The organism is Deltaproteobacteria bacterium (assembly GCA_019308995.1).
Taxonomy (GTDB): domain Bacteria; phylum Desulfobacterota; class Desulfarculia; order Adiutricales; family JAFDHD01; genus JAFDHD01.
Genome location: JAFDHD010000006.1, coordinates 1 through 57671 on the forward strand (window position 1 = coordinate 1; position 57671 = coordinate 57671).

At 50.2% G+C, this 57671-nt stretch carries 56 protein-coding genes and 1 pseudogene (1 of these 57 running past the window's edge); 44 read left to right on the forward strand and 13 right to left on the reverse strand.

What is annotated here, in order from left to right:
- From JRI95_02165 to JRI95_02175, 3 genes are all read right to left on the reverse strand, one after another.
- On the reverse strand, nucleotides 1–429 hold a 429-nt coding region (locus JRI95_02165; protein MBW2060347.1), incomplete at its 3' end, for an alpha/beta fold hydrolase.
- A gap of 112 nt (nucleotides 430–541) precedes the next feature.
- A complete protein-coding gene (locus JRI95_02170; protein MBW2060348.1) occupies nucleotides 542–1198 on the reverse strand; it encodes an MBL fold metallo-hydrolase in 657 nt (218 codons plus the stop codon).
- 30 nt (nucleotides 1199–1228) lie between these two features.
- Nucleotides 1229–2083: an aldo/keto reductase gene (locus tag JRI95_02175; GenBank protein ID MBW2060349.1), complete on the reverse strand. Its 855-nt coding sequence runs from the start codon at nucleotides 2081–2083 to the stop codon at nucleotides 1229–1231.
- Between the two features lie 382 nt (nucleotides 2084–2465).
- Here JRI95_02175 and JRI95_02180 point away from each other — a divergent pair, with 382 nt between their 5' ends.
- From JRI95_02180 to JRI95_02200, 5 genes are all read left to right on the forward strand, one after another.
- On the forward strand, nucleotides 2466–3779 hold the full coding sequence (locus JRI95_02180; GenBank protein ID MBW2060350.1) for an exodeoxyribonuclease VII large subunit: 1314 nt from the start codon (nucleotides 2466–2468) through the stop codon (nucleotides 3777–3779).
- Nucleotides 3780–4052 (forward strand): exodeoxyribonuclease VII small subunit, encoded by a 273-nt coding sequence (gene xseB / locus JRI95_02185; protein ID MBW2060351.1) that lies wholly within the window; start codon nucleotides 3780–3782, stop codon nucleotides 4050–4052.
- Nucleotides 4042–4932 carry a polyprenyl synthetase family protein gene (locus tag JRI95_02190; protein ID MBW2060352.1) on the forward strand — a complete coding sequence of 297 codons (891 nt, stop codon included), beginning with the start codon at nucleotides 4042–4044 and terminating at the stop codon, nucleotides 4930–4932. The genes xseB and JRI95_02190 overlap by 11 nt, the downstream gene beginning before the upstream one ends.
- Nucleotides 4933–5122: 190 nt before the next feature.
- Entirely contained in the window at nucleotides 5123–7006 is a 1884-nt protein-coding gene (locus JRI95_02195) for a 1-deoxy-D-xylulose-5-phosphate synthase (protein ID MBW2060353.1), read from the forward strand.
- The gene (locus JRI95_02200) at nucleotides 7003–7755 is read left to right on the forward strand and encodes a TlyA family RNA methyltransferase (GenBank protein ID MBW2060354.1); all 753 of its coding nucleotides are present in this window, start codon (nucleotides 7003–7005) and stop codon (nucleotides 7753–7755) included. Before JRI95_02195 ends, JRI95_02200 begins: the two co-directional genes overlap by 4 nt.
- Here JRI95_02200 and JRI95_02205 read toward each other — a convergent pair.
- Both JRI95_02205 and JRI95_02210 read right to left on the reverse strand, forming a co-directional pair.
- Nucleotides 7752–7901 carry a hypothetical protein gene (locus JRI95_02205; GenBank protein MBW2060355.1) on the reverse strand — a complete coding sequence of 50 codons (150 nt, stop codon included), beginning with the start codon at nucleotides 7899–7901 and terminating at the stop codon, nucleotides 7752–7754. The two genes, JRI95_02200 and JRI95_02205, sit on opposite strands and share 4 nt — an antisense overlap.
- A 501-nt stretch (nucleotides 7902–8402) precedes the next feature.
- Entirely contained in the window at nucleotides 8403–8681 is a 279-nt protein-coding gene (locus tag JRI95_02210) for a PxxKW family cysteine-rich protein (protein ID MBW2060356.1), read from the reverse strand.
- Nucleotides 8682–9083: 402 nt separating this feature from the next.
- On the opposite strand from JRI95_02210, the gene JRI95_02215 reads away from it, so the two are divergent.
- From JRI95_02215 to JRI95_02405, 39 genes and pseudogenes are all read left to right on the forward strand, one after another.
- Nucleotides 9084–10289, forward strand: coding sequence for a type II secretion system F family protein (locus JRI95_02215; protein MBW2060357.1), 1206 nt, complete (start codon nucleotides 9084–9086; stop codon nucleotides 10287–10289).
- 203 nt (nucleotides 10290–10492) lie between these two features.
- The gene (locus JRI95_02220; GenBank protein ID MBW2060358.1) at nucleotides 10493–12157 is read left to right on the forward strand and encodes a PAS domain S-box protein; all 1665 of its coding nucleotides are present in this window, start codon (nucleotides 10493–10495) and stop codon (nucleotides 12155–12157) included.
- Nucleotides 12158–12354: 197 nt separating this feature from the next.
- Nucleotides 12355–13830, forward strand: coding sequence for a lysine--tRNA ligase (gene lysS / locus JRI95_02225; protein MBW2060359.1), 1476 nt, complete (start codon nucleotides 12355–12357; stop codon nucleotides 13828–13830).
- Between the two features lie 14 nt (nucleotides 13831–13844).
- A complete protein-coding gene (locus tag JRI95_02230) occupies nucleotides 13845–15086 on the forward strand; it encodes a lipoprotein-releasing ABC transporter permease subunit (GenBank protein MBW2060360.1) in 1242 nt (413 codons plus the stop codon).
- A 15-nt stretch (nucleotides 15087–15101) separates the two neighbouring features.
- Entirely contained in the window at nucleotides 15102–15794 is a 693-nt protein-coding gene (locus JRI95_02235; GenBank protein MBW2060361.1) for an ABC transporter ATP-binding protein, read from the forward strand.
- A gap of 5 nt (nucleotides 15795–15799) precedes the next feature.
- Complete coding sequence (gene bamA / locus JRI95_02240; GenBank protein ID MBW2060362.1) at nucleotides 15800–18445, forward strand: outer membrane protein assembly factor BamA; 2646 nt, start codon at nucleotides 15800–15802, stop codon at nucleotides 18443–18445.
- Nucleotides 18446–18480: 35 nt separating this feature from the next.
- Nucleotides 18481–19020, forward strand: a complete 540-nt coding sequence (locus JRI95_02245; protein MBW2060363.1) for an OmpH family outer membrane protein — start codon at nucleotides 18481–18483, stop codon at nucleotides 19018–19020.
- Nucleotides 19021–19097: 77 nt separating this feature from the next.
- Nucleotides 19098–20249 carry a UDP-3-O-(3-hydroxymyristoyl)glucosamine N-acyltransferase gene (gene lpxD / locus JRI95_02250; GenBank protein ID MBW2060364.1) on the forward strand — a complete coding sequence of 384 codons (1152 nt, stop codon included), beginning with the start codon at nucleotides 19098–19100 and terminating at the stop codon, nucleotides 20247–20249.
- Between the two features lie 22 nt (nucleotides 20250–20271).
- Nucleotides 20272–20718: a 3-hydroxyacyl-ACP dehydratase FabZ gene (gene fabZ, locus JRI95_02255; protein MBW2060365.1), complete on the forward strand. Its 447-nt coding sequence runs from the start codon at nucleotides 20272–20274 to the stop codon at nucleotides 20716–20718.
- 22 nt (nucleotides 20719–20740) lie between these two features.
- Nucleotides 20741–21517: an acyl-ACP--UDP-N-acetylglucosamine O-acyltransferase gene (gene lpxA, locus JRI95_02260; GenBank protein MBW2060366.1), complete on the forward strand. Its 777-nt coding sequence runs from the start codon at nucleotides 20741–20743 to the stop codon at nucleotides 21515–21517.
- Nucleotides 21514–22332, forward strand: coding sequence for a UDP-2,3-diacylglucosamine diphosphatase LpxI (gene lpxI, locus JRI95_02265; GenBank protein ID MBW2060367.1), 819 nt, complete (start codon nucleotides 21514–21516; stop codon nucleotides 22330–22332). The genes lpxA and lpxI overlap by 4 nt, the downstream gene beginning before the upstream one ends.
- Nucleotides 22325–23296, forward strand: a complete 972-nt coding sequence (locus JRI95_02270; protein ID MBW2060368.1) for a Gfo/Idh/MocA family oxidoreductase — start codon at nucleotides 22325–22327, stop codon at nucleotides 23294–23296. Before lpxI ends, JRI95_02270 begins: the two co-directional genes overlap by 8 nt.
- A 31-nt stretch (nucleotides 23297–23327) precedes the next feature.
- Nucleotides 23328–24509 (forward strand): lipid-A-disaccharide synthase, encoded by a 1182-nt coding sequence (gene lpxB / locus JRI95_02275; GenBank protein MBW2060369.1) that lies wholly within the window; start codon nucleotides 23328–23330, stop codon nucleotides 24507–24509.
- On the forward strand, nucleotides 24506–26287 hold the full coding sequence (locus JRI95_02280) for an ATP-binding cassette domain-containing protein (GenBank protein MBW2060370.1): 1782 nt from the start codon (nucleotides 24506–24508) through the stop codon (nucleotides 26285–26287). The genes lpxB and JRI95_02280 overlap by 4 nt, the downstream gene beginning before the upstream one ends.
- Nucleotides 26288–26302: 15 nt before the next feature.
- The gene (locus tag JRI95_02285) at nucleotides 26303–26932 is read left to right on the forward strand and encodes a phosphatase PAP2 family protein (GenBank protein ID MBW2060371.1); all 630 of its coding nucleotides are present in this window, start codon (nucleotides 26303–26305) and stop codon (nucleotides 26930–26932) included.
- 70 nt (nucleotides 26933–27002) lie between these two features.
- A complete protein-coding gene (gene lptF / locus JRI95_02290; GenBank protein ID MBW2060372.1) occupies nucleotides 27003–28148 on the forward strand; it encodes an LPS export ABC transporter permease LptF in 1146 nt (381 codons plus the stop codon).
- Nucleotides 28149–28159: 11 nt separating this feature from the next.
- A complete protein-coding gene (lptG, locus tag JRI95_02295; protein ID MBW2060373.1) occupies nucleotides 28160–29239 on the forward strand; it encodes an LPS export ABC transporter permease LptG in 1080 nt (359 codons plus the stop codon).
- Between the two features lie 52 nt (nucleotides 29240–29291).
- A pseudogene (locus JRI95_02300) lies at nucleotides 29292–29732 on the forward strand (ORF6N domain-containing protein).
- A gap of 69 nt (nucleotides 29733–29801) precedes the next feature.
- Nucleotides 29802–30680, forward strand: coding sequence for an SPASM domain-containing protein (locus JRI95_02305; protein MBW2060374.1), 879 nt, complete (start codon nucleotides 29802–29804; stop codon nucleotides 30678–30680).
- Between the two features lie 176 nt (nucleotides 30681–30856).
- Complete coding sequence (locus JRI95_02310) at nucleotides 30857–31459, forward strand: phosphatase PAP2 family protein (GenBank protein ID MBW2060375.1); 603 nt, start codon at nucleotides 30857–30859, stop codon at nucleotides 31457–31459.
- Nucleotides 31460–31595: 136 nt separating this feature from the next.
- Nucleotides 31596–32894 (forward strand): 3-deoxy-D-manno-octulosonic acid transferase, encoded by a 1299-nt coding sequence (locus JRI95_02315; protein ID MBW2060376.1) that lies wholly within the window; start codon nucleotides 31596–31598, stop codon nucleotides 32892–32894.
- Nucleotides 32895–32932: 38 nt separating this feature from the next.
- Nucleotides 32933–33967 (forward strand): tetraacyldisaccharide 4'-kinase, encoded by a 1035-nt coding sequence (gene lpxK, locus JRI95_02320; GenBank protein MBW2060377.1) that lies wholly within the window; start codon nucleotides 32933–32935, stop codon nucleotides 33965–33967.
- A gap of 5 nt (nucleotides 33968–33972) precedes the next feature.
- On the forward strand, nucleotides 33973–35061 hold the full coding sequence (gene waaF / locus JRI95_02325) for a lipopolysaccharide heptosyltransferase II (protein ID MBW2060378.1): 1089 nt from the start codon (nucleotides 33973–33975) through the stop codon (nucleotides 35059–35061).
- 19 nt (nucleotides 35062–35080) lie between these two features.
- On the forward strand, nucleotides 35081–35611 hold the full coding sequence (locus JRI95_02330) for an HAD-IIIA family hydrolase (protein ID MBW2060379.1): 531 nt from the start codon (nucleotides 35081–35083) through the stop codon (nucleotides 35609–35611).
- A gap of 31 nt (nucleotides 35612–35642) precedes the next feature.
- On the forward strand, nucleotides 35643–36674 hold the full coding sequence (waaC, locus tag JRI95_02335) for a lipopolysaccharide heptosyltransferase I (GenBank protein MBW2060380.1): 1032 nt from the start codon (nucleotides 35643–35645) through the stop codon (nucleotides 36672–36674).
- 140 nt (nucleotides 36675–36814) lie between these two features.
- Nucleotides 36815–36985, forward strand: a complete 171-nt coding sequence (locus JRI95_02340) for a Trm112 family protein (GenBank protein MBW2060381.1) — start codon at nucleotides 36815–36817, stop codon at nucleotides 36983–36985.
- 1 nt (nucleotide 36986) lies between these two features.
- Nucleotides 36987–37790, forward strand: a complete 804-nt coding sequence (locus JRI95_02345; protein MBW2060382.1) for a polysaccharide deacetylase family protein — start codon at nucleotides 36987–36989, stop codon at nucleotides 37788–37790.
- Nucleotides 37791–37808: 18 nt separating this feature from the next.
- Nucleotides 37809–38564: a glycosyltransferase family 2 protein gene (locus JRI95_02350; GenBank protein ID MBW2060383.1), complete on the forward strand. Its 756-nt coding sequence runs from the start codon at nucleotides 37809–37811 to the stop codon at nucleotides 38562–38564.
- 19 nt (nucleotides 38565–38583) lie between these two features.
- A complete protein-coding gene (locus JRI95_02355; GenBank protein MBW2060384.1) occupies nucleotides 38584–39693 on the forward strand; it encodes a glycosyltransferase family 4 protein in 1110 nt (369 codons plus the stop codon).
- 127 nt (nucleotides 39694–39820) lie between these two features.
- The gene (locus JRI95_02360) at nucleotides 39821–40450 is read left to right on the forward strand and encodes a class I SAM-dependent methyltransferase (GenBank protein ID MBW2060385.1); all 630 of its coding nucleotides are present in this window, start codon (nucleotides 39821–39823) and stop codon (nucleotides 40448–40450) included.
- Between the two features lie 107 nt (nucleotides 40451–40557).
- Nucleotides 40558–41544: a glycosyltransferase family 4 protein gene (locus JRI95_02365; GenBank protein ID MBW2060386.1), complete on the forward strand. Its 987-nt coding sequence runs from the start codon at nucleotides 40558–40560 to the stop codon at nucleotides 41542–41544.
- A 169-nt stretch (nucleotides 41545–41713) separates the two neighbouring features.
- Complete coding sequence (gene rfaE1 / locus JRI95_02370) at nucleotides 41714–42709, forward strand: D-glycero-beta-D-manno-heptose-7-phosphate kinase (GenBank protein MBW2060387.1); 996 nt, start codon at nucleotides 41714–41716, stop codon at nucleotides 42707–42709.
- Between the two features lie 181 nt (nucleotides 42710–42890).
- Nucleotides 42891–44189, forward strand: coding sequence for a UDP-glucose/GDP-mannose dehydrogenase family protein (locus tag JRI95_02375; protein MBW2060388.1), 1299 nt, complete (start codon nucleotides 42891–42893; stop codon nucleotides 44187–44189).
- A gap of 7 nt (nucleotides 44190–44196) precedes the next feature.
- Nucleotides 44197–44742 (forward strand): DUF4416 family protein, encoded by a 546-nt coding sequence (locus JRI95_02380; GenBank protein ID MBW2060389.1) that lies wholly within the window; start codon nucleotides 44197–44199, stop codon nucleotides 44740–44742.
- Nucleotides 44739–45617, forward strand: a complete 879-nt coding sequence (locus JRI95_02385) for a YicC family protein (GenBank protein ID MBW2060390.1) — start codon at nucleotides 44739–44741, stop codon at nucleotides 45615–45617. The genes JRI95_02380 and JRI95_02385 overlap by 4 nt, the downstream gene beginning before the upstream one ends.
- Nucleotides 45618–45632: 15 nt before the next feature.
- On the forward strand, nucleotides 45633–46109 hold the full coding sequence (locus tag JRI95_02390; protein ID MBW2060391.1) for a DUF370 domain-containing protein: 477 nt from the start codon (nucleotides 45633–45635) through the stop codon (nucleotides 46107–46109).
- A 9-nt stretch (nucleotides 46110–46118) separates the two neighbouring features.
- Entirely contained in the window at nucleotides 46119–46724 is a 606-nt protein-coding gene (gene gmk / locus JRI95_02395; protein MBW2060392.1) for a guanylate kinase, read from the forward strand.
- 96 nt (nucleotides 46725–46820) lie between these two features.
- A complete protein-coding gene (gene rlmB / locus JRI95_02400) occupies nucleotides 46821–47558 on the forward strand; it encodes a 23S rRNA (guanosine(2251)-2'-O)-methyltransferase RlmB (GenBank protein ID MBW2060393.1) in 738 nt (245 codons plus the stop codon).
- 77 nt (nucleotides 47559–47635) lie between these two features.
- A complete protein-coding gene (locus JRI95_02405) occupies nucleotides 47636–48145 on the forward strand; it encodes a nitroreductase family protein (GenBank protein MBW2060394.1) in 510 nt (169 codons plus the stop codon).
- Nucleotides 48146–48179: 34 nt separating this feature from the next.
- On the opposite strand, the gene JRI95_02410 is transcribed toward JRI95_02405, so the two are convergent.
- From JRI95_02410 to JRI95_02445, 8 genes are all read right to left on the reverse strand, one after another.
- Complete coding sequence (locus tag JRI95_02410; protein MBW2060395.1) at nucleotides 48180–51257, reverse strand: VWA domain-containing protein; 3078 nt, start codon at nucleotides 51255–51257, stop codon at nucleotides 48180–48182.
- Nucleotides 51258–51278: 21 nt separating this feature from the next.
- Entirely contained in the window at nucleotides 51279–52145 is an 867-nt protein-coding gene (locus JRI95_02415) for a CbbQ/NirQ/NorQ/GpvN family protein (GenBank protein ID MBW2060396.1), read from the reverse strand.
- A gap of 151 nt (nucleotides 52146–52296) precedes the next feature.
- A complete protein-coding gene (locus JRI95_02420; protein ID MBW2060397.1) occupies nucleotides 52297–52974 on the reverse strand; it encodes a YggS family pyridoxal phosphate-dependent enzyme in 678 nt (225 codons plus the stop codon).
- A gap of 11 nt (nucleotides 52975–52985) precedes the next feature.
- Nucleotides 52986–54230: an HD-GYP domain-containing protein gene (locus JRI95_02425; GenBank protein MBW2060398.1), complete on the reverse strand. Its 1245-nt coding sequence runs from the start codon at nucleotides 54228–54230 to the stop codon at nucleotides 52986–52988.
- A gap of 136 nt (nucleotides 54231–54366) precedes the next feature.
- Nucleotides 54367–55599: an HD-GYP domain-containing protein gene (locus JRI95_02430; GenBank protein ID MBW2060399.1), complete on the reverse strand. Its 1233-nt coding sequence runs from the start codon at nucleotides 55597–55599 to the stop codon at nucleotides 54367–54369.
- 2 nt (nucleotides 55600–55601) lie between these two features.
- Nucleotides 55602–56240, reverse strand: a complete 639-nt coding sequence (locus JRI95_02435; GenBank protein ID MBW2060400.1) for a flagellar brake protein — start codon at nucleotides 56238–56240, stop codon at nucleotides 55602–55604.
- A 264-nt stretch (nucleotides 56241–56504) separates the two neighbouring features.
- Entirely contained in the window at nucleotides 56505–57083 is a 579-nt protein-coding gene (gene maf / locus JRI95_02440; protein ID MBW2060401.1) for a septum formation inhibitor Maf, read from the reverse strand.
- Nucleotides 57080–57671 carry the 3' portion of a TatD family hydrolase gene (locus JRI95_02445; GenBank protein ID MBW2060402.1) on the reverse strand. The gene runs 200 nt beyond the window's last position, so the window shows 592 of its 792 coding nt (coding positions 201–792); its start codon lies beyond the right edge, outside the window; the stop codon is at nucleotides 57080–57082. The genes maf and JRI95_02445 overlap by 4 nt, the downstream gene beginning before the upstream one ends.

Genomic DNA, 57671 nt, shown 5'->3' on the forward strand with positions numbered 1-57671 from the left:
ATCCATCATCTGCTCCCGGCGTTCCATCATCTCGGCGATCTGTTCAGGCGAAGGCTGTATATCTGGCAACATAACGCCGCTGTTGGCGAAGACCAGCCCCGTAACCATTTCAGAATATTTCAACGCAAACTGGAGTCCAATTCGTCCGCCCATGGAGTAACCGAGCACACAGGCCCTCTCGATGTTTAAGGCCCCGAGCAAGGCATGGAGGTCATCGGCAAAAAGATCCATGGAAAATTCACCTTCGGGTGTCTCGGTCTGACCATGACCCCTGACGTCATAAGTGAGTACCTGGAACTGTTTGGTGAATTCAGGCGCCTGATTGTACCACATGGTCAGGTTATCGCTGAATCCGTGGATCAGGACTAAACACGCTCCCTCCCCGGACAGCTTATAATTCATGTTGATCCCACCTGCTTTGACCTTCATTTTTTCCCTCCTTTTTTGACCTGTTTTTAAACCAAAATTATTCGTCTTATGCCATCTGGTTACCTAAATCTCCACAGTCCGATACGTCCCTTGGGCGTAATCGCTGACGGTTCTAAAGAGCATGATCGAGAACCATAATCTGTGTGGTCTCAGGAAGATTTTCTTTGGTTAGCTCCACCTCAAAAGCATTCACCATTTTCACGTTATTCATCCCCGCGATGAAATCCTCCACCCCGTAAGGGGGAAAGGAACATTTGTCATTCTTGAAATGCATGGGAACGATCACTTTGGGCCTGACCTTCTGGCAAAGCTCCCTGGCTTCATCCAACTCCATTGTGGCCGCAGGCCCGCCAGTGGGAATAAGCAGAATATCTATATCCCCCAGGGCGGAAATCTGTTCGTCGCTTAGCGCATGCCCCAGGTCGCCCAGGTGACAAACCCTCAAGTCATCTCCAACAAAGCAAAAGATAGTGTTGGGACCTCTTTCATTCCCGTTAACTTTGTCGTGATATGAGGCTATCCCGGTAAATTCAATACCACCCGCCTGCTGGGCACCAGCGCCCCTTACAACTTCGGGCTTGCCAGGGAGACCGGCGACATGGTTGTGGTCGCCGTGTTCATGGCTTACCGTAACGATATCAGCAGCTTCTTTGATTGGTGAGTAATTTATTATTCCGCGAAATCCAGCCTCATAGGGGTCAGTTAGGATCTTTGTTCCGTTTTGCAAGCTGATACAAAACGATGCATGACCAAGCCACTTAATAATCATCTTTCACCTCCTGAATTTTTCCTGGTTCTGTTAAACAAACAGGGGCTCATACTCCGCGCCCGAGGTAATAAGTGTCTCCTGGTCGGTTTTGCTGAGAGGGGAAAAATTTTCACAGGCTTGCAGGACAAGCGGTAGCAAGTCGGGGTCCCCGGCGGTACACAGGCCGGTTACATCCTGTGAGAGCACAAAGTTGACCGCTTGTTGAATATGCTCCGGGTCCGTGAAAGGTTCATACCAGGTGTTGTAAGTCTTGGGCTGATCGCCCCATGGCCCTCGAACGATTGACTTGATGATCATGGTGCCTGCATCCTTGGCGCGGCATTGTCTGAGGAGTTCTTCAGCCTTTTGTCGGAAGCTGGCATTGGCATATAAAATAAAGTTCATGGGGAATAAGATTGAATCGAAATCAAACCGGCGCAGGGCTTCTATAAAGGTTGCAGGGGCGTTGACGCCGTGGCCGGTAATGCCAATGAAGCGAATCAAACCGGCTTCTCGCGCTTCAACAATGGCTTCGAGCGCGCCGCCAGCCATGGTGACTTCATCCAGCTGTTCCACGCGAGTGATGCCGTGAATTTGGTACAAGTCAAAATACCCGACCTGGAGCCGATCTAGAGAGCGGCGTAGTTCAGCAGCGGCGCCTGCCTTGGTGCGCTCTTGGGTTTTGCACCCCAGGAAAAAGCGATCACGTTCACGGGCCAGCCAGGGACCGAGACGTTCTTCGGCCTGGCCGTAAGTGGGCGCCACGTCAATGTGGTTGACTCCAGCCGCAATAACCCGCTCCATTACGGCATCGGCTTCAGTTTGGGACGCCTGCGAAAAAGCGTAAGAACCCAAAATGGCTACAGTGCTCATATGGCCGGTTCGTCCAAAATTACGTCTCTCCATTATTTTCACCCCGGGCAAAGAGACTGGTGTAAGCCTCTTGGCTTCAACATGTTTCTATCTGTTTCCATGATCTGACCTGATGGAAAACACATCTGCTGTATTCCTGAAATTAAAAGCAAAATAACATAAGACAGTCAGAGATGTCCATTATAACCTTCTGCTTGCCGCTCTCTGTGTTTGGCTGTATTATATTAACCCTAGTTTAGGCAGTATATTTTTGAGCAGTGATTAGTTAAATCAAGCCATACTTATTGTATTTCAGCCGTTAAAGCGATTGCTTTAAAAGGGCGATCATGTTAATTTTTCTTCGAGTTGGTTAGTTTATCCTTTTGTGGACGACAAAGAGGTCTGAAGGTTGAACCAGGATTTATTCAAACGAGAAATCCTGTCTGTGAGTGAGCTGACCGCGCGGCTTAAAAACCTAATCGAGGTCGAGTTCGGTCAGGTCTGGCTCACCGGCGAGATTTCCAACCTGCGTCTTCCGAGTTCAGGACACTGTTACATGACCCTGAAAGATGAGGGCGCCCAGCTTCGGGCAGTCATGTTTCGGAGGGAGCAGCGCTACCTTGACTTTGAGCCGGAAGATGGGCAAGAGGTTCTGGTGCGAGGCCGGGTTTCTGTTTATGAGGCGCGAGGTGAGTATCAGATCCTTATTGACTACATGGAGCCTCACGGGGAAGGGGCGCTCAGGCTGGCCTTTGAAAGGCTTAAAGCACGGCTGGCCGGAGAGGGTCTTTTTGATGAGGAACGGAAAAAGCCTCTGCCTTATCTTCCCCAGCGGGTGGCTCTGGTCACATCGCCCACTGGCGCGGCCGTCAGGGATTTCATCCGGGTGGCCAGAGAGCGGTTTGAAAATATAATCCTTTCCGTCTACCCGGTTCGGGTTCAGGGAGATGGGGCTGCCCAAGAGATTGCCGAAGCCATCGCCGACTTGAACCGGTGGGCGGACTTTGACGTAATCGTCCTGACGCGGGGAGGAGGATCGCTGGAGGATTTGTGGGCCTTTAACGAAGAGGTCTTGGCCCGGGCTGTGGACGCATCCAAGATACCGGTCGTTTCGGCTGTGGGGCATGAGATTGATTTTTCCATATCTGACTTTGTGGCCGACCTGCGTGCCTCAACCCCGTCAGCCGCCGCCGTCTTGATCTTTCAGGAAAAGGCGGTGTTGAAGATGCATGTCAACAGCCTTATCCAGCGTATGGCCTCGGCCTCCCGAGGGCGGTTGAGCCTGGTTCAAGAAAAAACGGCCCATTATCGGACACGCCTGGGTGACCCTTCCCGCTGGCTTGCAGATCAGCGTTTGCGCCTTGACGATTTAACTGAGGAATTAAACGAGACTGTACAGCAGGTTTTTAAGACCTGCCATCAGGCCATAACAGAAATTGAAGCCCGCCTGGCTCTGGTCAACCCGCGCGCCCGGTTGGAGACATACGAGGCCAAACTCACCGGTTTGAAGCAGGCTTTTAATAAGGCCGGGCAGACCCGTTTATCTCGTTCGCGCGACGGCCTCTATTCTTATACCGCCAGGCTCGGAGATTTGAATCCTTTGGCCGTGCTGAAACGCGGCTATGCCGTGGTTCGGAGGCGGTCGGATCTGGTCGTCTTGCATTCTGCGAGCGAGGTTTATCTCGGTGAAAAGCTTAACGTTCTTCTGGCAAAGGGAGAGCTGGACGTAACAGTGGATGAGGTTAGATGAATGGCAGAAAAAAAAGAAGATGAATTGACATTTGAGAAAGGTCTTGCTCGTCTGGAACAACTTGTTGAGGCTCTGGAATCAGATGAGCTCAACCTTGATAAGTCGTTATCCCTTTTTGAAGAAGGCATCAAGCTGGCTCGAAATCTCAATAAAAAGCTGGACCAGGCTGAAAAAAGGCTGGAACTGCTGCTCAAGGACGATAGCGGCGAGCTGGTGAGCGAGAATTTCGCCCTTACTTCGGAAGATGAGGAGAGTAACGATCTTGGATCTTAAGGCTTATCTTGCCCAAAGAAAAGAGATGGTAGATCGAGCCCTTGAGGAGGCCTTGCCCGAGGTTAATGGACCAGCCGAGAATTTAGGCCGAGCCATGCGTTACAGCCTTTTGGCCGGTGGCAAACGCTTAAGGCCTATCCTGTGCCTGGCTGGCGCTGAAGCGGTGGGCGCTTTGCCTGAAACAGCCATGCCTGCGGCCTTGGCCTTGGAGATGATTCACACCTATTCTTTAATTCACGATGACCTGCCATCCATGGACGACGATGATCTTCGCCGAGGCAAACCGACCAGCCATAAGGTTTTCGGAGAGGCTCTGGCGGTACTGGCCGGTGACGGGCTCTTGACCGAAGGTCTGGGTATTTTGGCCAGGGCTGGATACCAGGGCCTGATACCGTCCGACCGTGCCCTGTTCGCATTGGATGTTATTGCCCGGGCTTCAGGCAAGGAAGGTATGATTGCGGGTCAGGTGCTGGATTTGGAATCAGAAGGCCGGGAAGTGGACGAGTCGGTTGTGAGGTTTATCCACAGCCGTAAATCAGGGGCCTTGATTGCGGCTTCGGTAACGTCGGGGGCCATTTTAGGTGGAGGTACTCAGAGCCAGATCACGGCCATGAACCGCTATGGCCAGTGTGTCGGGCTTGCTTTCCAGATCACTGACGATATTCTGGATATCGAAGGGGACCCGGAGCAGATGGGGAAGAAGGTTGGGGTTGATCAGGCCAGAGGCAAAGCCACCTATCCCCGCGTTGTTGGCCGTACCAGATCCCGTGAAGTGGCTCAAGAGATGGTGGCTCAAGGGCAGGCGGCCCTGGCCGAATTTGGAGTGGAAGCTGAGCCGTTACGCAAGATTGCCGCCTATTTATTAATGAGGCGTAAATGAGGGAAAGCCAGGCCTGGTCATGGCGTAAGATTGACAGATGTCAAAGGGATTAATTGACAATATCCAACCGATCATTTTAATCAATGAGCAAAACATATTTGGGAATTTAGTTATTTATGAATTAGTTAGCCAGTTTAAATTACAAGTAATCGTGACTTCGTGAACACGATCTGGATATTCAGGAATTGATATGACGCGACTTTTAGATCAGATTGATTGCCCGGCGGATCTGAGGCGGCTTTCGATCGAAGACTTGCCTGTTATTGCCCAAGAGATTAGAGATGAGATCATCAATACGGTTTCCAAGACCGGCGGACATTTAGCGCCGTCCCTGGGCGTCGTTGAGTTGACCATTGCCCTTCATTATGTCTATGACACCCCTCCAGATCGGATCATCTGGGATGTAGGCCATCAGGCGTATGCCCACAAGCTTTTAACCGGCCGGCGGGATGAATTCAAGAGCTTACGTCAGAAGGGTGGACTCTCTGGTTTTCCCAAGCGGGCAGAGAGCGAATATGATTTCTATGATACAGGCCACGCCTCGACCGCCATTTCCGCAGGCCTGGGCATGAGTATGGCCCTGGAGTTGAAAAAGGCTCCGGGCCGGGTCATCGCTGTGGTTGGCGATGGTTCTTTAACCGGAGGCATGGCCTTTGAAGGACTCAACCAGGCCGGAGAATTGCACAAGAATCTGATTGTCGTTCTAAATGATAACGAGATGTCCATCTCCCGCAATGTGGGGGCCTTGTCCTCCTTTCTCAGCCGTAAACTCACCAAAAAAAAGGTTTATATTGCTTTTAAAAAAGAGGTTCAGAATTTCCTGCGCACCGTTCCAGGTATCGGCGAAAACATCATTCAGTTGGTCCGGCGCAGCGAGGAATCTTTTCGTGGCTTCATCTCTCCGAGTTTCCTTTTCGAAGCTTTTGGCTTCGATTATTTAGGGCCGATTCGGGGGCATCGCTTCAACGAACTCCTTGAGACTTTTATCAACAGCAAGAACCTGGAAGGACCGGTTCTGATCCATGTCATGACCCAAAAAGGCAAAGGCTACAGACCAGCAGAGAAGAATCCTGTTCATTTTCACGGTGTCGGCGCCTTTGAGGTTAAGACTGGAAATTCGAGGAAACAGACCCAGACAGCGCCTACTTATACAGAGGTTTTTGGCCAGACCCTTCTCGAGATGGCTGAGCGGGACGAGCAGATCGTGGCCATTACTGCGGCCATGCCTGAAGGAACCGGCCTTTTTTCTTTCCGCGAACGTTTTCCTGATCGGTTTTTTGACGTGGCCATAGCCGAGCAGCATGCCGTCACCTTTGCCGCCGGTCTGGCCTTGGAGGGCTTTAAGCCGGTCATTGCCATTTATTCCACATTTATTCAGCGAGCCTTAGACCAGATTGTCCAGGATGTCTGTCTTCAGAATTTGCATGTCATCTTTGCCTTAGACCGGGCCGGGCTGGTCGGTGAAGATGGGCCTACTCATCACGGGCTTTTTGACCTGTCTTTCATGCGGTTTATGCCTAATATGACCATAATGGTTCCCAAGGATGAAAATGAACTCAGGCAGATGTTAGCGTTGGCGCTTGATCTCAATGGTCCGGTTACTGTGCGTTATCCCCGCGGCCGGGGAACGGGCGCGCCCCTTGAAAAGGAAATCAGGCCCTTGACTTTAGGTCAGGCCGAAGAGTTGAGGTCCGGTCAAGACGTACTGATTCTGACTGTGGGGACCATGGTTTATCCGGCCTGTTTGGCCGCCGATACCCTGGCCGGTGAGGGTATCAATGCGAGCGTGATTAACGCGCGCTTTGTCAAGCCTCTGGATCAAGAATTGATTATTAATCAAGCCCGGATCGCGGGACGAGTGCTATGTGTCGAGGAAAACACCATCATGGGCGGCTTCGGGTCGGCCGTGTATGAACTTTTAGTTGAAAAGGGTCTGTCAGATATTCGCGTTAAACGTCTGGGGGTTCCGGATTTTTTTGTTGAACATGGCACGCAGACCGAACTGCGCCAGGACATCGGCCTTGATACAGCAGGCATCCATCAAGCGGTGCTGGGGCTGCTGAATGAGAAGTGAAAAAGGTTCGGGCCGATCAACTCACGGTCGAGCAGGGTCTGGCTGAGAGCCGGACTCAAGCCCGGGCTTTAATCATGGCTGGCCAGGTCCTGACCATGCACGATGGAGGGCTGCAGGGCCGTGTTGAAAAGGCCGGCCAGATGCTACCTCTTAAAACCGTCCTGGCTCTTAAGGATCAAGGGGTCAGGTTTGTCAGCCGGGGAGGTATAAAGCTTGACAGCGCCCTCGAGGATTTGGGGCTTGAGGTCCAAGGTCTGAGGGTCCTGGATGTCGGTGCTTCTACCGGCGGGTTCACTGATTGTTTACTCCAACGCGGCGCGGCTCACGTTACAGCCGTGGATGTCGGTTATGGCCAATTACACTGGCGGCTCAGGAAGGATTCAAGGGTCCGGGTTCTGGAGCGAACCAATGCCCGCTACCTGACCGCGGATCAATTTGAGAAGCCTTTCGATTTGGCGACAATTGATGTCTCTTTTATTTCATTGGCCTTGATTCTTCCACCAGTCAAGATGCTGGTCAGGCCTGGTGGAAAGATTTTGGCCCTGGTTAAACCTCAATTTGAGGTGGGCCGGGAGAAGGTCGGTCGTGGAGGTGTGGTGCGGGATACAAAGCTACAGGCCGAAGCCGTGAATGGCATCGCCAGTTTGGCTTTGGAAATCGGGCTCGAGGTCTGCGCCCAAGAACCGGCTTGCTTGACAGGTCCCAAGGGTAACCAGGAATACTTTTTGCTGCTCAGGCGTCCAGCCTAGACGGTGCTGTTATTTCTTAAGCTTTGAGAAAGAGACTTGAGGAGGGTTCTGGTCCTCTTTTCTTCTTTTTTCATGCGACGTGTTTCATAGACTACCGATCCGAACAGCACGGCCAGACAGACACCGGATGCGGCTAGAAATTCCATAGAATCTCTCCTTAGCAGGTTTTGTTTCATAGGGGAGCAAAAAAGGTGCCAAAGAGAGACCTGTTTGCTAATCACCTGAAAATATTTGATTTGTACGAAATAAACCGTTAACTTCTGTGCCAGATTTCTGGCAGCAGGGTCAAATAATTCCCAAGCGCCAGGTAAAAAGATGAACCTGATCCAACAGATGGACGAGATTGAACCGTTGGCGGCTCATTATCCCGCTGTTTGGAAAAGAAATTATGGGGTTAACTGGCCTGGTTGATTTAATTAAGGAGAGAATGCTTCACTGCGCTCGCAATAACATATCATTGATCTAGCTATAAAATATGACCCGCGAGGAGCACTAGCCTGAAGCAATTCTGGACTTTTCAATCGGGACCTATTTTTGCCATTTGACTCTGATCGGAGAGCTCGGCTGGGGAAGGGAATTTTGTCAAAAAAATGGCACAGACTTTGTCAGCCTGTGCCATTAAATGGAGAGAGTTATCAAGATATATTTTAATGGGCGAGCCGTTTAGAGGCCTTGAGCGGATTGAGCATCGCTTTCTTGCCCTTATTATCATTCTTGATGTGGGTTGCCAGGTTACAAACTCCCCGCCGCCATTTTATTTGCGGGTCGGGGACTGAGACGCAAAATACTCCAGTCTTGAATTCTCGAGCGCGTTCGCAGCCTTCACATTGGGGTACGATCATGTGGCATATACCACCGTTGAAATCGCAACCTTTTTTGGTCATAAAGACACATTCCACTCCCTCTTTTATGGTTTGACAATTCATTGGAACCACCCCCTTTCATTAAATTTTGGGGTGCCAAATAGGCACCCCTGCATACTCAAACGAAATCTTATAGACTATTTATTTGGAAATTGTCAATCCTTTTTTTGTATTTTTATTATTTTTATTGGGAAAGGCTTGAAATTTTTTACCATTTGTACAGCATTCTTGTTTGAACAGATATTATAAATCATTGTGGCTTATCTTTACAGGAAAGCGTATTCTGATTGAAATTGCTCAGGAAAGAGGGGCCGGCTTTTTTTATAGGTGGTCTTTCAGGCGGGCCTTTCTATTTTTATCCACTCTTCTTGAAGGGGACCCTGTCCCTGATTTTTCTTGACCAAAAGGGTTATTTTTTTATAAAATACATATAATTATTTAAATTTAAACCGTGCGGAGGCAGCTATGCCGTTTTATGTGTGGAAAGGTGTCAATTTTAAAGGCAAGAAAAGAAAAGGAAAAATAGAGGCCGATAACGAAAGGGCCGTTGAAGCCAACCTCAAGCGCCTGCGTATTACCCCGACCTCAATCAAACCTGCACCCAAGGATCTGTTTGAAAATATAGGTTTTTTAAAGCCCAAGGTAACGAATAAGAATATCATCATCTTTACCCGGAATTTTTCGACCATGATTGACGCCGGGCTCACCTTGGTTAAGTGCCTTGAAATATTATCAAATCAGGAAGATAATCCCACCTTTAAAAAGATCCTTTTAGATATTAAGGACAACGTAGTGACCGGCTCGACCCTGTCTGAAGCACTGAAGAAGCACCCCAAGCAGTTTGACGACCTGTATTGCAACCTTGTGGCCGCCGGGGAAGAAGGTGGCATTTTAGATATTATATTGCAGCGTCTGGCTACTCACATTGAAAAAGCCGCCAAGCTCAGGAGTAAGGTCAAGGGCGCCATGATGCTTCCGATGATCATCTTTGTGGTGTTCATTGTGGTTATGGTTTTCATGCTTTACTTCGTCATCCCGGTTTTTGCCGACATGTTTGAGGGTATGGGCGCGCAACTGCCTGCGCCGACCGCTTTTCTCGTTAACCTGAGTAACTTCACTAAAAAGAACATTATCTACATCATCGTTGCTACAGCGGTCTTTATCTTTTTATTCAGGCGTTTTAAAAATACAGAGAGAGGGCAGGTTATTTGGGACAGGACCGTGCTTCAGGTCCCTATTTTTGGAGATTTACAACGCAAGATGGCGGTGGCTCATTTCACCCGGACCCTGTCTACCATGATGAGTTCCGGTGTTCCCATTATGGACGGTCTGGAGATTACGGCCCACACGGCCGGTAACAAGATTATTGAGGAAAGTATCATTGATACACGCCTGGCTGTTTCAGAGGGACGGGTTATTGCCGACCCGCTTGAAGAGAGCGGGGTTTTTCCGCCTATGGTCATCCAGATGATCAGTGTGGGTGAGGAAGCCGGGGCGCTTGAAACCATGCTTTCCAAGATTGCCGATTTTTACGACGATGAGGTTGACGCTGCCGTGGAGGCCTTGACCACGGCCATTGAGCCGTTAATGACCGTTATCATGGGCGTCGGGGTTGGAGGTCTGATGCTAGCCATGTATATGCCCATGTTCCAAATAGGCGATCTAATCTGATTCCACGCTCAATTGAAAATAAAGGGTTGTTGACCGCGGATTGCGAAGAGCTAAAAAATGAATGAAATAAACAGGATCACGCCTGGCGGTCACTATAAATTTACGATTTTAAAACTATTTTTTATGATTTCGGTAAACCTTGGGGTGAATGATCAACAAATCTCTCATTCAAGACCAGAGTTCGGCCTGAGGTAATTTATCTTATGATCCAGGACATTACAATTTCAGATCCCAGACAGAACCCGGGCGCCAAACTGCGTTTGTTGATGTTTTTCCGGGTGCTCATCATCACCTTCCTGCTGGGTGCAACGGTCGTTGTTCAGCTTCGGGACCCCTGGGGCATCATCAATATCAGCTTGACCGGGTTATATGCGCTTATCGTCATCGTTTACCTGCTCACCTTTTTTTACGCCCTGATTTTGCCTCGATTTATTTCCGTGACCATCCAGGCGTACATCCAGAGTATCGGCGATGTCTTGATGATTACGGCGATCATCTACCTGACCGGCGGAATCGAGAGTATTTTTTCCTTTATGTATATTCTGGCCATTATCAACGCCAGTTTCATCCTCTACCGGAAAGGCGCATTCCTTGTCGCCTCATTTTCCATTATCACATACGGACTGATCCTGGATTTGCAGTACTACCAGTATATCACTCCCTTTTACACGCGTTTGGCTCTTCCAAGTTATAGCCTGGCCTCTGACGTTTTTTATCGCATCCTGATAAACATGTGCGCATTTTACCTGGTGGCTTACCTTTCAGGTTATCTTTCATATCAGGTTGAAGAAACGCGCCGGAAGCTTGTAGCCAAGGAGACCGACTTCAAACGGCTGGAGGGCCTCAATGAGAGTATCATTAACAGTATTGACGCAGGTCTAATGACCTTGGGCTCAAACGGGGAGATCCTGTCCTTTAATCCGGCTGCAGAACGTATAACAGGGTATGCATTTACTGAGGTGCATGATCAACCATTCACCACCATATTCCCGGACCTGAGACTCCCAGAGCTAAATATCTCGGGGCACCCCTCCAGCCAACCCTGGTCCTACACTTACACCAGGCCGGATGGTCAAATCTTTTACCTCGAAATGACCCTTCAGGGCCTGAAAGATAATTTGAACTTGAACCGGGACAGGCTGCTGGTTTTTCAGGACAAGACTCGCATTCATCAGATGGAGGAAGAGGTCAAGAGGGTGGGGAAACTGGCCGCAGCAGGCGAGGTGGCTGCTGGTATTGCTCACGAGATCCGGAACCCCTTGGCTTCCATGAGCGGTTCCATTCAAATGCTTGAGATGGAGTTGAAAGACAACTCGGATCATGAACCTCTCATGAAGATTATCCGGCGGGAAATGGATCGTCTTGAAAATATTGTTCATGATTTTCTCATCTTTGCCAGGCCTCAAATCGGTAAACCGACTCGGTTTGATCTCTATAAAACCACTCAGGATATAATCAATAACTTCAACCGGCAGGGCGGGATGAATGAGGCCGTGACCCTGACTACGAACAATGATTCTGACATCTTTATCCATTTTGACCCTTATCAGCTTGAACAGGTCATGTGGAATCTCCTGCTAAATGCCAGGGACGCCATAGTGCAGGGAGGGGAAATTTCAGTCGCATTAGAGGCGGACGAAGAGGATTCTTCAACGGTCAAAGTGATCGTCAATGATACCGGCGTCGGGATTGATGCTTCAGTTCTGCCTCATATCTTCGACCTCTTCTTTACCACCAAGGAGAGAGGCACTGGGCTCGGTCTATCCGTCGTCTCTCGCATACTGGAGGGGGGAGGCGGGCGTGTCAAAGTTACTTCCGAGCCCAAGGTCGGGACCACGTTTACCATTTTTTTGCCGCTTTCTGGTTAACCTTTGTCACAGCCATCTGATGATGGTAAAAATTTCTTTTAATTTTCATGGTTTTAACCTTGACTAAGACCTCGAATTGGACTATAAGTCAATTCCCAAATTACACATCCTGTTTTCAAGGTTTGGGCCCGGACGCGCCTTAAACCTCAACAAGCATCGGATTAAATTTTCATTTTTTTTAAGGAAGTCCATGGACCTTGGGAGAAAGTAATATAGTCACACAGCGCCGTCAGAAGGCTTCTGCCTTGAGGATGGACGGTTTCAACCTATATCCCAACCATTTTCGCCCCCAGACACAGGTTTCTGTGTTGAGATCGAGGTTTGATCAGGCGGATGCTGAGTCCCTGGAAAAGGTTGAAGAGCTTTTCTGCCTGGCTGGCCGGATTATGGCCAGGCGTGATTATGGCAAGTCCGTGTTTTTTGATATCCAGGACCACTCAGGCCGGATTCAGGCTTATCTTCGCCGTCAGGATGTGGCGCCCGAGATATTTAACCTGTTTAAAAAACTGGATATCGGAGATATCGTCGGGCTTACGGGGCGAATTTTCCGCACGCGAACTGGAGAGCTGACCCTGTTTGTCTCCGACCTGGAACTAGTCTCCAAGTCACTCCTGCCTTTACCAGAGAAGTACCATGAGATAAATGTCGAGCTGAAATACCGGCAGCGTTACCTTGATTTAATCATGAGCGAACAAACCCGCGAAGTCTTTATCAAGCGGACTCGTATTATATCTCTCCTCAGGCAGTTTCTAGAACAACGGTCTTTTGTCGAGGTCGAAACTCCCATGATGCAGCCCATACCGGGCGGGGCCACGGCGCGGCCTTTTGAGACCTTTCATCAAACCCTGGACATGAAGCTTTACTTACGCGTTGCCCCAGAACTCTACCTGAAGCGGCTCCTGGTCGGGGGATTCAATCGTGTTTATGAATTAAACCGCAACTTTCGCAATGAGGGAATCTCTACTCAGCATAATCCCGAATTTACTATGCTGGAGTTTTATCAGGCTTATGCTACTTATGAAGATTTAATGGATCTGACGGAGGAGATGTTTCAATTCATTGCTCGGGAAGTAAACGGTTCTGAGACTCTGATCTACCAGAACCGGGAAGTCAAGCTCTCTTCGCCTTGGTCCCGATGCGGGTTTCTTGAGGCCCTTAAGGAGGTCGGCGAGGTACCATCCGATGTCCTTAAAAGCCGAGATCGAGCTTTGGCCTTATGTGCGGACCTGGACCTTGAGATATCCAGGGGTGAAGTTCATGGTAAACTCCTGGCAAAGATCTTCGATGTCCTGGTCGAGCCCAAGTTGAATGAACCGACCTTTATAACCGGCTACCCGACCGATATCAGCCCGCTGGCCCGGCGCAATGACGCCGATCCAAGTATTACTGACCGGTTTGAACTCTACATCGCCGGACGCGAGATGGCCAACGGTTTTTCCGAGCTCAATGATCCCATTGATCAACAGGAAAGGTTCATGGCCCAGATTGCCGAAAGGGAAGCCGGGGACGAGGAGGCCCAGTTCATGGATGAAGATTATGTACGGGCCTTGATGTACGGTATGCCGCCGGCGGCTGGTGAAGGTGTGGGAGTGGATCGGCTGGTGATGCTACTTACTGATTCCGCTTCCATCAGGGACGTCATTCTATTTCCTCATTTACGACCGGAGCAATAAGGAGGTCGAGGGGGGTGGCGTTTGAGACCTTTATCGCCTGGAGATATTTTAAGGCCAAACGTAAGCAGGCCTTTATTTCTTTAATTACGATCATTTCCCTGGCCGGAGTGGCTGTGGGCGTAACGGCCTTGATTGTGGTGTTGGCCGTGATGAGCGGAGTTCAAACGACCTGGAAAGATAAGATCCTGGGCGTTAACTCCCACATAGTTATCCTGAAGTACGGCCGGTCTCTGGAGAACTATAAAGAGGTACTGCCTGAGGTTGAGGAAGTCAAAGGGGTCCTTTCGGCTGAACCGTTTATTTATAGCCAGGTCATGTTGAGCGCTTTGGGCGGCGTCTCCGGGGCGGTCTTACGGGGAGTGGACCCGACTCTAACGGCAGAGGTTAGCCACCTGAAGCACAGCATGATCTCCGGCCAAGTTTCTGACTTAGCCGCCCGCCCTGAAATTTCTTTCGGGCAGGCGGGCAATATTGTCCTCGGCCAGGAACTGGCCCGAACCTTGGGGGTTATTCTCGGAGATACCATTAACGTTATTTCCCCCATGGGGCAGATCTCTCCGCTGGGCGGCCGAATTCCACGAACCAGGAATTTCAAGGTGGTGGGTCTGTTCAAGTCGGGCATGTATGAGTATGACTCGACACTGGCCTATGTGTCTCTTGACCAAGCTCAGGATTTTTTAAGCCTGGGAACTGGGGTAACCGGGCTGGAAGTCATGGTTAAGGACATCTACCAGGCTAATAAGATTAAAAGAGATATTTTGGCGCGGTTGGGAGAGGGTTTTTGGGCCAGGGATTGGATGGAGATGAACCGGAACCTTTTCTGGGCTTTGAAATTGGAAAAGTTCGCCATGTTTATCATCCTGATGCTGATAGTCCTCGTGGCCGCCTTTAACATCATTTCGACTCTAATTATCGTGGTGATGGAAAAGGCCCGGGACATTGCTATCCTCAAATCTATGGGCGCCACAAACTTCAATATCATGAAGATATTCGTTCTCCAGGGCCTGGCCATCGGTATCATTGGCACATTCATCGGGCTGATCGGCGGAGTGTTGCTTAGCAGTTTATTAGGCCAATATGAGTTCATCAAACTGCCGCGTGATATTTATTATATAGATACTCTACCGGTGCATATGAAAGCCCTGGACGTGATCCTGGTTATTCTCATGGGCGTGGTGTTCTCTTTTTTAGCGACACTATACCCTGCGTGGCGAGCCTCCCGACTCAACCCGGTTGAGGCCCTCCGGTACGAGTAGGGGACTTTTATAAAAGTGACTGAAGCGCAGGAGGCTTATATCCGTGTTGAAGGCCTGATCAAGACCTTCCTGACCGGTTCATCCAAGATCGAAGTTATAAAAGGCATAGATCTCACGATTAAACGCCGGCAGACCTTGGCCGTGGTTGGAGCCTCAGGGGTGGGTAAGTCCACCTTGCTTCATATTTTAGGGACACTGGAAGAGCCGACTTCTGGTCGAGTTTTTTTGGAAGAGATTGATTTATATCAGCAGGGCTCGAGGGCTCTGGCCCGGATCAGGAACCGAAAGATTGGGTTTGTTTTTCAATTCCATCACCTTTTGTCTGAATTTAATGCCTTAGAAAACACAGCCATGCCAGCCTTGATCCAGGGCTTGAACCGGAAGGAGGCTTACAACCGGGCTGAAGAGATTCTGGTCAGAGTGGGCCTTCAGGAGCGATTATTCCACCGGATTGGAGAACTTTCCGGCGGAGAGCAGCAGCGTGTGGCCGTGGCTCGGGCCTTGGTCGTTGAACCGGATCTGCTTTTAGCTGATGAGCCTACCGGCAACCTTGATGCTCAAACCGGGAGGCGAGTCAATGAACTCCTGGTTCAGCTTAATGAAGAGAAAGGCTTGACTACAGTGGTTGCAACCCATAACCTTGAGCTTGCAAAGATGATGTCGTCTCAAATTCGGTTGATCGAAGGTCGGGTTCAAGAGGAAAGATAAAGCAAATGGTGAAAAGAATCGTCCTGTTCACGTTCTTGCTCCTTTTAATTCCAACACTCGTCCAAGGGGCTCAAAAAATCAAGATCGGCGTTCTTCCTTTCATGGTTTATGGCAAGGAGGACCTGGGCTACCTTCAGGAAGGAATCCAGGAGATGTTTAACGGCCAGCTCCTTCAGCACGGTATTGAGGTTGCTTCCAAGACCGAGGTTCGGCGTGTTTTGGGCCGCCAGGCTCTAGCCGACTTGAGCGAGCAATCCCTCCGGAAACTGGGCAGGGCGCTGGATGTGGATTACATCATTTACGGCAGCCTTACCAAGATCGGCCGCAGTCTGTCCCTGGATACAAGAATCGTGGATACGGTTGGCCTTAAAAGAACTTCTGCGATCTTTGTTCAGGGAGAGGGACTTGAAACCCTTATGGCCATGGTCAGGGAGCTGGCGGTAAAGGCCACCTTCAAGGTCACCGGACGCGAAAAACTAGCCAAGATAGTTATTTCTGGAAACAAACGCATTGAAACCGATGCCATCAAGGCCGTGGTTGAGAGCAAGGAAGGGGAGATCTTTTCCACGGACAGAATTTCTGCCGACCTGAAGCGTATCTATGCCATGAATTTTTTTGAGGATGTAAAGGTTGAGGTTGAGGATTCTCCTGAGGGGAAGGTTGTCCATTTTGTGGTAGTTGAGAAGCCTTCTGTCCGGCAGATCACATTTAAAGGTACACGGAATCTGAAAGAGGAAGATTTACTTGATGTGCTGGGGTACGCACGTTACTCAATTCTGGATACTAAAAAGATCGTGGAAAGTGTGGAAAATATCCATGAATTGTATCGAGAGAAAGGATACTATAACGCTGAGGCAACCTATGAGATCGAAAATATCGGTCCCAAGATGGTTGCCATTCGATACAGGATTGAGGAAAACCGCCGACTCTATGTCAAAAAGATCAGGTTTGAAGGCAATGAGAATATCAGTCGCAAGAAACTCCTCAAATTTATGAAAACGAAAGAAAAAGGCCTTTTCTCCTGGCTGACTGAATCAGGCAGACTCAAACGGGATAAATTGAAAGAGGATGTTTCTAAACTGCTGGCCTACTACTATAACCACGGTTACATCAAAGTTCAAATGGCTGACCCACACATTGAGGTCGAAAAGGACGGCCTTGTGCTTACTATTACAGTGAGCGAAGGGCCGCAATACAAGGTCGGTCAAGTCTCTCTTACCGGCGACCTGATTGAGCCGGAGCAAGATGTATCCGCTTTGATCGAGATTGATAAGTGGCCTTTTTTCAATCGGGAAATCTTACAAAATGACATTAAGGCTATCACCTCCTATTATACATCTCATGGTTATGCATATGCTGTTATTACCCCCCTGATCCGTGAACATGAAGACAACCTAACGATAGACATCACTTACAAGATTGTTAAAAAAAGCCTGGTCTATTTTGAACGGATTGAAATCGTTGGCAATACCAGGACACGGGATAAGGTCATTCGCCGAGAATTCAAGGTCCACGAAGGAGACCTGTTCTCGGCAGATAAGTTACGAAAGAGCGTCATGAACCTGCACCGCCTCGGCTACTTTAAGGATTTAAAATTCTCTCAAAGTAAAGGCAGCACGGATGACAGGATGAACATCAGGGTTGCAGTCGAAGAACAACCCACCGGCGCTTTCTCTATTGGAGCCGGCTACAGTTCCTACAACAAGGTCTTCGGGGTCGTCCAGGTAAGTCAAAATAATCTTTTTGGTAAGGGTCAGAGCCTTCAGCTTCAAGCGAGCTTTGGGGCTCGAATCACCGAATATTCAATCAGTTTTACCGAACCCTGGCTCTGGGATATTCCCTTATCGGCCGGCTTTGATCTCTATAACCAAACCCAAGCCTATGATGATTACAATAAGTTTTCCACGGGCGGAGCCTTGCGGCTGGGGTATCCTATTATGGATTATGTTCGGTTATCCGGACGGTACAAATACGAGGATGCAACCATATCAGATGTTTCAGAATTTGTTTCGGCACAGGTGAAGGATATGGCCGGACAATGGACAACCAGCAGTATTGGCTTAACGTTTCGTCGTGATACCCGTAACCGATTTTTTAACCCTACATCTGGATCAAATAACTCCATTTCCGTGGAATACGCTGGCGGTATTCTTGGCGGGACCAGTTATTTCAGTAAATACATCCTTAATTCAGGCTGGTTTTTCCCCTTGCCTTGGGGCGAACATGTTTTCTTTGCCCGTGGTAAACTGGGATTCATCAAAGCACTCCCTGGTGGCAAGGTGCCTATTTTTGAAAAATTTTACCTCGGCGGCATGTACAGCCTGCGTGGCTTTCAATGGGGAACGGTCGGGCCGCAGGACCCGGCGACCAATACCATGATTGGTGGGGATAAAATGGTTCTATTCAATTTTGAATATATCTTCCCTCTGATCAAGGACGCCGGTTTGATGGGGGTCATTTTTTTCGATACGGGCAACGCTTTTTTGGCTGAGGAAAGGATGGATCTTAGCAGTCTGAGGCAAAGCGTGGGATTTGGAATTCGTTTCTATAGCCCCTTGGGACCGATGCGCCTGGAATGGGGTTATGTCCTTGATCCTAAACCGGGAGAAAAAAAAGGCCTTTGGGAGTTCAGCGTCGGTACCTTTTTTTAATATGCAAGGATTTTTACAATATGGGGAGGATGAATATGGTCAACAGAAGTTTATCAATCGGCTTGATCCTGAGTCTGGCCTTTTTATTCGTTGTGGCTTCGATCCCTTGGCCGGCACAATGTGCTGAAGTCGTTAAAATCGGCGTTGTCAATGTTCAGCGGGTGATCAGTGAATCCCAAAAAGGCAAGATGGCCAAAGAGAAGCTCATCAAGAAGTTCGACCAGATGCGGAAGGAACTCGATCTGAGGCGTGCCGAGATCGAAAAGGCCAAGCTTGAACTGGAGAGGCAGGCCAGTATCCTTGCTCCTGATGTCAGGTATGATAAAGAAAAGACCCTGAAACGTAAAATGAGAGACTTTGAGGATCATTACCGGGATATCAACGACCTGATGAAGAGGGAGGAGATAAAAAGTACCAGACCTATTCTTGAAGAGCTTTCCAGGCTGATTAAGAAATTAGGCCAAGAAAAGGGCTATACCCTAATTTTGGAAAGCAATCGGTCCGGTATCATCTATGTGCCTGAGAGCGTTGATTTGACTGACGAGGTGATGAAACTCTATGACACAGCCAAGTAGCTGCCAGCGGCCTTGAAGAATTTTTATTGGCAAAAGTGAAGATTCCGCAGCTTATTCACTATTAAAAGGGATTAGGTTTGAAACTCCCTCGCCCATACAATCTTAGAGAACTGGCTGAGTTGGCCGAGCGAAAGATCAAATCCCGCCTGATTGAGCTTGGAAGCCCGGACTTGTCTTGCCATGTGGAGCTAGCCGGGGATCTGGAGACCATGGTCCGGGCCATATCTCCGATCGAGTCCCTGGAAGCGGATTGCCTGACGTTTGCAGTTAAAAAATCATACCTTGTCCAAGCCGAGGAATCTGACGCCGCGGCGATTATCCTCCCAGACTCGCTCGTGAGCCAGGTAAAACCTTACCTGCATACACCAGCGCCTCGACTTGTTTTTTCCGTACTTCTCGAGCTGACTATGGAGGAACCTTCCCTGGTTCCTGCTGTCGCTTCTCAGGTGCGATTTAAAGACCGCTCCAGCGTTGAACTGGGTAAGGATGTCATTATCGGGGACTGGTGCTATATTGGCGAAGATGTCAAGATCGGTCAGGGCTGTCGTATCTATCCACAGGTCTTTATTGACGATTATGTGGTCCTGGGTAAGGGATGTGTCATTTATCCCCGGGTGACCCTCTTCAGGCGCACCACCTTAGGTAAAGAAGTGATTGTTCATTCCGGAGCAGTTATCGGAGATGATGGCTTTGGATACAATCAGATGCCGGACTTAAAGCGAGGCAGGCTGCTTCATCTTAAAAATGAGCATGCCGGCGGAGTCTTGATCGAAGATAATGTCGAGGTCGGCAGCCAGGTCTGTATTGATCGGGGTCTGGCCGACTTGACCGTGGTTGGCTCTGGAACCAAAATTGATAATCTGACTCAGATCGGCCACAACGTCAAAATCGGGCGGGATTGCATCATCGTGAATGCCTCGATTGCCGGGAGTGCAAAAATCGGGCATAGAGCTTTTCTGATGGGGACGAATGTCAGAGACGGAACTAAAATAGGTGACGACGCCCTCGTTCTGGCAGGGGCGACAGTCTTGAGCGACCTCCCGGCCGGATCAGCACGCTGGGCCGGCTCTCCGGCTCACGATGCCGATCATGAATGGAGAATCACGGCCATAGCCCGCAAAGAGCTGCCTCGTTTGAGGCAGTTCTTTCAGCTGTTTAAAAAGGCCGGGTCTTTTAATGAATTGAAATTAGAGTTCTTCGAACCAGAGACCAGAAAAGATCAAAAGTAAAGGGTGGAACATGAGTGACCCGATTGACATCGATGAGATCATCAACTTGCTGCCTCACCGGTATCCCTTTCTCCTCGTGGATCGTGTGGTTTCTTATGAGGCAGGTAAAACCATTTCGGCTTACAAGAATGTCACTTACAATGAACACTTCTTTCAGGGCCACTTCCCGGGGTTTCCAGTCATGCCAGGAGTTTTACTTATCGAGGCCATCGTTCAGACTGCCGGAATCCTGTACATGTTATCTGTAAAGGATCAGGCCAAGAACAACGTCATGTATTTTATGGCCATGGATAAGGTTAAGTTTCGCAAACCGGTTGTGCCTGGTGATCGGCTCGACATTAAGGTGGATGTTCTTAAGTTTGGAAGCCGGGCGATCAAGTTTCGAGGGGAGGCCTTTGTGGGTGAATCTAAGGCTGCTGAAGGTGAGTTCCTGGCTTCTCCCCATCAATCCTCCATAAACATTGGGTGATCACGGCATAAGGAATTGAGGTATGGAAATTCATCCCACGGCCGTTGTTGATCCAGGGGCCAAACTGGAAGAAGGCGTTAAGATCGGACCATATGTTATTATTAACAAGGATGCTCTCATCGGCGCGGGCACTGAAATAATGGCCCACGCACATATTGACTCTAACACCAGGATCGGCTGCAACTGCCGCGTCTTTCCTTTGGCCTCCCTTGGTACTGCGCCCCAGGATGTGACTTACGCCGGGGAAAAAACTCGGCTTACAATCGGCGACGAGGTGACGATCCGCGAGTTTGTAACGGTCAATCGAGGCACGGCCAAGGGCGGCGGCGTGACCCGGATCGGCGATGGCTGCTATCTCATGACTTACGCTCATGTGGGACACGATTGCCAGATCGGCCGGAACGTTACCTTGATCAATAACCTGGCCATGTCCGGCCATGTGACCGTCGAGGACGAGGCGACTATCAGTGGCATGGTCGCGATTCATCAGCATGTCCGCATCGGGACCCATGCCTACATCGGAGGAGTTAGCAGGGTGACTAAGGATGTCCCGCCGTATCTGCTGGGTCAGGGAGTGGGTGACTTTAAATTATACGGACCGAATATCATCGGTCTGAAGCGCAAAGGGTTCCCTCGAGAGACCATCAGCGCTCTCCGGGAGGCTTTTCATCTCATCTTTCGTACCAACCGTCTCCTGGCAGAGACCCTCGAAGATGCCTTGGCCAGGTTCCCGGACGTCAAAGAAGTGAAGACCATGGTCGAATTTATTCAATCATCTAAGCGAGGGGTGACTCGATAAGCGATATTCATAAAATCGGGCTGTTGGCCGGCCGGGGCCAGTTTCCGTTTTTGTTTGCTCGCGCTGCCCAGAGGAGAGGTGTCAAGGTTTTTGCCGCCGCTTTTGAGGGTGAGACGTTGCCAGAGCTTGAACAGGTGGTTGATGATATCCTCTGGGTTAAACTCGGGCAATTTGCACCGATAATGTCCTTCTTCAAACGCCAAGGGCTTAAGGAAGCGGTCATGGCCGGCGGTGTCACCAAGGTTAATATGTTTGCTCGCTTTCAGCCCGACTCTAAGGCGCAGGCCATCATGACCCGTCTTGAGACCTTAAACGACGATAACGTCCTGCGGGCACTGGCGGCCGAATTTGAAAATGAAGGCATCACCATCCTTGCCTCGACCCTCTACACCCCTGAACTTCAGGCTCCGAGCGGAGTTTTAACGCATCGGTCCCCGTCCTCGGACGAGGAAACGGATATTGAGTTTGGTTGGCAGGTGGCCAAGGCCATCGGAAATCTGGACATCGGCCAATGTGTTGTCGTGCGCCATCGGGTCGTACTGGCCGTGGAGGCTATCGAAGGTACGGACGAAGCTATCAGAAGGGGGGGCAGGCTGGCTCGAGAAGGAGCCGTCGTGGTCAAGGCCATAAAACCCAACCAGGATTTTCGTTTCGACGTTCCATCTGTCGGACCGGGCACCGTGGCTGTTATGAGAGAAGTTAAGGCCTCGGTTCTGGCTATTGAGGCAGGGAAGACTTTGATCTTTGACTCCGAGGAAATGATCGCGGCGGCAGACCAGGCTGGAATTGCCATTATAGCCAGAAAAAGTGAGTAGACGCTTAAAGGTCGGAGTAGTCGGTGTGGGCTATCTAGGCCGGTACCACGCCGAAAAGTATAAGGCCATTGACGAGGTTGATCTGGTTGGGGTGGCCGATACCAAGCCCGAGCGGGCCGAGGCTGTGGCCGCAGAGCTTGGGGTTAAACCTTTCTTTGATTCTCCTGACCTAATGGGATTGGTGGACGCGGTCAGTATCGTTGTCCCGACCAAAGATCACTTTGAAATCACCCGCGCCTTCCTCGCCCAAGGCGTGCATGTCATAGTCGAAAAACCTATCACGCGAACCCTTGATGAAGCCGATGGCCTGATCGAGCTGGCCAAGAACAATGAGCTAATCCTGCAGGTTGGCCACCTTGAACGGTTTAATCCAGCTATGCGGGCTGCCTCTTCATTGATCGGCGTGCCGCTTTTCATCGAGGCTAGCCGCATCAGTTCTTTCCCGGAGCGGGGGACGGATGTAGACGTGGTTCTGGACTTGATGATCCACGATCTGGATATTGTATTGAACCTCGTGGGTGAACTACCAGAATCAATTCAGGCCGTGGGCGCGCCGATGGTGACAGACCATGTGGATATTGCCAACGCCAGACTCGAATTCGCATCAGGATGCGTGGCCAATCTGACGGCCAGCCGAATTTCAGACAAGAGCCTGCGTAAAATTCGTATCTTCCAGAAGGACGCCTACCTCTCCATTGATTACGATCAGCGTCAGGTCGTGGTGACCCGGCGGGCCGCTGACAGGCCTCCCGGGAGACCGGAGACCACTACCGAAGAATTGGTTGTCCCTCCTGGCGATGCTTTAGAAAATGAGCTCAAGTCCTTTGTTGCATCTGTTAAGACCGGATCCGCGCCGTTTGTCAGCGGGGAGGACGGCCGTCAGGCTCTGGCCGTTGCCCTTCAGATTATGACGGATATAAAATCCCGGTCTAGGGATTGGCCGGAAATCATGGGAGAAAAGTAAGGGTGTCACTAGGCCTCACCGAATTGCAAAGATGGATCGTTCGAGGGATTCTATCTTGACCCGGATTATGATCGCGGCTGGTGAGGCCTCCGGCGATCTTCACGGTTCCAATCTGGTTCGCGTGGCCTTAAGTTTTAATCCTGACCTCAAGTTTTATGGGATCGGGGGAGAGAAACTCAAGGCAGCCGGGGTTGACCTGTATTTCGACCTGGAGCACCAGGGACTCTTCGGTCTAACTGAGATTGTCACCAGCTTGAGAAACACCCTCAGGATTTTAAGGACTCTAAAGAAATCACTGCATGAAGAAAAACCGGCCGCCTTGGTGCTGATTGATTATCCGGACTTTAATCTCAGCCTGGCCAAGACGGCTAAACGGCTGGGGATTCCGGTCTTCTATTACATCAGTCCCCAAATCTGGGCCTGGCGGCGGGGTCGGGTAAAGAAAATCAAGCGATTCGTGGATCGGATGGCGGTTGTCTTTCCTTTTGAAGTGGACTTCTATCAACAGTACGGCTTAGAGGTCTCCTTTGTCGGTCATCCTTTGCTTGATGTTATGACTCCGCCTCGTCCCAAGGCGGAGGTCAAAGTCGAGCTCGGATTCGATCCCTCTCGTCCTTTGCTGGCCTTGCTGCCAGGCAGCCGCCTCACCGAAATTCGTCAGCATTTGGCCTTAATGCTTGAGTGTGCTTTTGAGGCCAGAAGACAGCGGCCCGATCTTTCCTTGGCCGTGGCTCAAGCCGATACCTTTAAGGACGGCGACTTGGCTCCATTTCTTGAAGATGGCCCGGATAAGGTGAAGCTGGTGATCGGGCGGACTCATCTGCTGCAAAACGCGGCCGACGTGGTTCTGACCGCTTCAGGAACCGCGACCCTCGAAACAGCCCTGATGCTGACCCCGATGGTGGTTATCTATCGAGTGCGTCCTTTGACTCACTTTTTTATAAAGCGGCTTGCTAAGGTTGATTATGTGGCCCTAGCCAATCTCATTGCCCGGGAGAGATTAGTTCCGGAACTCTTGCAAAAAGAGGCTCGTCCAGATAGAATTACGGCCGAGCTTATGCGTCTCCTCAATGAGCCTGAGAGCAGAGTTAAAATGATCGAGGGATTGAGACGCGTCCGGGAGAAGTTAGGCGCTCCCGGAGGCAGTCAGCGGGCAGCCCGCCTGCTTTTGGAAACTATGAAGAAAGAGCCTGACCAAGCGTATAACAAATGAAGAATTATCAAAAACTGCTTTCATATGCCAAACCTTACTGGTTTCGTTTGGTTGTGGCGATGATTTCCATGAGCGCCGTAGCTGCCTCAACAGCTGCTATTGCTTTTTTGGTTAAACCAATGCTTGACGAGATTTTTCTGGAAAGCGACCGGCAAAAACTCTACCTGGTTTCGGTTCTGGTAGTCGGAGCTTTCCTGGCTAAGGCGGTCTTCTATCTCAACCAGGCTTACCAGATGAACTATGTCGGACAGACCGTCGTCAACAATCTCCGGGTTGAACTTTACCGGCATTTGCAGACGCTATCCCTGTCATTCTTCCACCGGACTCCCACCGGCGTACTTACCTCCCGAATCACGAATGATGTAAATATGATTCAGCATGCAGTGTCCGAAGGTATTACAGCCCTGATCATGGACGCCTTTACCGCCTGCGGCTTGATGTTTGTTATCTTCTACCGGGACTGGAAACTGGCTCTGGCTGGTATCCTGATCATACCGCTGGGCGTTTATCCGCTTTACTATTTTGGCCGCAAGCTCCGTACTCTATCCAAGCGGGTTCAGATCAATATGGGCGCTCTGACAACCATCCTGCAAGAAACATTTCAGGGGATGCGCATTGTCAAGGCCTTTAATATGGAGGAGTATGAAAACAAACGGCTGGTTAATGAATGCGACCGGCTTTTATCCAATCGCATCAAGGTGGTCACAGTCCGCGCTGTGTCTTCGTCGCTTATGGAAATCCTGGCCGGGTTCTGTATTGCAGGCATTATTCTGTATGGCGGTATAAACGTGGTTAAGGGGCTTTCCACTCCCGGTTCCTTTGTCTCGTTCTTAACTGCATTAATCCTGCTTTACGACCCCATCAGACGTTTAAGCCGGCTGAACGTGACTATTCAGCAAGGTCTGGCCGCGGCTGACCGGGTTTTCGCCATTTTAGACGAGGAGCCTGAGATCAAAGACAAGCCTTCAGCCTTGGTCCTGCCGCCGGTCACCAAAGGGGTTGAGTTCAGAAACGTTCACTTCGGGTATGGTCAGGAAGAAGTCCTCAGAGGCGTGGATCTTGTGGTCGAGGCTGGGGAAGCCTTGGCAATTGTTGGCGCTTCCGGTGTGGGCAAGACTACCCTGATCAATCTAATCCCAAGGTTTTACGATGTTCAGGAAGGAGGGGTCCTCATTGATGGCCATGACATCCGTGAGGTGACTCTTCAAAGCTTGCGAGCACAGATTAGTATTGTCAGCCAAGCCACGATTCTCTTCGATGATACAGTGCTGAACAACATTGCCTATGGCAGCCTGGACAGGTCCAGAGAGGAGATCAAGACTGCGGCTAAGGCCGCCTATGCTTATGAATTTATCATGGGGCTGCCTCAGGCTTTCGATACCCGTATTGGTGAGCGTGGCGTCCGGCTCTCCGGCGGGGAGCGTCAGCGTCTGGCTATGGCTCGCGCTATATTAAAGAACGCGCCTGTCCTGATCCTGGATGAGGCTACCTCATCGCTGGATACCGAGTCGGAATTGGAAGTGCAGAAGGCCCTGCTGAACCTGATGCAGGGCCGGACGACCTTTGTGATCGCCCACCGGCTCTCCACGGTGCGGAACGTCAATCGGATTATTGTGCTTGCTAACGGTCGGATTATTGAGGAAGGTTCCCATGAAGAGCTTATGGCCCTGGGTGGCGAGTATCGGCGGCTCTATGAGATGCAGTTCCGGGAATACGGACAGGTTCCAGGCAGCGACTCTGTTTTCGCTAACAATTTAGCCAAGACGGACATCCTTTAGGTGGTGGCTCCAAATATGACCATATCCATTCGCAGGCGTAAAGGTAAGGTCATATTCACTTTGTGCCTGCTTTGGGTTATCGCCCTTGTGGCCGTTTATGACGTTCCGTTGTCGCAGGCTTTGAAAGCCAATGATGGGCTGGGCGAGATCGTGGCTCGCTATGGCTACTGGATGGGCCACGGTAGTGTCATGATATCTCTGCTGGTTCTGATTTTGATACTCGGCTTTGTTTTTCCGCAAACTCGATTTAAGAGCGCCGGTGCCCGGGCCCTGCTGGCCTTTATCCTGTCAGGAGTTCTGGCTCAGATTATTAAACATCTTGTGGGACGCCCCCGCCCCCGTCTTCTGACAGAGGGGATCCATCATTTTGGCCCGACTCTGGCCTCGGGTCTGGATTCATTTCCCTCTGGACACGCCGCCTCCGCCGTTGCTGTAGCTACCGCTCTTTCTTTTTATTACCCCAGGGCTACGCCTCTGTTTATGTTCATCGCGTCCTTTATCGCTGCCTCCCGGATCTTTAGCGGCTCCCATTTCCCGATTGATATCCTCGGGGGAACAATCCTCGGCCTGAGTGTTGGCCTGATAATCAGTTCTTACGGTCGGCGTTCTAGAGCGATATCCTTCTATGGGGAGTCAGATCAGTGAGATTCGAGGCGGGAAGGCCCGGGGCCTGCTGCCAGCGCCATAAGATTGAGTTGGATCATAAAAGCGAACGATGAAGCGTATCATTCCTCATTACATCATTCGGGAAATTCTGCCAAACTTCTTTGTATCCCTTCTGGTATTCACCTTTATTCTTCTTCTGGCCAAGATTCTGGTATTAACTGAAATGGTGGTGGTCAAAGGGGTTAAACTGGAAACCATCCTCCGTTTCCTGTTATACAGCCTTCCTTTTTTACTTTCTTTGACCATTCCCATGTCCACGCTTCTGGCTGTACTTCTCGCTTTTCTTCGCCTCTCGGGCGATAATGAGATTACTGTCCTCAAATCAGCCGGGGTGAGCCTTTACAGGCTCCTTCCTTCAGTTATACTTTTTTGCCTCTGGACTTACCTGGTGACCAGCTACCTGGTTTTATATATGGTTCCTTCGTCCAATCGGGTTTTCCGGAATGAACTCCTGGCCCTGGCCAAGGTTAGCGCAGACATCGGTGTCAAGGAGGGGATATTCAATAATGCCTTTAAAGAGATGGTTCTTTATGTGGATCACATTGACGTGAGTAAAGGCTGGATGCGAGAAATCTTCATTCAGGACGCTCGGGAAGGTGAGGCGGCTAATGTTATTAACGCTTCCCATGGGCGCATTACCACTGACAAGAAGCAGCGCACTCTTGTTTTTGAGCTTTTCAATGGCGTGATTGACCACATCGAAGAGAGCATCGTTTTCGAGCGTTATGATCTCAAGCTGGATATGGAAAGCGCGCTCTCAGCGGAGAACCTCAGACCACCGGATCAATTCGAGATGAACCAGGACGAGCTGTGGAGGGCGATTGACAACTTTGATCGGTCTGATGTTCGTTATTACCCGTATCTCTTAGAGGCCCATAAGAGGTACTCCCTGCCTTTTGCATGCCTGCTTTTGGGTTTGATTGCTGTGCCGCTGGGGGTTCAAGGCCGCGGGAAAGGACGAAACTGGGGCGTCAGTATGGGGCTGGGAGTTTTTCTTGTTTATTATATTCTTTTCACCGCTGGATTGAGCTTTGGTGAAACAGGGGCTTACCCACCGATCCTGGGAATGTGGGTGCCCAATATCGTCCTTGGCGTTGCGGCCTTATATATGCTGCGTCAGGCTAATCACGAGGCCCCCCTGCATATCGTTTCCCTGCTCGATTTTTTTGAATCACGATTGAGGCCTGGTGAGTGAGGCTCTGAAGCATGAAGGTTGTTAATCGCTATTTACTCGAGGAATTCATTCGCACCCTTGGAATTATTCTGCTTTCTTTTGTCCTGATTTATCTCATCGTTGACTTTCTAGAGAAGATTGATAACTTCCTTGAAGCCGATGTGCCTCTCATAAGAGTGGTCTACTATTACCTGATGTCCATCCCGGCTATCCTCTTCAATGTGGCGCCGGTGGCTGTCCTGGTTTCGGTCATGATCTTCCTGGGTCTACTGGCCAGGCATAGCGAGATCGTGGCGCTGAAGGCCGGAGGGATCAGTCTGTATCGCGTTTCGATTCCTATCTTATGGATGGCATTATTTATGAGCCTGCTGCTGTTCGGGCTTTCCGAGACGGTGATTCCTTACACATCGGCGCAGACCAATGCTATCTGGAATGTGGAGGTGGAAAAGCGCCAGGATACTTCCTCCGGTCGCTATGAGGATGTCTGGTATAAAGGTGAAGGGATTATTTATAACTTCCAGGTTTACGACCAGCCGGCGCGAGTCCTGGAGGGTGTCAGTCTTTACCGCTTTGATGAAAAATTCGTAATCCATGAGCGGATCGAGGCTAAAGAAGCTCGATGGATTGACGGCCGGTGGCTTTTTTTTCAGGGTCTGGTGAAAAGGTATCTTAATGACGGGGAGTTGCGACTGGAGTATTTTGATCAGGCCGTTTTTGAACTCCCGGAGATGCCCGAAGATTTTTCACGCGTCACGCGCTCTCCGGATGAGATGAACTTCGAGAGTTTATACCGTTATGCACGCCGAGTCGAGGCAGAAGGACATGATCCTGTTCGCTATTATGTTGATCTCAACCTCAAGATCGCCTTCCCCCTCATCTGTTTTGTCATGGCGCTCATTGGCCTGCCCATCGCCTTCTGGAGGGAAAAAGGCGGCGGTATCGCTTTGGGGATTGGTGCGGGAATTGGTCTGTCGTTCGTCTATCTTGTCCTGCTTGGCCTGTTCCGTTCACTTGGTTACACAGGCCTTCTTCCGCATGTAGCCGCCGCCTGGCTGCCCGTTTTAATTTTTATCCTGTTTGGATTTTTCTTGTTTACCCTGGTGCGCCAGTGAAAAAGGGTGGCAAATATCGTGAAAAAACCTGTCTTAAAGAGAAACTAAGGTTATCCTGGATAGAGACTTAGCCCAACTTTATGGCGTGGAAACAAAAGCATTGAAGCAAGCAGTGAGAAGGAATATAAAGCGTTTTCCTGTTGATTTCATGTTTGAGTTGACAAAAGATTAATTTAAAAACTTGAGGTCACAAATTGTGACCTCAAGTTGGGGAGGAGCAAGATATTCCCCTATGGCTTTTACCGAACAAGGTGTAGCCATGCTCTCAAGTGTCCTGAACAGTGAGAGGGCGATCCAGGTTAACATTCAGATTATGAGAGTGTTTATTTTCCTGCGGCGGAGGCTGTCTACAAATGAAGATTTGAGAAGACAAATTAAAAGGATGGAGAAGAAATACGACCAACAGTTTAAGGTTGTTTTTGAAGCCATTAAGCAATTGTTGGATAAAGAGAGGAAGCCTAAAAGAAAAATTGGTTTAACCAGCGGAAAGTGAACTTACTATAAATTATTTAATTTAATTTGTATTGTATGATAAAAATAGCTAGACGGAGGATTTGATATCGTGTTTGGCTTCCGGCTCATAGGCCGGCTGACGGCACGGGTGATGGACACGCTCTGGAGGTCTTTCCCGCCAATTGTCAGAATTGAAACCACGAATCGCTGCAATGCGGCCTGCACCTTTTGCCCGCACCTGTCCATGCAGCGGGAGACAGGCGTCATGGACCAGGCCCTTTACGAAAAGCTTGTGATGGAATGCACCCAGGGCGGCTGCCGGACACTGCATCTGCACAACTTTGGCGAGCCGCTTCTTGATCCTGATTTGGCAGAGCGTATTGCTTTTGCCAAAGACGCCGGTATGCGCCGCGTGAAAATTTTTACCAATGGCAGCCTGCTTTCCGGTGAGCGTGCCGAACGTTTACTTGGCTCAGGCCTGGATGAGATCAAAATCAGCATTGATGGCAGGGATGCCGAGGAATTCGCCCGGTTGCGCAAAGGACTGTCGCTGGACATGATCCTCGATAACACACGCCGTTTTCGAGCCATGCGGGATAAGACTGCAGCGAAACGGCGTCCCACTATCATCGCAGCCTGCACCCAGACCTCTGACCGCGGAGCAACCGACCGTTTCCTTTCCAGCGTGGTGGACCGCACTGATTATGGTGAACTTCATAACTGGGGCGGCATCATGAATCCCTTACAGGGGCGCAGGATCCGCAAGCCATGCTCCCGAGTTTGGCAGACATTTACTGTCCTTTGGAATGGTGACGTAGCCCTCTGCTGCCTTGATTACGATGGCAGTGAAATCTTAGGAAATGTCAGGGAAAAACCCATAAGGCAGGTCTGGCAAGAGGAACGCTACCAGGCGATACGCAGACTGCACCGCTTATCCGAACAGGACGCCATCCCGCTTTGCCAGGATTGTTCTAAGAGTTTTTATTAGCTTTTAATCCCTCACCCTGTTTCCCGACAAATTGACTCCTATAAAAAGCTGGGGCTAATAGCCTTTAAAAGCAAGGGAATGGCTTAGGTTCACCTTGACTTTACGAGGGGTCTTTGATAGATTTTAGTAAAAATATGAGGTGGTTTGCTTAAATCTACTATTAGATTCTTAGTGTGATGCTCGATTCTTTGCTTAAGATTGACCGCATCCTTTTTTATGCCATCAACCAAGGCACCAGGAATGCGGTTTTCGACTGGCTGATGCCTGCTGTTTCCTGGCAGTACCTGTGGGTTCCGCTGTCCTTGATTGTCCTTATTTTCTTAGTACGCTCCACATGGCGAACCAGATGGATTCTGATCATTTTAATCCTGGTTTTTGTTACGGGCGATGCCTTTAACAGCCGGGTTTTGAAACCATTATTTACTCGCCCCCGGCCTTACAGCAGTTTAACGCAAGTTCATTTACATAAGAATCACTGGGAAGTGACACCGGAGCTCAAACCAAAAAATCCAAACCCGACCAGCTCTTTTCCTTCGACGCACGCTGTAAACGCCGCCAGTTCCGCAACGGTGCTGATCTGTTTCTACCCGCGTTTCTGGCCGCTTATGGCGTTTCTGGCCGCGCTGATCTGCTACTCCCGTGTTTACATCGGCGTCCATTATCCATTTGATGTTTTGGCAGGGGTCCTGGTTGGACTGTTCCTGGCCGGATCGGTCTTGGTCGTTCAAGCTTTAATCAGGCGCCGGGTCCAGGTTCGTTTTTTTAATGGAGGCAAGTAGTGCTTCCCGTGAAGGAATTAAAGACGATTTGCCCAAAAATGAAATTGACAGCTCAAGAATCGGCTTTGTAATTTATGAAAAGCCAGACAGGTTTCTCTGCGATTTTTTCAATCTCAGCGAAGAGTAGTCTCCTGAAATGATGTTTCCTCTTTACACATTGGCTTACTGTGGGGCAACCATGGCCTTGTCGCCTTATTACCTGGTCAAGGGTCTGGCTTCCGGAAAATACCTCTGGAGCCTTTCCGCCAGGCTGGGTGTGGCAGACATCAGTCTTGAGCCCAAGTCAACCTTTAGAATCTGGGTTCACACCTTGAGCCTTGGGGAGACTCTTTCTGTCTTGGCGCTCATCACCCGTCTCAAGAATGAAGGTTATGAAGTTTGTCTGTCCACTACGACCCGGAGCGGCCGCCAGATCGCTCGAGCAAGATTTTCGGAAAAAGCCAAAATCATACAGTTCCCTTATGACTGGCCGCCGGCCGTAAGACGTGTTCAGGATAAGGTTCAGCCTGACCTGTTCGTGCTGGTGGAGACAGACATTTGGCCTAATTTTCTGGCTCGTCTTGAGCGCGAAAGAATACCGATCGTGCTCATAAATGCCAGGGTTTCCCCACGTTCTTATGCGCGTTATCGTCTGGTCAAGAGGTGGTGGCGACGGGTGCTGAATTTATTTACTTTCATCGGTGTTCAGACTGTCCTTGATAAACAGCGGATGCTCGATCTGGGAGCTGGATCGGATCGAGTCGTGGTGACCGGGAATCTCAAATTCGACCAACCTCAGCCTGAAGCCGGTTCAGGAGTTCTTGAGTCCTTACTGGCTGAGAGCGGCCTGCCTCGAGGCGTTTGGCTGGTAGGAGGCAGCACTCATCCTGGTGAGGATGAGGCTTTACTTGAAATTTTTACTGAACTCGCCCCCAGTTTTCCTGAGCTAAAGCTTTTGTTAGCCCCGCGAAATAAGTCCCGGTTTGAACCGGTCTGGCGGCTGATTCAGCAACGGAATTTGAAGGCGGCGCGCCGGAGCGGTCCGAAGCCGTGTGCCGATATAAAAATATTTCTGCTTGACACCCAGGGCGAACTGGAGAGGTTCTTTGAACTTGCTGATGTGGTTTTTATTGGTAAAAGCCTGCCCGGTTCAGGAGAAGGCGGGGGCCATAATCTGCTCGAACCGGCAGCTCATTTCAAACCGGTCCTTTTTGGTCCCAGGATGCAGAATTTCAAAGAGATTGCTCAGTCAATACTATCAGCCGGGGGAGGTATTCAGGTGGCTGACCAGGAGGAGTTGAAAATGGTCCTGAGCACTCTTTTGGCCTGTCCTGAAAAACGCAAAGAGCTGGGACAGCAGGCTCGTGGTGTGGTCGAGGCTCACCAGGGGGCGGTTGATCGAAACATGGACCTCATAACCCGGGCTCTTGCTTTGCGAGGTACAGTAGGCTTGTGAAACTTGCGGCCAGCCTGTATTCAGAGCGTCCGGGACTCATGCGGCGTCTGTTGACTTATGTTTACGGCGCGGGGGTCGGTTTTCGCCTTGAGCTTTACCGGTCCGGCCGGCTTAAGTCCGATCGCCTTCCGGCGCGGGTCATCAGCGTGGGTAATCTTGTGGTCGGCGGAACAGGCAAGACCCCGACCGTGATTTTCATTGCCAGACGGCTGCATTCAATGGGCGTCCGAACCGCCGTGCTGAGCCGAGGTTACCATGGCCAGGCCCGGCGTTCGATTAACGTGGTTTCTGATGGAGCGGAAGTGTTTCTCAGCCCGAGGCAGGCCGGGGACGAGGCTTATCTGATAGCTGAGTCACTGCCCGGCGTGGTTGTGCTGACTGGTAAAGATCGTTTACTCCTCGGCCAGCACGCTATTGATCGCTTTCAGACCCAGGCCCTTATTCTGGATGATGCCTTTCAGCACTTAAAACTGAAAAGGGATGTCAATCTGCTGCTCCTGGATGCGACTCAGCCCTGGGGCAACGGCTGGATATTACCGGCTGGTCCTTTACGTGAACCCAGGTCCCAGGCCAGCCGGACCACGGCCTTTCTTATCACCCGGGCCGAGCAGGAGCCTCAGCAGCTCAGAGAGGAGTTGGGAAAGGACTTTCCCGGCCGACCAGTATTTTCAGCGCGGTACCGACCAGTTTCACTGACCCGGCTTCTTGGCGGCGGGCAGGAGGATCCGGGCCGTATGGCTGGACAGAGGGTTTTGGCGTTTTGCGGTTTGGCCAGGCCTCACGATTTTCTTAATACTTTAACGGGGCTCGGCGCTGAAGTGGCTGGATTCGTTGACTGGCCCGATCATTTTCAGGCCCGGCGCAGTGACCTTCTTTCCCTGGCGGCCAAGGCCAGGGAATTGGGTGTCACCAAGGCTGTGACCACGACCAAAGATGCAGTGAAATTATCAACCAGGGAACTAAGCAAGTGGGGGCTGCCATTGGAGATATGGGTCTTGGGGGTAGAGCTTGAGGTCCTGGACCGAGAAGATGAATTTATGGCTATGTTGTATCCAAGTCAGGAGGCCTCCTGACTTTCATGGATATTGACCCGCAAAACGTTCGGCGCATCCTGGTCCGTTCAACCAATTGGGTTGGAGACGCGCTGCTGAGTACGCCAGCTTTGGCCTCTCTGAGGGATAACTTCCCTGAATCTCATCTTTCCGTCCTGGCTAGAAAGTGGGTCACAGCGATCTATAAAGATCATCCGGCGGTGGATGAGATCATGGTCTACGATGTTGAAGGGAGACACAAGGGCTGGTCCGGGTTCATTCGGCTGGCAAGTGAGATTCGCAAGCAGCAGTTCGATCTGGTGGTGCTCTTTCAGTACGCCTTTGGCGCAGCCTTGCTTACCTGGCTGGCGCGGATACCCGAGCGCATAGGGTACAATACCGATGGCCGCGGACTTTTACTCAATCGGGCCGTCTCGCGCCGGTCTGGGGATAAGAAGATTCACGAGGTTGAGTCTTATCAGGGGCTTATTCACCGGTCCGGCTTGAGGATTATACAGTCGAGGCCGGTTTTTCATTTAAATCCTGTGGCTGAAAAACTGGCTTCCGCCAGACTGATTGAATTGGGTTTGAACGATTCCTTTCTCTTGGGTCTTGCGCCCGGGGCCGCATATGGTCAGGCCAAACAGTGGCCTCAAGAAAAGTATGCCAAAGCGGCTCAGATTATTCTTGAGCAGAAAGGCGGGGCGGCCTTGCTTTTTGGCAGTCAGGGTGAGGCTGCGGTTACCAGGAAGTTGAAAGAGTTACTACCGGTACCGGTATATGATCTGGCCGGGCAGACCGACCTGGCCGGGGTTGCAGCCTTGATAAAGCGCTGTCACCTGTTTTTGACTAATGATTCGGGGTTGATGCATGTTGGAGCGGCAGTGGGCACGCCTCTGGTGGCCGTATTTGGCTCGACCACTCCGGTGACCACGGGCCCGGTTACAGGCCAGGCCCGCGTGATTTACCATCCGGTTGATTGCTCCCCATGCTTTAAGCGTGTTTGTGACCAGCCGAGCCATCTCTGCATGGACCTGGTCACAGTCGAAGAGGTTGCCGCAGCCGGACTTGAACTGCTGGAGAAAGGAGGCGAGCTTGGCAACGAAACTCAGACGGGCCGTTTTTCTGGATCGTGATGGGACGATCAATGAGCAGATGGGCTATATTAACCACCTCGATCGTTTTGTACTTCTTCCCGGCGTTGCTCCAGCCATAGCCCGGCTTAACCGGGCCGGTCTGGTGGTGGTCGTTACGAGCAATCAGTCCGGAGTAGCCCGCGGCTACTTTTCCTGGGACCTGGTTGAGGCGGTCACCAAGAGGATGAAGGATCTTTTAGCCCTGGATGGGGCGAGGCTGGACGGTATTTACTACTGCCTTCACCATCCGCAGGCTGAAGTGCCTGAATATCGGAAAAACTGCGAATGCCGCAAGCCCCGTCCTGGCTTGATTCAGAAGGCGGCAGCCGAATTGAAGCTGGACCCGGCTCGTTCCTTTACTATCGGAGATAGAGTCTCTGATCTCATACCCGGCCGGGCCGTGGGGGCTCGAAATATACTCGTGCTGAGCGGATATGGGCGGGGTGAGCTGGAGTATGTCCTGCCAAAAGCTGATGTTAAGCCTGATTATGTGGCTGATGATCTTGCCCGGGCCGTGGACTGGATTCTTAATGAGATTGAAGCCGAGTGAACATTAATCATTTTAAGGGAAACTATTCTTTTTGAACATTCTGATAATCAAACTTAGCGCCATCGGCGACGTGGTTCTGTGTCAGCCCTTCCTGGACGCACTGCGGCAGACCCATCCCCAGGCTCGCCTGACCTGGCTTGTCGAGGAGGCAGCGGCTGATATTGTCACGGATCACCCGCAGCTTGATCGCGTTCTGATTTTACGCCGCAAATCATGGCTAAGAGAAATCAGAAAGGGCCACATTAGTTCGATCATCAGGGAGGTGCGCTTTTTCCTGAAAGACCTGCGGTCAGAGAGATATGATCTGGTTATTGACTTGCAGGGGCTGTTCAAGAGCGGTGTTTTCGCTTTCCTCAGCCGCGGGCATCAAAGGATGGGTTTTGACCGGTCTCGGGAACTAAGCCACCTTTTTTACAACCAGCGCATGAAACCGTATGATCGTGACCAGCATGCCTTACTCCGCAACTTAGACGTGGCCGCGCTCCTGGGGGCCGAAGTTGACAAGAATCCTGAATTCAATCTGCCTTGCCATGAGACCGCGGCCAAGCTGGCGAAGCGGCTCTTAACCGGAGCTGACAAACCCAGGGTCGTAATCAATCCGGCCGCCAGGTGGGTCACCAAGCTCTGGCCCGTGCCGCGCTGGAGGGAACTGATCCAGCGGCTGGTCAGGGACCTGAAGGTCCAGGTAATACTTACCGGCGGGCCGGATGACACAGTTTTAAATCATCAAATTATTCGAGGGAATCACGGGACTCTGGATGTAACCGGTCAGACCAGCTTGAAGGTTTTAACGGAATTGTTCCGATCTGCTGCCGTGGTCGTCTGTCCTGACACCGGGCCGATGCACCTGGCCGTTGGGGCGGGGGCCCCGGTGGTGGCCCTTTTTGGACCCACCGCCCCATGGCGCAGCGGCCCTTTTGGCCCGGAGCATCTTGTTTTAAGGCGGGACCTGGACTGCAGTCCGTGTTTTCGTAAAAAGTGCCCGGATCCGAAATGTATGACCGGTTTGAGCGTGGATGAGGTTTTTGAGGCGGTTCGGACGAAGATTGAGCAAGGCCGGTAATGCTCGTAACTTCATCGTCTGCAAGCATAATAAGGGAATGAGACCTGGGCTTAAAAATGAGATCATGTGTGGTTATGAAAAAGGTTGCAAGATCTCTATAATTTCTGAGATAAATAGTTACAACTTTTAAGGAGGGTGAAATGCCTATCAGTCAGGAGCTTTTAGAAATTCTGGCCTGCCCCAAATGCAAGGGAGACCTCAAACTGACCGAATCGGAAGATGGTCTAATCTGTGAAAACTGCCAGCTCCTTTACGAGATACGGGATGATATTCCCATAATGCTCATTGACGAGGCGAAGCCTCTTAGCTGAAATGGCAATATGGCCTTTCATCATTGCCTCCCTGGGCCTGGCCGGCGCCGGTCTGGCCGCGCGGTATACCTTCTGGCGTCCTAATCAGTCCGGGGTGCCAGCCTTTATGTATCATTATATTACCGATGAACTTGAAGGAACGAAGTTAAAAAAACTTCGGGTCAGCCCCTCGACCTTTGCCTGGCAGATGGACTACCTCAAGAGCAAGGGCTATCATAGTATCGGCTTGAGAGAATATTATCTTCATCTGACTGCCGGTCAGAACTTGCCTGCACGGCCTTTCATGATAACTTTTGACGATGGAGCCCGGGATTGCCTGACCCAGGCGCGGGATGTCCTGGAGAGCCGGGGTTTCACGGCTGCGGTCTTCGTGGTCACCGATCTGGTCGGCCAAACGAATGCTTGGGATCGAGACAAGAATGAACCTCTGGTAAGCCTTCTTAACTGGGAAGAGTTAAAGGAGCTGATTGAAGCTGGTTGGGAGGTGGGTTCTCACACCAGAACCCATATGGATTTAACGACCTGCACGAACAAGGTCCTGGCCGAAGAACTTGCCGGGTCCCGTGATGCGCTGGGAGAAAAACTCGGGGTTGACGTCCTGGCCCTGGCCTATCCTTATGGCCATGTCAACGAAGCGGTAAAAGAGGCGGCGCTTAAAGCCGGCTACCGGCTGGCCTGGACTATCCAGGCCGGGAAGAACGAGGTCAGCGATGATCCGTTGGAACTGAAACGAATCATAATCAAACGCAAGGATACTCGTCTTGACTTTGCCCTCAAGCTTAAAAAAGGAAAAAGCACCCTTTAAGGCTTTATCAATAGTTATATTATGGAAACCTTATCAGCAGCCATAATCACCTTAAATGAGGAGGCCAACATTGTTGACTGTCTCAGGAGTGTCTCCTGGGCTGATGAGATCGTGGTCGTGGATTCGGGAAGCGCTGATCGGACAATCGAACTGTGCCGTGAGTATACAGATAAAGTCTATATCCGGGAGTGGGCCGGTTTTGCCTCTCAAAAGAACCAGGCCTTTGACTTAAGTGCCGGGAGCTGGATTTTGAGCCTGGACGCGGACGAGCGCGTCTCGCCGGAGCTGGCTGCAGAGATCGCGGGGCTTCTGCAAAATCCGCAGGCCGAAATAGCCGGTTACTTCCTGCCTTTCAAGGTTTTTTACCGGAATAAGTGGCTCCGGCATGGCGGCTTTTATCCGGAGAAACACCTGCGTCTGTTTCGGCGTGATTGCGGGCGCTTCAGGCCGCAAGCCGTGCATGAAGCGATCCAGGTCGAAGGGAAGCTAGGGACCTTGAAGCATCATGTGGAGCACCATACCTACCACTCTGTCAGGGACTATCTTGAACGGATGGGACGCTATTCCACTTTGGGGGCTGAAGAGTATCTGCGTCAGGGCCGGAGCACCAGTCCCTTGAGGATGAGCGGACATGCCGCTTTCACTTTTTTCAAGATGTTTGTCTTGAGGCGAGGATTCCTGGACGGGTATGAGGGGTTTTTAATGGCCTGCCTTTACAGCATCTATACTTTTGTCAAGTACGCCAAATTAATGGAGCTTACTCGAAACAGATGACGCACCTGGAGGACAGGGCGTGAAACTGGCCTTGATCCGCAAGCGCTACACCGATTTCGGCGGAGCAGAGCGCTATGTAAGCGCCTTGGCCCGCCGGCTGGTTGAGCAGGGTCATGAGGTGCATATCCTGGCCCGGGAGTGGGAGGCAGCTCAAAATGAGGGCCTTGTCTTTGACCGCATTCCGCGGGGCAGAGGCCCGTCATTTATCAGTTTACTCACCTTTGCCCGGGATGTGGCCCGAAAGGTCTATGCAGGCGATTTTGATTTGGTGCATAGTTTTGAGAGGACATACTCGCAGGATATCTTTCGGGCTGGCGATGGATGTCACCGGGAATGGCTGGCCAGGCGATCCCAGGCCTTTGGGCGGGGAAAGGCCCTGCTCGATACTATTAATCCAAGACACAAGGCCTTTCTATATCTGGAAACCAGGCTTTTTTCCGATCCAAGGCTTAGATGTGTCCTTGTCAACTCGAAAAGGGTCCGGGAGGAGATCCTCCAGCATTACCAGGTACCTGAGCAGAAGATCCGGGTGGTTCACAACGGCCTGGACCGCGACCGGTTTCATGCGGGTCTTTGTAATAAATACAGGGAAAGCGTTCGGCAGGAACTGGATTTGGCTCAGGACGAGCCGGTGGCCCTTTTCGTTGGCTCGGGTTTTGTCCGCAAGGGCCTGGCTGATGTGATTCGAGCCTTAGTCAAAATTGACATCAAAGTTCTGGTTGCAGGGCAGGGCCGAATCAAACCTTATGAATCCCTGGCTCGAAAGCTAGGGGTCATGAATCGAGTTTTCTTTCTGGGGCCCCGGCTGGACGTGGAACGGCTCTACGGGGCGGCTGATGTTTTTGTCCTGCCCAGTCTGTATGAACCCTTTTCCAGCGCCTGCCTGGAGGCCATGGCCGCGGGGCTGCCTGTAGTCACCACCGCAGAGACCGGCGCGGCCGAAGTCATCGAGTCCGGCCGCAATGGATATACCGTTGATTTTCCGGTTGAGACCGATGAGCTGGCTGAAAAGATCAAGCGCGGCCTAAAGATTGACCGGGCCGGTCTGCTCAAGACCAACGAGAAGATTTTATCTCTCTTTGATTGGGAGAAGAATCTAGGAAAGACCCTTGAGGTATATGCCTTATAAATACATTCTGATTTGACATGAAGTGTGATAAACCGATTGAAATTATAAATAGGTTATTGTGTTTAAAAGTGCGAGAAAGACGTTAAAAAATATTATCAGCCTTCGATCGTCTCCTGATCCTGACTCAGTGGCTGGTATTATAGATCAGTTTCATAGGCTTTACTATGACGCCGGGAAGTTAAGGAAAACCTGGGTTGACACATTTTGGCTCGGTGTTCCAATACTGAAGTGTCCGCTGGATCTCTGGATTTACCAAGAAATTATTTTTGAGAAGAGACCGGATGTAATAATTGAATCTGGAACCGCCTCTGGAGGGAGTGCTTTGTTTCTGGCTTCCATGTGTGACTTGGTAAATAATGGGAAGGTTATTACGATAGATATTGAAGATCGAAAAGACAGACCTCAGCATGAAAGAATAGTCTATCTCCTGGGCTCATCTATATCAAAGGAAATTGTATCACAAGTCAAAGGCTTAATAAGCGATAAGGATAAAGTGATGGTGATTCTGGATTCGGATCATCATAAAGAACACGTGCTAAATGAGATAAGAATCTACCATAAATTGTTAACCAAAGGGAATTATCTAATCGTGGAAGATACAAATATAAATAATCATCCGGTCTATCCAGAATTCGGTCCGGGCCCGATGGAGGCAGTTGAAGAATTCCTGAAGGAAAATAGGGAGTTTGTGGCGGATAAAAACAGAGAGAAGTTCTATTTGACTTTTAACCCCAAAGGTTATTTGATAAAAATATAGATAATGGAAACGTTTTAATAAATCAACTATATTTGTTATCTAAACAGCGGCTAACAAGGCAGAAATTATCAGAGCATTTGTAAAAAATACTTTCCTTAAGATCAAAGATGAATAAAAAAGTTCTGTTTCTAATTCAGGATGAGAAGATGCCGAGCAGCCGCGTCAGGGTTGTGAACCTCCTGCCTGAATTGAAAAAACAAGGCATTCAAACGGAGACAACTAAGTATCCAAAAAAAAGCCTTGATAAAATGAGGATGTTAAAAGAATGCAGGCAGTTTGATATTGTTTATGTACAGAAAAAATTACCATCACCATTTGATGTAATAGGTCTTAAAATATTTTCCAGGAAACTGTTCTTTGATTTTGACGATGCTATTTATTACAGACATGATCTGAGTGAATCTCTTATTAGCAGGACAAGATATATCAAATTTAAATACATTGTAAAGAATGCAGATATAGTAATCGCAGGCAACAGAATATTATCTGAATATGCCAGCCAGTTTAACAAGAACGTGGTTGTCATACCATCCAGTGTGGAGATTAGGGATGTCCCATCCAAAGACCATGAAGTTTCTCATGATAAGATTGTTATTGGATGGGTCGGCGGCGAAGTGAATTTGCACCACCTTAGTGAATTAGCTCCGGTTTTCCAGAAGCTCTCTCAAGAATTTAAAATTCAAATAAGAATTCTCAGCAGTAAAAAGATAGATATCCCTTCAGTAGAAGTGCTTCATATCCCCTGGAGACTTGAGACACAGGAAAAAGAGATAGCTTTTTTCGATATAGGCGTAATGCCTTTACCAGGTAACAAACACGCTGAAGGAAAATGTGGATATAAGGCCTTACAATACATGGCGGCAGGAGTGCCACCCATTGTCTCCGATGTCGGTATCAATAAGGAAATTGTTGAACATGACAAGGAGGGATTTGTGGCGCCGACTAAAGATGAATTTTACAATTTTTTGAAAATTCTCATATTAAATAAAGACCTGAGGAAAAAAATGGGATATTATTCGCGCCAGAAAGTTGAAAACTATTTTTCTATTCCTCTAGCAGGGAAAATGCTTGCTGATACCCTGAGGAGTTGTTGAAATAAATAATCGTCCGGGATTATCTATTATCCTGGCCAGATACAGACATCTTGCCTGCAATCGCCAAGGCGGATCAGCCTGTTTATAAATTATTGACCTTCGAGGTGCAAGGAACTCAAAGGGATTCCTGGTGGATATTACCTAAAGAATCGAGTATAAAGGTGGGAAGATGAATTCAATGTTTGATACTTCTAAGCTTGTTGAGGCCATTGATCGCTTTTCTGAGGTCAAGATCCTGATCATCGGAGATGTCATGATGGATGAGTTCATCTGGGGCACGGTCGAACGGATATCCCCGGAGGCCCCAGTCCCGGTGGTGAATGTGACGCGTGAAACTAGGGTTTTGGGCGGAGCGGGTAATGTGATCAATAATGTCGTTTCCGTGGGAGGGCAGGCCATGCTTGCAGGCGTGGTCGGGCCGGACAGGATGGGCCGCAGAATCATCAGTATGCTTCAAGATCTAGGCAGCAGCCCTGATGGTATCTTTATTGATGAAAACCGGCCGACTACCATCAAGACCCGTATCGTGGCTCAGGCACAGCAGGTGGTTCGTTTTGACCGCGAAAAAAAGGATTCTTTAAAATCGAAAATGACCGAAAAAATCCTTAATTTCCTTAATGAGCTGGCTGATTCTCTGGACGCGGTCATCATCTCTGACTATGGAAAAGGTGTGATCTCACTCGAATTGATGGACGGAGTTCGGCAATCCCTTGAAGGGCAGAATGTTATCATCACCGTTGACCCCCAGATCAACCATTTTTTGTTTTACCGAAATGTTACAGCCATAACCCCTAACCACTATGAAGCCGGAGCGGGCGTGGGGGTTAAAATTGATTCGGAAGAAAGTCTCGAACAGGCAGGCAACATGCTCATGGATGGGCTTAACCTGGCCTCAGTGCTTATCACCCGGGGCGAGCAGGGAATGGCTCTTTTTGAAAGAGACCTCTCCCCGGTGCATATCCCGGTCGTAGCCAGGGACGTCTTTGACGTTTCCGGAGCTGGTGACACGGTTATTGCCGCATTAACCCTGGGTTTGGCTGCCGGGTTGTCCTTTCAGGAAGCGGCCGCCTTGTCCAATTTCGCCGCAGGCATAGTGGTTGGTAAGATTGGGACGGCTGCAGTTACAGCCGAGGAACTTAAGGCGGCGGTTATAAATATCGAGTAACTAGTCGCCTCTGAGGCCGCCATGAACCAATCCATAAAAAAAGAGATTTATTGGAACACGTAATACCCTTATCTGACTTCAAATACAGGCAGTGCTGTCTATTGTTGACTTTTCGACTTTGAGGGGATATTTTTTGATTCTATTTTTTAGAAATCCTGAATGAAAATCTTGAGGGCATTGAATGAATATCTGTGTAATAGGTTCAGGCTACGTGGGATTGGTTACCGGAACTTGCTTTGCTGAGTTCGGATTGAATGTTATTTGCCAGGACAAGGATAAGTCCAGGATCAGCGATCTAAAAGCTGGTCGGGTGCCAATTTATGAGCCCGGCCTTGAGGAGCTTTTAAACAAGAACCTTCGTGAAGGCCGGTTGACTTTTACGACTGATATTAAATCAGGAGTTCAGCAATCCCTGGTTATTTTCATTACTGTGGGCACTCCATCCACCGCTACAGGGGAGGTGGACCTGGAAAGCGTCAGGGAGGTTGCCGCCCAGCTAGGCCAGAACATGAACGATTACAAGGTGATCGTAACCAAGAGCACTGTCCCTGTCGGCACCTGTCAGATGATCGAGGACATCATTAAAGAGAACCAGGTCGAAGAGCATTCCTTTGATGTCGTTTCCAATCCGGAGTTCCTCCGTGAGGGCTCGGCCATCGAGGACTTCATGCGGCCCAATCGAGTCGTGCTTGGCGCCAAAAGAGAGCAGGCCTTGGCCATTGTCAAGGACCTTTACCGGCCGTTATATTTGATTGAAACCCCCTTTGTTTTGACGACTATCGAGACCGCGGAGCTGATCAAGTATGCGGCCAACGCCTTTTTAGCGACCAAGATTTCCTTCATCAATGAGATAGCCAATCTTTGTGAATTGGTCGGAGGAGACGTGCGCCAGGTGGCCAAGGCCATGGGCCTGGACAATCGCATCGGGCCGAAATTTCTCCACCCGGGTCCAGGTTATGGAGGTTCTTGTTTTCCAAAGGATACCCGCGCCTTTGCCCATCTGGCTCGATCAAAAGGGTACGACCTGAAGATCGTAAACGCCGTTATCGAGGTGAATCAGAGCCAGTGGGAGCGCATGGTAGAAAAGATCGAGATGGCCGCAGGGGGCCTTGCCGGCTGTCATATTGCCTTTTTGGGTCTGACCTTCAAGCCGAATACCGATGATATTCGTGAAGCCCCGGCTGTCTTTATCATTCAGAAGCTGATTGAGAAGGGAGCGAGGGTCAAGGCCTTTGATCCGGCTGGTATCCCAGACGCCCGGCAGTTTATGCCCGAGGTTGAGTACACGGATGACGCCTATGAGACCATGAGCGGGGCCGACCTCCTGGTCATCGCCACGGAGTGGAATCAGTTTCGCAACCTTGACTGGGAAAGGATTAAAGGCCTGCTCAAAAAGAATACCGTGGTTGATCTCCGTAATATCTACGAGCCGGTCAGGATGCGTGAACTGGGCTTTGCTTATACTTCCATCGGTCGGTAGGTCACAGGTGAGCCAGCTTAAAGACCCGGCGCCGGTTAAGCCCATGGTCGCTATGTTTTCGGCGAGCCGCAGAGCCATGGTGGAAGCGAGCCGGATGCTTGAAAGCGAGATTGGCCGGATTGACTTTATCAGTCAGGAATTTCCCTTTGACCAGACAACTTACTATCAGGAGGAGATGGGTGGGCCGCTCAGAAAGAGATTTTTTTCAGCGGAAAAATTGATAGACCCAAATGACCTGGTTGATTTAAAAATTTGGACCGTTGAGCTTGAGGCCAGATTTTCCGATGATATGGCCAGGCGCCAGGTGAACATTGATCCTGGATATATCTCAATCGAAAGGCTGGTCTTAGCCACCGGTAAAAATAATGTTCATCGCATTTACCTCGGCCGGGGCGTCTGGGCGGACCTGACCCTGATTTTCCAGCAAGGTGAATTCAGGCCACTGCCTTGGACTTATCCTGACTATGCTTCTGAAGCGGTGCGCACGGTAATGCAAGACATAAGAAGGAAGTACCTGGATCAGCTTCCGCCTGAGGCAAAGGAGCGCAAATGATTTTGAGCATGACCGCTTTTGGTCAAGCTAGAGGCAGGATTCTGGATCGTGATGTGACCATAGAAATACGCTCGGTCAATAACCGTTTTCGTGATATAATCACTCGCGTTCCCAAGCTTCACGCCTCACTGGAGGATCAGATCAAAAAGATTGTCGCCAACCGCGTAAACCGGGGCCGGGTGGAGGTTCGGGTTCAGGTTGACGAGTCCTCGTCAAAAAGACAGAATCTAAAGCTCGACATGGACCTGGCGCGGGTTTACCACGATTTGCTGCTTCAGCTCAAAGAAGAAATAGGTCTGGCTGACGAAATCCAGTTGGCGCATTTTATGGATTTGGGTGATATCATCGTTTGGCAGGAAGAGGAGATTGATCTTGACGCTTTCATGGCCGGGTTGGTTCCTGTACTCAATGAAGCCCTTGACCACCTGATTCAGATGCGTTCTGCCGAGGGGGAGGCAATTGCTGCCGATTTTAAAGAGCGCCTGGATGTGATTTCATTGCACCTTGGTGAGATTGATCTCCGCCGGGAGTCCCTGCTTCTTGAGACCAAGGCCCGCCTGGAAGAGAGGGTGAAGGCTCTGACCAACGGGCTTGGACTTGACGAGGCGCGTCTTTTGCAAGAGGTGGCCTATCTCGCTGAAAGGAGCGATATTACTGAGGAGATGGTTCGTCTCAGGAGTCACCTCGATCAGTTTCGATCATATCTCAGCCATGGGGGAGTTGTCGGTCGGCGTTTGGAATTTCTTCTTCAGGAAATGAATCGTGAGGTTAACACCATTACTTCAAAAGCCGGGGACGTGGCCGTTACCAGCGGGGCCATTGAAATCAAAAGTGAACTCGAGAAATTCAGAGAACAGGTTCAGAATCTAGAATAAAACAGAGAGAGGGCTATGAGCGGGAAATTGATCAATATCGGATTTGGCAATTCCATCGTTTCTGATCGGATTGTGGCCATTGTTTCACCGAGTTCGGCGCCGATGAAACGGCTCAAGGACGAAGCCAGGGAGCATCAGCGCCTGGTTGACGCGACTCATGGCCGACGAACCAGGTCAATAATCGTTACGGACAGTTATCACATCATTCTCTCTGCGGTCCCGAAAGAGAAGATTATGAATGCAAAATTAACCGATATCGGATTTGGTAATTCCATTGATTCCGATCGAATTGTGGCCATAGTTCCGTCGAATTCAGCGCCAATGAAACGGCTTAAGGACGAAGCCAGGGAGCATCAGCGCCTGGTTGACGCGACTCATGGCCGACGAACCAGGTCAATAATCGTTACGGACAGTAATCACATCGTCCTTTCTGCCGTCCAGGCGGATACGATTGCCCAGCGTTTTGCCGGTGACGGACAATCCAAGGAATAGCTCACAAGCATGCCTCGACTGATGGTCGTATCAGCGCCTTCGGGCGCTGGTAAGACAACTATCTGCCGCCGACTGGTCGAACAGGTCCCTGATCTTTTTTACTCCGTCTCGTACACCACACGAAAGCCGCGTCCCGGAGAAAAAGAAGGCGTTGATTATTTTTTTTGTGACCGCTCCCGCTTTGAGGCCATGATTGAAGCAGGGGAGTTCTTAGAATGGGCTGAAGTTTACGGACATTACTATGGCACCGGCCGGCAAAAGGTCCTCCAACAACTTAAAAACGGGCGGGACGTCCTGGTGGACATCGAGATAGTCGGGGCCAGGCAGATCAAGGCCGCCTTTCCGGAGGCGGTTTTTATTTTTATCCTGCCGCCGACTTTTCAGGAGCTGGCTCACCGGCTTGAGCTTCGCGGCACGGAGGACGAGGCTGAACAGGACAAAAGGCTTAGCCAGGCCCGAACCGAAATCGAAGCCCATCAGATGTATGATTATCTGGTTATAAACGATGAGGTTGACCGGGCCGTAGAAGACTTGATCATGTTAGTTCGGGCCGAACGTCTTCACCTTCCAAAAGATGATCAATTCTGGAGACGTTTCTTTCAGGATTCGAAATAACTCCGGCGAAGTTTTTATAGTTTTTCCCCTGAAGAGATTGCGGAAAAAGCTGGAAGGGTTTTGCATCGGTCTCTTCAGCTTTAATGGTGAAATAACATGTCGGAAATCATCGGCGGCCTGAATTCGGTCCTGGAGGCTTTACGTGCCCGCGCCGATTCATTCGAAAGAATCTACATGAGTCAGGGCCGCTTGAGGCCGGCTTTACTAGAACTTTTCAAAGCGGCTCGGGCCGCGGGAATTAAAGTAACCCGCGTGGAGAGGTCCCGATTGGATCAAATTTACGACGACCGAGGCCATCAAGGGGTGGTGGCCCGGATTGGCGTTTACCGCTACTTTTCTTTGGAACAGATACTGGATAGGGCTAAAGGTCCGCGCTCCCTGGTTTTGATCTTGGACGGGATTCAGGACCCAATGAATCTGGGATCACTGCTCAGATCGGCCGAAGCCGCTGGCTCAGCCGGAGTGATTCTGCCACGGGAAAGGGCCGCTCCAATCACGGCCGTGACCCTGAAGGCTTCAGCCGGGGCGGCGGAGCATGTTGCTGTCGCCCGGGTGGTTAATCTGGTGCGGGTTATCGAGGAACTCAAGCAAGAAGGGTTCTGGGTGCTCGGGGCTCATCAAGACGCTGAAGCCAGCCTGTATGATCAGGATCTGAGTCAAAGACTGGCCCTGGTCGTGGGAGGCGAAGGCAAGGGGCTCAGACGCCTGGTCGCTAAATCCTGCGACTGCCTGGTCTCCATTCCGCTTCGAGGTCAGGTCTCATCACTTAACGCCGCCGTGGCCGGGGCCTTGGCTATGTTTGAGTACGTCCGTCAGACTCGTGAGCAGAAATGACAACCTATCTTGCCGAAGCTAACATGCTCCTTACCTTAAGCTTTAGTTTTAAAATATTCATATAGCAGGTATTAAAAATGGACACTATCGAGGCCATCAAGACCAGGAGAAGCATTCGGTCCTGGAAAGACAGACCGGTGCCGGACAATCTGGTCAGGGAGATTCTAGGAGCGGCCATGTATGCGCCATCAGCGGTCAACAGGCAACCCTGGCAGCTGGTCATGATCACCGACCGGCAGCTATTGGATAAAATCCCTGAGATTAACCCTTATGCCGCTATCGCCAGAAAGGCCCCCATGGGGATAATGGTTTGCGGTGATCTGCACCTGGATATGTATGGGGGTTACTGGCCTCTGGATTGTTCCGCGCTCACCCAGAACCTCCTCCTGGCCGCTCATGCCAAGGGTCTGGGTGCGGTCTGGACCGGGGTCTATCCCGGAGAAGACCGTGTTCAAGGCTTCCAGCGGCTGCTCAACCTGCCCCAGCATGTCGTTCCCTTGGCTCTGGTCCTTTTGGGTTATCCGGCTGAATCCCCTGGGCCGGAGGATCGTTTCAGGGAGGACCGCATTCATTATAATCAATGGTAGCGCATGTGTTTAATTGCATCAGGATGGCAGGGAATTACATCATGAGCGATTCGATCACCCTGGGTAAGATTTCCGGGAGAGAGTGAATGTCCTGGATGACAAGATAGCTCCTGGGATCGCACATCTTTCTGAGGTAGTCGTTTCCGCTTTGATCAACCGTAATGCAGAACGGCTGGATGCCTTTTTTTTTAGCCTCGAGCAGGGCCAGCATGGTGTCATGGAGGCCGTATTCGTTTGAACGCCTGTCCTCACCGTAATCATGATCCTGGGGAAATCCGTCACTCAGAAGGATAAGGAGGCGCTGGTCCGACTCAATCGGCTTCAGCTTTTCAATGGCATGTCGAATGGCCGGCCCCATACGGGTGCTTTGTTTGGGCTGGATGCCGCCGATTCGTTTCTTCATTGTTTCTGTATAGGAATCTGAAAAATCCTTGATTCGATAAAAATCAACACATTCTCTTCCATAGCCTGAGAACCCGAAAATGGCGTAATCATCGTCAAGGGCGTTAAGGGCCTCCATAATGACCACCAGGCTCTCTATTTCGATATCTATAATCTTCTTGTCTTTGCTCGCCATTTTATGCAAGGCGGGCTCCCGGGCCAACTCAGTCCCCGAGTTACTATATTTTTCTATATAAGGCACCAGCTCGTCTGTCGAGGCGCTCATGTCTATCAGGAGCAGGGTTGATATCTTCCTGATCTTTTTATCTCTTCTGGAAAAGATTCTATCCGAGGGGCTGGCGCTGGCCCTGCGATCCACCACCGCCTCTATCATTGGCGGTAAATCAATCTCATCCCCCCACTCCACTCTCCGAACAACCTCGATAACATTTGGCCGGATACGCTGAAACTGTTTTTTCACCTTCTGAATAAGGTCGTTGTAATTGGCGTAGATCTCGTCAATGCGTTCGGATTCAAAAGGCTCGACCACCCTCTCCCTGAGACAGCACCACCTGGGACGATAAGCCTTGGCCAGATAATCCCATTCATCGTAATAAAAGGGGCCCTCCTGACCAGTTGATCGGTTGAAAATTGAAACAATCGGATGTTCCTGCTCATCGTAATCTTCCGCATTCTGATCATTTGATGCGCTCTTGGCCCTGATTTCATCAGCGTCCGTAATGAAAAGCCCTTGGGAAAATGGTTCTTTTGCCTCCAGAAACTTCAATTTCGAAGGATCAACGGTTTTGAGAAACTCTTTAAGCTCGTCCATGGACATGGGGATAACGCCTTCACTATCTAGGCCATCATTTATGATTTCATCAGGAGGGGCCTTCCAGGGGCCTGAACCGGGCAGAAGTTCAGGGTCAAGCCTCCCTCGGAAAAAAAGAGGAACAGAAGGAATATAGGAGCGGCTAGCCGGCAGCCTGCTTAAGTATTCGTAAATTGTAAGAGTTTTGAAAAAACAGTCCCACACGCCTCGGGCCTTTTCATAGAATCCGGAAAGGGTGTCCTTGAGAAAAGCGACGTGTTTTAAAACGGCCGGTGGTATTTCCGTTTCATCCAGACATCCAATGGTTAACCGTAATAGGACCTCAACAAGGGCCTCCTGAAAAGGAAGGTCCTTAAAAAACGGCCTTCGGCTCATGGTTCTTGAAAAAACCAGCTCGATTTCCTGCCTGAGGCCGGCGTATTCCTGCATGAGCATTCGATCAATCCGGCCGTCCTCTAAAATAAAGAAAATATCCTCGGCCAGTTTTTTTAGGGGAAAGAATTCGAGAACGGTCAGGATAGAGGTGAGTCCGGATTTAAAGGTCCCAAATTCAATATATCCAGCCTGATGAGCCGCGGCTACTTTGTACTCGCGGAAGTTTTCTTTACGAGTCTGCTCGCTGGCGATAAATGGTGGAAGGTAGATCGTTTGACCATCACCGGTCGGATAATGTCTGACAATGGGCTTTTCATCGGAGTCAAGCTCTTCCGTGCTTTTAAGACGCAGTTTCTGACCGGCGAGTGCATGGGCGAAAATGGCAAGAAGACGACGATGATCTTCAAGAAGAACGGCTTCCTTCCATCTTAAAAGCTCATGACAAGACTCTTGAGATATGAGGGTAAAGTAGCTGATCCCGGCTTGCTCATCCTGAAGAAGGAAAGAAAGCCCTTTCTCGATCCAATGGTCGAGAAAAACCTCAGGCATTTCCTCAAGGACGCGGCTGATGTTTTTCAAATAGGTCCAGGAGGCCTGGATGGAAATTTTTCCTAGGGCTGCTTCATATGTCATGACTTTGTCTTGGGCCGGGTATGAGAGAGAGGCGATACTCGAGACGATAGCATCGAAGGCTGACGGGATTCCCCCGGGCTGTTCCGAGGACAACGTTCGAGTCGTTTCGAGGGCCGCAGCCCGAACGGTTGGGCTGAGAGTAAGAAGGGCCGTTGGACATCGCTCGTAAAACTCAATCGCCTTTTCTGGGCAGGCTTGGGTCAGGATGGAGACAAGCTGAAAAACCGTGAGACGTTCGGAGGGATATAGGACATCCAATCCTTCTGGTATCAATGTGAAATAAGTTGACGCCAGATCGGCCGCATGTTGAGCTAGCTTGAGGCCCGTAGCATGCCAGTCCTTCAGTTCCCGGAACGATATGAATTGGATGATCTCAACACTCGATTTCAGAAAGGAGACTGCAGCCTTTTCGCTTGATTTGCCAGCAGCCAGGATTTGGATGGCATATCCAGCCCAGGACCTGAGATGAACGATGTCTCCGTGTTTGAGAAATACTGGTGTGGATCGAAAAAAATAAATAGCTGTCAAGGGAGAGTGTTCGGTCATTTGCAGACCCTGCTCCACCCATCCTTTCAAGTAGTGAATCGAACCCGCTGACAGGAGCGCCGGGCTTGACCGGAAATATTCCTGGCATAAACCGGACGCCTGTGCAGGTTCCTTCATGGTCTTTTGCCCCAGGATCATCCATTGTAAAAATTCTTCTCTTGACAGAAAGGGAAGGACGGCGGGGGAGGTCTTCATGAAGGCGGCAGCCCCTTCAGTCGAGCGGTCAAACAGTTCCCCGGCCAGGTCAATGATTTCATGACCGGATAAATCGTTAAACCACTGGTTTTCCGCAAATGGCTCTTCTTCTGTGAATAAGGCCTTTAAAAATTTTTTATCAAGCTTCAATGGGGCATTCCAAAAAAATCGCTATGGAAAAATTGTGGATATGACTTCTGAAATGGCTTTCTGGACTTCCCTTTCATCAGTCAGTGAAGCGGCAATGGCGATCTCGCAAGCCCTCCTGGCCGTTATGCCTTCCTTGATCAGCCTCCCGGCATAAATCAGCAGACGGGTACTGACCCCTTCGTTCAAGGCATGTCCCTTCAGGTTTCTTATTTTTTCTCCTGCCTTGGCTAGTTCGTAAGCAATCTCACTGTTGACTGAACTTTCATGCTGAATGATCTGGGCCTCCTGTGTTCGGGAGGGGTAATAGAAATCAATCGCCATAAAACGCTGCCGGGTGCTTTGCTTTAAATCCTTGATCACACTCTGATATCCTGGATTGTAGGAGATCACGAGCAGGAAGTTATCATGGGCCCTGACAACTCTTCCGGTTTTGTCTATTGTGAGAAATCTTCGATGATCTGAGAGGGGATGGATGATGACGGTGGTGTCCTTTCTTGCCTCGACAATTTCATCGAGATAACAAATGGCTCCGATCTTGACTGCTTTGGTTAGTGGTCCATCTACCCAGATGGTTTCATCTCCTTTTAAAAGGAACTTCCCAACCAGATCAGTCGCTGTTAAATCCTCGTGGCAGGCCACTGTTATAAGTGGAATGGATTGCCCGTTGCCTTCTTCCGAGACGCCAAGCTCATGGCCAAAAGTGTAGGCCATGTATTCAATAAACCGTGTCTTTCCCGTTCCGGTCGGGCCTTTAAGGAGCACGGGGATCTTTGAACGAAAGGCCGCCTCAAATAGCTTAACCTCATCCCCAATTGGGAGGTAATAGGGCTTCTCCGTAATTCTATACTCCTCGACCTTGAATTCTCGAACTTTTTTAGATAAATTCATTTTTAATTCCTTTTTCAGGTTGGAATAATAAGGAAAAGGCGTCTTTAGGTCAAGGATGGAAAAAGATGGCGGGGACAATCGAATAAATTCCCTGCTTAAAAAAGGTTCTTCATATCCTCCTTTAAGTCCCTGACAGGAATGTTTCAACAGATTATGATCGAGGTCCGAAGATGGCCGTGCCAACGCGAACGATGGTCGCGCCTTCCTCGACAGCGACCTCAAAGTCGCCGGACATCCCCATGGACAGCTCGGTCAGCGAGGGGCTGATACTTTCCTTGAGCTTCCTCAATGCCGTAAAGTAGGGCCTGGCCTTGTCCGGCTGGTCGAAGAAAGGAGGCATGGTCATAAGGCCCCGCACCTCAAGATTCGGTAGCTCGTCCAGCTCGGCTACAAGGTCGGCGGTGTGGGCCTTGTCCACTCCAGACTTGGATTCCTCCTCAGAGATATTGACCTGGACGAGAATGGGTATGCGGCGGTCTATATTTTTTGCCCGTTTGTTCAGCTCATTGGCAAGTTTTATACTGTCCACGGTTTGGATCATGTTAAAGAGCTTGACCGCATACTTGGCCTTGTTGGTCTGGAGATGGCCGATAAAATGCCAGGTGGCAGAAGGGCCAATCTCCTCAATCTTTATGCGGGCTTCCTGTATGTAGTTCTCCCCAAAGACTTTCAGCCCGGCATCAAGTCCAGCCCGGACAGTGTCGCTGGACAAGGTTTTCGTCACAGCAACCAGTTGAACCTCTGCCGGCTCCCGGCCGACCCGAAGGCAGGCCTCCTGGATTCGGTCAATCACCATTGCGAGGCGTTCCTTGATTGAGGATGAGGTCATATATCGTTCCTTTATGATTGGAAATAGATGGACAGGTCCAACCCCAGAGGTTTGGGATCAAGCACCTCGACCACCTCCCGGTCCAGATATTTCTTATCACTGAGATCAATGGTCTTTGGCCCGGTATGGGGGAGACCTCTTGAGTCAAAGATGATCTTGATTCTGGGCCGGAGTAAGGTGGCGCGGTTGACGTTTATGACCACAGCGATCTCACCACTGTTAAGTTTGATCAGGGTCCCGGCCGGGTAAATGCCAAGGCATTGGGTAAATCTTTCCACCCACAGAGAGTTAAACTGTATGTCTCTCAAGGCAAAGATAACCTTAAGAGCCTCATGCGGCAGTATGCTTGTGCGGTAAACCCGGTCACTGGTTAAAGCATCATAAACGTCTGACATACCAGTAATGGCAATGAAATCATCAATTTGATCCCCGGAAATACCATCCGGGTAACCTGACCCATCAATCCGTTCATGATGATGGCGGGCCACCAAGATGGCCTCCTCGGGGATTTTTTTTGTTTTCTCAAGCATATGAGCCCCAACCACCGTATGGGACTTCACGGCCCTGAATTCCTTCTCGGTTAATGTTGATCGCTTGTTCAGGATTTTCAGCGGCACCTTGGTTTTTCCGATGTCGTGAAGAATGGCCCCCAGGCCTAACCGACGAATTTTGCTGCGGGATAAATTTACGTGGCAGCTCATGCCGATGGCCAGCACGGCCACATTCAGGGAATGGGTCAGGGTGTACTCGTCATATGTTTTCAGTTTAATCAGGGCCAGCGAGGCGTCCCGGTTCCTGAAGGCAGACTCGATAATATCCTCAACGTTATCCTGAACCTTGGGCACATTGATTTCCCGTCCGGCCCGGGCGTCAGCCAAGAACTCCCGTGTCGTCTCAAGGGCAGTGAGATATGTCTCGCGAGCGCGGGGGAGTTCTTCTTCAAAAGTAACAACGTCAGGAAGGGCTTCCGGCTCCTTCTGGATTTGGTTTTCGACCTGTTTACTTTTCTGGGATTTTTTCAGACTCTCTTTGGTTCGATCGTCTTCCTTCGGGCGGGAGGCGCTGCGGGTCAGGTCTATGGTAACCTCTTTGATGCCGTATTCTATGAGCTGCTGGATATCCTCGATCGAGGCGACCAGTTTACTTTTTCTGGTCCAGGGGTGGTCAAACCATTTTCGTCCCACATCATGAACATACATGCCCACTGTCAGGTCTTTCGTTTGAATTTTCTTCAGCTTTTTATTAGGCTTGTCCACTTCTTCCCTGAAGCAGAATTTGGATATCTAGGATATGTCCCCTAGGACAAGAGCCTGCCTGGAGGCGCGCTTTCTGTATTCAATCAGCCCCGGCCAAGACATGTATATTTGTGTCGGCTGAACTCATGAACAGTTCTCACAGATACCTGGTAAGGTCCAGGCCCAGGCTTTTAGGGTCTAGAACGTCAACAACCTCCTGATTCAGGTGCTTTTTATCATTAAGATCAATGATCTTGTGCCCGGGTATGGGGAAGCTTTTTGAATCAAAGAGAAGCTTGACTCTTGGTCTGAGCAGGCTGGTGCGGTTGACACCTAAGACCACGGCCACTTCACCGGTATTGAGTCTGATTAAGGTGCCAGCCGGGTAAATGCCTAGACACTGGATAAACCTTTCAATCCAGAGCTGGTCGAACTGTATGTCCCTTAAGGCGAAGATGGACTTGAGGGCCTCATGCGGGAGTATACTGCTGTGGTAAATCCGGTCACTGGACAGAGCGTCATATACGTCTGATATGCCGGAAATGATCATGAAAGGGTCAAGCTGATTTCCAGACAGCCCGTCCGGGTAGCCGGTGCCATCAATTCGCTCGTGGTGGTGTCTGGCTATAGTGATGGATTGGTTGGAGATATCTTGGGTTTTTTCAAGTATCTGGGCTCCGATTACCGGATGAAATTTGATGGTCTTGAACTCTTCCTCAGTCAACTGACTTTTCTTGTTGATGATTTTCGAGGGTATCTTGGTTTTTCCCAAATCGTGAAAGATGGCTCCTATCCCTAACTGGCGGATCTTACCCCGGGGGTAGTTTATATGACAGCCCATGCTGATGGCCAGGACGCCCACATTCAGTGAATGTGTCAGGGTGTATTCATCATAAGTTTTCAGTTTGATCAGGGCCAGGGAGGCGTCTCGGTTCCTGAAGGCACTCTCGATCATTTCTTCAACATTGTCCCGCACCCTGGCCACATTGATCTTGCGTCCCGCACGCGTATCAGCCAGGAATTCTCTTGTGGTTTCCAGAGCGTCTAAATAAGTCTTCCGGGCTCGAGGCAGCTCCACTTCCAAGGGCACGGATTCCGGCTGGTCTTTTGCCTCATCTCCAATTCGATCCTGGAGTTCATTGATTTCTTGATCTTGTTTTGCGCTTTCTTCGTCTTCAGGAGCTTTCTTTTTTGCTGGGACCTCGCGGGCCAGGTCAATGGTGACTTCCTTGATACCGAACTCCTTAAGCTGCTCGATGTCACTAATCGAATTGATGAGTTTGCTCTTGTGCGGCCAGGGGTGGTGGAACCATTTGCGCCTCACATCGTGAACAAACATGCCGACCCTAAGGTCTTTGGTTTGAATTTTTTTCAATCTTCTGGCTGGCATGCTTAAGCCCTGACGCGCAGCAGTTTCAGATTTTCCAGATACGCATTAACCCTTGCATGGACTGGCTGAAGACTGTCCGAAAAACTCAGACCCATGTGGTATATGTCCTCGATTTTTTGACAATTTTTCACTTCACTTTCAAGATCAACGGCCAGCCCGTGCTCAGGGAAAGGGATGACAAGGTATAAAATGGTCTCTACGGAGAAGGACTTGGGTGAACTAAGCAGGCATCCGCTGCTGGAAAGGTTGAGTATCTCGCCTTTGACCCGCTCATTCTTGTCGTCTGACTCCTTATCCGTGGAAAAGGCTAGATTGAGCCTGACAGGGTAGCGCTCTTCCCTTCTAATGTTTGAAGATTCTATTGACTCAGGATATTTCAGAAAAACCAAAGGAAACGGGCGCCTGGCAAAACCTAAAACCTCGGACATAAACCCGCACGCTCTCCCGGCTTCTATAAACCGAACCATACAAACAATGCCTTCATCTAGCTGAACCGGCAGACTGTTGTGTATAGGGTGGTCTATGATAACGTATTGGTTTTGTTTAAATCCTCTAAAAAGTGAGTTGAACTTGTTATTGAAAATAGAGGGGAATTCAACGATAAGTCTCAGACCCGGAGAAAAAGTAGGTTGTCCTTCCACTTCCAATCTCTACCTTTCATTATGGGTTGCTACCGGCCATTTTAAAGACAAACTGTTTCTATTGGAACCAGGTTACAGAAAAAGATATCAGAAGTTCTTCTATGTTCAAGTTTTTCCTTTCCTTTATTTTATTTTATCACATCAGCTCTCCAGGGGATAGTTAAAAAATATTATCCGCGAAGTGAGGCGCTCACCACTGCCAAGAAAAATCTCCTTATCTGTCAACGCTTTTCGTGGCCAGGACAGATTTAACGCAGCCTCAATCTAGGGCGCCAGATCAAATCGTCTCAGTAGTTCGATTACCTCAGCCAGAGGCAATCCAACCACGTTGGTGTAAGAGCCGTTGATTGTACTGACCAGGGCGGCCCCCCGGCCCTGGATGGCATAAGCCCCGGCCTTGCCGATCGGTTCCTTGGAATCGAGATAGTTCTCGATGTCTGAAGACGTGAGCCGCCTGAATTCAACCTCAGTCCGGACGCAGTTGCACTGGCATTCATTCAGCTTCCTGTTTAATAAACAGTAACCTGTTAATACTTCATGGCGTCGGCCGGAAAGTCCTTGCAGCATCTTGGCCGCTTCGGCCCTGTTCCTTGGTTTACCCATAATCTTACTATCCAGAACGACGATGGTGTCAGCACCCAGAATCCAGGAAACGGGATTATGATCCGCGCACCATTCTGCTTTGGCTCGAGCCAGGCGGAGCACATAAGCTGATGGGGTCTCGCCGGGCTTGACTGTTTCGTCCACCTCACTCGGCTGAATCTCGAAATCAATCCCGGCCAGCGTCAGGAGTTCTCTTCTCCGGGGCGAATTCGAGGCTAGGATTAAACAGAGACCGCTCATAAACCTGACCTTGGAGGTTCGGGGAGTTTAAAAAGGGACCTGACAGCTGCCGTGGTGATTGCGGCCACTTCTTCAACAGACACCCCCTTGATGCGGGCTAGTTCGGCGGCAGTAAATCTGATCAGGGCCGGTTCATTGCGCTTTCCTCGTTTGGGCGCCGGGGCCAGAAAGGGGCAGTCCGTTTCCAGGAGGATAGATTCCAGGGGAACTTTAGCCACAACCCGGCGCAGGGTTTCTGCCTTGGGAAAGGTGATCGTGCCCGGGATGGACAGGTGAAACCCCAAATCAAGAAAACGGCGAGCCAGGTTGTAGTCGCCGGAAAAACAATGAATCACCCCCCTCTTCAGGCTGGACCGAACGGCTGAGAGGTGGCTATAGATTTTCTGATGGGCCTCCCGGTCATGAATGATCAGAGGCAGATCCAGCTCCAGGCCCAGATGAATAAGATCGTCAAAGGCCTTTTCCTGGAGGTGGTGCGGTGAGAGGTTTCTGAAAAAATCCAGGCCGATTTCACCGAAGCCGACCACCTGCTCGGACCGGCCCAGGTCTCGAAGCCGGTCAAGCCCGGCCGGTGTGAGGCTCTTGGCG

Excerpts from the sequence above, each read along its gene's own strand:
- JRI95_02170 (MBW2060348.1), bottom strand. The coding sequence starts at position 1,198 with ATGATTATTAAGTGGCTTGGTCATGCATCGTTTTGTATCAGCTTGCAA.
- JRI95_02175 (MBW2060349.1), bottom strand. The coding sequence starts at position 2,083 with ATGGAGAGACGTAATTTTGGACGAACCGGCCATATGAGCACTGTAGCC.
- xseB (MBW2060351.1), top strand. The coding sequence starts at position 3,780 with ATGGCAGAAAAAAAAGAAGATGAATTGACATTTGAGAAAGGTCTTGCT.
- JRI95_02195 (MBW2060353.1), top strand. The coding sequence starts at position 5,123 with ATGACGCGACTTTTAGATCAGATTGATTGCCCGGCGGATCTGAGGCGG.
- JRI95_02205 (MBW2060355.1), bottom strand. The coding sequence starts at position 7,901 with ATGGAATTTCTAGCCGCATCCGGTGTCTGTCTGGCCGTGCTGTTCGGA.
- JRI95_02210 (MBW2060356.1), bottom strand. The coding sequence starts at position 8,681 with ATGAATTGTCAAACCATAAAAGAGGGAGTGGAATGTGTCTTTATGACC.
- JRI95_02215 (MBW2060357.1), top strand. The coding sequence starts at position 9,084 with ATGCCGTTTTATGTGTGGAAAGGTGTCAATTTTAAAGGCAAGAAAAGA.
- JRI95_02220 (MBW2060358.1), top strand. The coding sequence starts at position 10,493 with ATGATCCAGGACATTACAATTTCAGATCCCAGACAGAACCCGGGCGCC.
- bamA (MBW2060362.1), top strand. The coding sequence starts at position 15,800 with ATGGTGAAAAGAATCGTCCTGTTCACGTTCTTGCTCCTTTTAATTCCA.
- JRI95_02245 (MBW2060363.1), top strand. The coding sequence starts at position 18,481 with ATGGTCAACAGAAGTTTATCAATCGGCTTGATCCTGAGTCTGGCCTTT.
- lpxA (MBW2060366.1), top strand. The coding sequence starts at position 20,741 with ATGGAAATTCATCCCACGGCCGTTGTTGATCCAGGGGCCAAACTGGAA.
- lpxB (MBW2060369.1), top strand. The coding sequence starts at position 23,328 with ATGGATCGTTCGAGGGATTCTATCTTGACCCGGATTATGATCGCGGCT.
- JRI95_02280 (MBW2060370.1), top strand. The coding sequence starts at position 24,506 with ATGAAGAATTATCAAAAACTGCTTTCATATGCCAAACCTTACTGGTTT.
- JRI95_02285 (MBW2060371.1), top strand. The coding sequence starts at position 26,303 with ATGACCATATCCATTCGCAGGCGTAAAGGTAAGGTCATATTCACTTTG.
- lptF (MBW2060372.1), top strand. The coding sequence starts at position 27,003 with ATGAAGCGTATCATTCCTCATTACATCATTCGGGAAATTCTGCCAAAC.
- lptG (MBW2060373.1), top strand. The coding sequence starts at position 28,160 with ATGAAGGTTGTTAATCGCTATTTACTCGAGGAATTCATTCGCACCCTT.
- JRI95_02310 (MBW2060375.1), top strand. The coding sequence starts at position 30,857 with ATGCTCGATTCTTTGCTTAAGATTGACCGCATCCTTTTTTATGCCATC.
- JRI95_02315 (MBW2060376.1), top strand. The coding sequence starts at position 31,596 with ATGATGTTTCCTCTTTACACATTGGCTTACTGTGGGGCAACCATGGCC.
- lpxK (MBW2060377.1), top strand. The coding sequence starts at position 32,933 with ATGCGGCGTCTGTTGACTTATGTTTACGGCGCGGGGGTCGGTTTTCGC.
- waaF (MBW2060378.1), top strand. The coding sequence starts at position 33,973 with ATGGATATTGACCCGCAAAACGTTCGGCGCATCCTGGTCCGTTCAACC.
- JRI95_02330 (MBW2060379.1), top strand. The coding sequence starts at position 35,081 with ATGGGCTATATTAACCACCTCGATCGTTTTGTACTTCTTCCCGGCGTT.
- JRI95_02340 (MBW2060381.1), top strand. The coding sequence starts at position 36,815 with ATGCCTATCAGTCAGGAGCTTTTAGAAATTCTGGCCTGCCCCAAATGC.
- JRI95_02345 (MBW2060382.1), top strand. The coding sequence starts at position 36,987 with ATGGCAATATGGCCTTTCATCATTGCCTCCCTGGGCCTGGCCGGCGCC.
- JRI95_02365 (MBW2060386.1), top strand. The coding sequence starts at position 40,558 with ATGAATAAAAAAGTTCTGTTTCTAATTCAGGATGAGAAGATGCCGAGC.
- rfaE1 (MBW2060387.1), top strand. The coding sequence starts at position 41,714 with ATGAATTCAATGTTTGATACTTCTAAGCTTGTTGAGGCCATTGATCGC.
- JRI95_02375 (MBW2060388.1), top strand. The coding sequence starts at position 42,891 with ATGAATATCTGTGTAATAGGTTCAGGCTACGTGGGATTGGTTACCGGA.
- JRI95_02385 (MBW2060390.1), top strand. The coding sequence starts at position 44,739 with ATGATTTTGAGCATGACCGCTTTTGGTCAAGCTAGAGGCAGGATTCTG.
- JRI95_02390 (MBW2060391.1), top strand. The coding sequence starts at position 45,633 with ATGAGCGGGAAATTGATCAATATCGGATTTGGCAATTCCATCGTTTCT.
- gmk (MBW2060392.1), top strand. The coding sequence starts at position 46,119 with ATGCCTCGACTGATGGTCGTATCAGCGCCTTCGGGCGCTGGTAAGACA.
- rlmB (MBW2060393.1), top strand. The coding sequence starts at position 46,821 with ATGTCGGAAATCATCGGCGGCCTGAATTCGGTCCTGGAGGCTTTACGT.
- JRI95_02405 (MBW2060394.1), top strand. The coding sequence starts at position 47,636 with ATGGACACTATCGAGGCCATCAAGACCAGGAGAAGCATTCGGTCCTGG.
- JRI95_02415 (MBW2060396.1), bottom strand. The coding sequence starts at position 52,145 with ATGAATTTATCTAAAAAAGTTCGAGAATTCAAGGTCGAGGAGTATAGA.
- JRI95_02420 (MBW2060397.1), bottom strand. The coding sequence starts at position 52,974 with ATGACCTCATCCTCAATCAAGGAACGCCTCGCAATGGTGATTGACCGA.
- JRI95_02430 (MBW2060399.1), bottom strand. The coding sequence starts at position 55,599 with ATGCCAGCCAGAAGATTGAAAAAAATTCAAACCAAAGACCTTAGGGTC.
- maf (MBW2060401.1), bottom strand. The coding sequence starts at position 57,083 with ATGAGCGGTCTCTGTTTAATCCTAGCCTCGAATTCGCCCCGGAGAAGA.